Here is a 57,671-nt window from a genome sequence, read left to right on the forward strand (position 1 = left end):
CTGACGAAGAACAGGAGCGAAAAGGACCAAAAAATCGCCCAAAGCACACACGAAAACGGATACATCAAGCCAAGAAAAACTTTTTGGAGAAATTCAAAACAGCTTCTATTTCTTACATGCTTTCCGTCTCATTCACGCCTTTCCCTAGAAGATTATCCGAATAAGCATAAAATACATGTTGTGAAACATAAATAGATCAATAAGGTTTATTTGTAGCATAAAAATACATAAAAAATAGTTAACTGCTAACTCTACATTACAGAAAAAAAGCTATATTTGGAACGCTTTTTGAACAAAAGCAAGCATCCGTATGTTTACACGATGCTCGAATTAGCTGATTAATTAACCATAAATGATATTCTGGCCTTAGTCGGAAAAAGAGAAATCCGGCTGATGAATACAAGCAAAGAAGAAAGGCATATAATGATTTTAAAATGTATTAGAACAGTAGCGGTAGCTGCGTTGGCGCTGGTGAGCGTAAACGTATCGGGGCAGGACTTGCTGGCACGCCAGGCACCTATCGACAGAAAGCTGAAAGCTGTAGACTCGTTGGCGCTGATTCGCCAAATCAAGGCTGAACAAGCCGTTTATCCTGCCTATAATCTGTATCCAAACTGGCAGAACGACCGTGTACATGCTTATGGCAATACGGTACAAGTCCCAGATACATTCCGAATTGATTTAACCGGTTTCTGCATGCCCACTACGCATACGAAGATTACCTCAAAGTGCGGTCCGCGCTGGCGTCGTATGCATAATGGGTTAGATATTAAAGTATATATCGGCGATACCATTCGGGCGGCTTTCGACGGGAAAGTACGTATGGTGAAGTATGAACGTCGCGGTTATGGCAAGTATGTGGTTATTCGTCACGACAACGGGTTGGAGACCATTTACGGTCATCTTTCCAAACAACTGGTGAAAGAAGACGAATACGTAAAGGCTGGCGATGTGATAGGTCTGGGAGGCAATACCGGACGTTCTACTGGTTCGCACCTGCATTTCGAAACCCGTTTCTTGGGCGAGGTGATTAATCCTGAATTTATGTTTGATTTTCCGAAACAGGATATTGTGGCAGACAGTTACCTGTTTATCCGTAACGCAAACCGTTATCCGTACCAGCGTACACGTGCATTGGCAAACTTGAAGAGCGGGAAGAAAATCGAGAACGCGGAATCTTCACCTGCAGAAGGTGGTGCTATCCGTTATCATAAGATACGCAAGGGAGATACCTTGGGACGTATATCCCGGATTTACCACGTATCTATCGACCGTCTGTGTAAGATGAACGGCATTAAGCGTACCACAACCTTGCGCATCGGTCAGGTATTGCGTTGCTCATAAACAATAGCATTTTATCATTTCGGTAAGAAAAAATAACCGGGCAGGAGGAAAACGAAATCGTTTTCTTCCTGCTTTTGTTTTCCTGCCTCATTACACTACTGTACGTGCCGTTCGGCATACCTGTTCCCTGCTTTTTTGAGTGACGAAGTCTGGAAAAAGGAGCATATTCTCTTTTTATTTGACAGGATAATCGTTATCTTTACCGCCAAATTGAACGAAAACAAGGATTATGATTAAACTTTTGTTGGTAGAAGACGATCCCAACCTGTGCTACATCGTACAGAGCGGACTGCAGGAACTGATAGGCGGATACGATGTGTGTACCGCTGCCAATGGAAAAGAGGGACTGGAAGCCTGGGAACAGCACAGACCCGACATCATTATCAGTGATATTGATATGCCTGAAATGGACGGATTCGAAATGGTAAAACGCATCCGGGAGACCGATGGTGATACCCCTATCCTTTTTGCTTCGGCTCTGACTTCTCCTAAAGACGTACGGAGAGGATATGGGTTCGGGGTAAATAATTATGTAAAAAAGCCCTATGTACCCGATGAACTGGACGCCCATATTCATGCCATCCTAAAGATGAAGAGCGGAGAGAAAAGCCGTTCGGAAAACGGTTGCCTCAAAATAGGGCACTATACGCTGGAACCCGCCCATGCCACTTTACGCAATGATACAAACGGAAAGCTTCAAGTGCTGACCCAACGGGAAGCTCAGATATTGCAGCTGCTTGCCGAGAACAAGAACGAAGTGGTGCGCCGCGAAGCTATTCTGAGCCGTTTCTGGAATACGGAAGACGACTTCTTTGCCTCGCGCAGCCTGGATGTGTTTATCAACAAGCTTCGCAAACATTTCGAATCTGATGCAGATATCGAAATAAAAACCGTGCGGGGCATCGGGCTGATGCTGGTAACGGAATAAGAGCTTTTTCACCACAGATTACACAGATTAAGTTACAATTAAGAGCGAATCATAAATAACCCAAAGTTGTGCTTGTCGTTATTAACTATTAATTGTTCACTATTAATTATTTTCAATCCGTATAATCTGTGGTGAACAAACCATCATCGTTCGTAATCGGTAAAGCGGATGCCTTCGGCGGCGTAATCATAGCTGCGGGAGAGTTTCCAGCTTTGGCTTGTTTCGTTCCAACGGTAGATGTCCTTGCTCTGCAGTTCGCCTTTATCCGAGTAAACCATTTCGCTGCGCACCGATTTCACGTACCCCATATCGGTCTTTGCGCATACCTCGCGCACCGTCACACGCTTGCCCGCCAACTCATCGTTGAACAACTTCTCCGGAGTCTGTGCGCTCATCACTGTTGCTACACTTGCCAATACCATTACACTCGCTGCTTTTTTCAAATTCATTGTTTTCATAATACGTTCTATTTTAATGTGATACTTTTGTTTTATTTTGATATGACAAAGGTAAGTGTTCCGTCTTTCCTTTTAGGTTATCGGTATGTTATCTTTAGGTTAACGGGGATTTTTTCGCGGATAATTGTATCTTTGCCACAGAAAACAAGATACATGACACGCTATGGACAAGAAAAAGATAAAAGAGTTTTTCGCCGATAAAAAGAACCGGCGATTCGCAGGCCTAAGCGCATTGACTTTCTTAGGACTTATCGGGGCATTGGCTTTGCAGGCGGTGTGGCTATATAATGTATACACCTTAATTAGAAATGACATCCAAAAAGAATGTACGTCCATTTTAGATACAGCACTATATGAAGAAACAAATATCATATCATCCCATATTCCTGACGGTTACGAAATTCTAGGTGGCCCACAAAATGACTCCATATCCTCAAATACATATTTATATGAAGGAATATACAAATTGGGGCTTCAATATTCAATAACAGAAATAGATTCCATTGCAGGCGTTTATCTACATAAAAAAGATATAAATGCAGACTATGTTATATGCAATGTCAATCCTAAGACAAAAGAGATTTACGATAAAAGTAATACGCATAAACTATTCCAATTAGGACTTATTAAATCCGATATTATCCCAACAAGATTAGATTTCTCTCAAGGAGTACAAATTATATTGGAAAATCCCTTCAAATACATTTTTGAACGCATGGGGCTTCTCATTATCTCCACATTGATTATCTTATCTTTTGTCATCTCCTGCATCATCTACCAAATCCGTATCATCGCGCGTATGAACAAGATTTTCCAGATACGCGAAGACTTTACCTATGCCATGATACACGACATGAAGACTCCACTCAGCTCCATTTTCACCGCACTCTATTTCCTGCATAGCGGAAGGCTGGACAACAAACCCGAGACAAAAGAGAAATATTACACCATAGCCGAAAACGAAGTGGACCACCTGCTGACCCTTACCAACAGGGTGCTCACCCTGTCGAAGCTGGAAAGCCACAAGCTGGAAATGAACCGGGAAGACGTACCTCTGGAACCGATGGTAGAGAACCTGACCGTGAAGTTTACCGCCAAGGCGCAAAAGCCCGTCCGCTTCACCGCCGACCTGAAGACTCCGGCGGTATATGCCGACAAGGAATACTTGGAAGAAATATTGAGTAACCTGATAGACAACGCCATCAAGTATTCGAAACCCGAAGGAGTGGACATCCGCATCCGTTCGGAACTGAACGAGAAATACACCGTCATCAAGGTGCACGATAACGGTCTGGGCATCTCGGAGGCCGACCAGCGCACCATCTTCAACAAATACGAGCGTGCCGCAGCCGGACGGAAGAAGAACAAGAACAGACCTTCCGGCTTCGGCTTAGGGTTGAACTTCGTACAACAAGTGATGCATGCCCACGAAGGAAAGGTATTCGTCACCAGCATCGAAGGAGAGTTCACCGAATTTGCATTATTATTTCCAAGGTAATTATTCAGGTGACCAGGTGACTAGGTACTAGGTGACTAGATATTAAATACATTAGTAAACATCAGCAAGACTATATACTTGATAAAGTATTGTTTTTTAAAACCTAGTCACCTAGTACCTGGTCAACTAGTTAACTAAAATCACATCGGCATCACCACAAATACACGGTAGTTCTGCTGGGCTTCCAGTTCTTTCATGAAGCCGCAGATATCCGCCGCGCCTATCGCTTCAATCACCGCCTTGGTATCGGCAGGCAATTCGGAAGGCAGCAGCTCGTTGCCGGCTATCTCACCACACCAATAACTGTTGGTGCGCTCCATTTCGGCAAAGTGTTTTACCATAAACTCTTTTACCTTGGCAAGCTCGGCTTCATCTACCTGTTGCGCCAGCTTCGTAAATTCGTTGCGGATAATCTCCAGCGCCCGGTCTTTCTTCTCCGGCTTCATCGGGAACACAGTCTGATATACCAAAGGCACATCCGAAGTACGTTCCAGCACACCGCTGGTAGAAATGGAGTAAGTAGCCCCTTCTTTCTCTCTTACCTCGCTGAGCAGGCGTGCAGTCATCAGCTGGGCACACATCGATGCCAATATCTGGTTTTTGAAGCTATAAGGAACAGTTCCGCTTACGAAGATACCGCCATACGCCTGCGGTACTTCCATTTTCAGTTTCACCTCTTCGGTCTTTTCGCCTGCCGTCACTCCAATCCCGCTGATGCGCTTGATTTCTGCTTTCTGTGCCGGGTCGGACGGCAACGAAGCCAGATATTGTTCTGCCAGGCTTTTCAGTTCTGCCTCATCAAAGTTTCCACTGAACACGAAAGTAAACTGGGAAGCATTGGCAAGCTGTTCGCGGATTATCTTCAGGATATGCTCACGGTTCGCCCCGTCGACATCCGCCGCATCCAGCATCTGCATACGCGGCGACTGATACATAAACTGATTCAATTTCTGCTGGAAAATCAGTTGGGGATTGGATTCCTGGTTCTGAAGCACACCTTTCAACAGGTTCTGCAATGCCGTAAACTCATCGGCGGTGACATTCAATTGCGTAAAGTTCAGGTAAATCAATTCCATAAGGGTCTTCAGGTCTTTAGGAGTGGCATTGCCGCTGACATTGCGCACGTAATGGTCCAGTTCGATATTGACAATCGCTTGCTTTCCTGCCATTTGCTTTGCCAAATCAGCAAAGGTGAACTCGCCTAAACCATGCTGGGCAGCCACGACAGGCATGAATAGCAAATCGTTAACCAGTTCGTCGCCATAAACCGACGTACCCCCCTTAGCCGTAGCACGGAATACGATTTCATCGTTCTTGAAATCGGTCTTCTTCACAATCACTTTCACCCCGTTCGACAGCATCCATTCCTTGGCACCAAACTGGGGAAGCGCTTTTTCCGATACTACCTTTCCGGCTGCCGGAAGCTGGCTTATCAGCGGCTCATTCTTTACATTATCCACATACGGGGCAATCTCTTCGGCATCTATCTGTGCCAATGAAGCCTTCAGGGCCGCGGCATCCGGACAAACGACACCTTCTTTTTCGGGAAGCGCAATCAGAACAGCCATGTTCCGTTCGTTGAGCAACCGGGCATACATCTGATTGACCGCCTCTACCGGAATCTGATTGGCGAGCATATTCATCAGCTGATACTCGTTCTCGATACCCGGAATCGGTGTCTTGTCGAGGAAGTTACGGACATAAGATTCAGCCAGCTTCCGGTTCTCCTGATGATTGCGGTTATTGTATGCCTGCTCCAGTTGCGACAGGTATTCAGAACGGCAACGGGCATATTCGGTAGCGGTAAAGCCTCCGCGTTTGGCACGCAACACTTCCCGATAGACCGCATCCATAGCCGGTTCGGTGTCGCTCCCTTTCGGCACGGCAATATATGCCATCGCCTTCTTGGTCTTACACAACTCCATGTCGCCATGCTGTCCCTGCGCCAAAGCATACGGAGCATCCGGCCGGGTGGAGATGTCGTGCAGGCGATACATCATCATCATGTCCGCCATGTCCAGCATGTATTCGGTGGTAAGCGCCAGCATCGTGTTGCGGAGCGAGTCGGGCAATACATCATACTTGAAATAGAACTTCACCAGCGAGTTGCCCTGCTCCTTGTCCTGCCCGATGGCTATCACCGGTTCGGTAAAGTCATCTACCGGATAATAGACACGTTCAGCAGGCTGGGCAGGAAGCTCAATAGGCGCAAACAGTTCCTTGATTTTCGCTTCGATGCGGTCTACATCCACATCGCCTACCACCACGACTCCCTGCAAGTCGGGGCGATACCATTTCTCGTAATAATCGCGCAAAGCCTGATAAGGGAAATGGTCGACAACAGACATCAGTCCGATAGGAGAACGGCTGCCATACCGGCTATCCGGGAAAATAACCGGTGATGTCTTTTCAAAGATACGCTGCATGGGAGGCATCTGGCTGCGCCACTCTTCATGAATCACGGCACGTTCTTCATCAATGGCTTTGTCTTCGAGCAACAGACCGTTTGCCCAGTCGCTCAAAATCAGCAGGCAGGAGTCCTGCACGCCGATGCGTTCCGAAGGCACTCCGCAAATGCGGTACACGGTCTCGTCGACAGCTGTATAGGCATTGAGGTTCATGCCATACTTCACACCAATCGATTCCAGCCAGGATACCAACGTATTGCCGGGGAAGTGCTTGGTGCCGTTGAAACACATGTGCTCTAAGAAGTGAGCCAGTCCGCGCTGGTCTTCTTCTTCCTGAATAGACCCTACCTTTTGGGCAATATAAAAATCCACCTGATTTTCCGGATAGTTATTGTGACGGATGTAGTAAGTCAGTCCGTTGTCCAGTTTTCCGATGCGGACGTTCTTGTCCACTGGTACAGGAGGCATCTGCTGTGCACGTAATCCCAAAGGAAGCATGCAGCATCCCACCAAGGCAAAACAAATAAATTTCGTAAATCTTTTCATAAGTTTTTCTTACTATTTTATTAAACAATCTTTCTTTTAACAGCACAAAGATAAGTATTTGTCTCCATATATTATGTTATCACAATGTTATCTTTAGGTTAACGGGACTTACAGCATAGAGCTACAGACGTGAGCAGCTGGTATCAAACAAAAAACAACCTTCTGTATAATCGGTGGTGAAAAAATGTACCTTTGTCGTACGATAAACCCATAAAACAATTCTGGTATGGAAAAGGAAAAAGTGAAAGGCATCCCTTACGGAGTGGCAAGTTTCGAACAGTTAAGAAGCTGTTTTGAATTTCTCCAAAAAGTTTTTCTTGGCTTGATGTTTCCGTTTTCCCCGATAAATTTATTTGACCGAATATGAACCAATACATGATTGAATGGTTCATAATCTGCTTTAAGCAGTCTTACTTTTACGTTCTCCAATTGAAAACCGTACGGTTTCCATATCGAGAACGTACGGTTTTCAATTGGAGAACGTACGGTTTTGATATGGAAACCATAAAAGGAATGCCGCTTGCATCGATAATATAACCTAAGCGGAAACTGAAATGTAGTGAACGTATTGAGGGATTAATTATGCGAATCAGGAGTTAAACGTAGTTATGTTTCACAGGAGTTATCACTTCGTTCAGGAGTTAAAGGCCAATAGCCTTGCTTCTGAAACCGGCGCCAAAAAGGTATTGGCATCTAACTCCCAGCCCGCACCAGCGGGCGATAACTTCCTATAACTCCCTTTTAACTCCTGATTGTATAAATGTACGCAACGTCCTTCTTTGATTCATTCAAAAACTGTTTCCGTTTTTTTCAATCCGTGTAATCTGTGGTGAAAAACACTCACGCTTCCTCTTCTTCGTGCAGAATAAACCGCTCGATTTCTTCAACAGACCCGCAGGCGAATCTTTTCAGCAGCTTGCCTTCACGCAGGTAATAGATAGTGTCGCACACCTCGTGCAAGGCATCCAGCCGGTGCGAAGATACGATGACGGTTTTCCATTGTGCTTTCAGGTTGCGTATCAGTTGCTTCATCTGGATACATCCTTTCAGGTCAATGCCATTGAACGGTTCATCCAGGATATAAAGGTCGGGGCCTTGCAGACAGACCGCCATAAAGCCTAACTTCTTTTGCATTCCTGTGGAATATTCGGAAGCATAGCGGCCGAGAGGAAGACGGAACATTTTTGTATTCAAGTAATCTATTTGCTTCCGGTTGACCTTCTTCCCGTATGCCCGCAGGCAAAACTCGATGTATTCGTATCCCGTCACCAGCGGATAAAAGAAATTATCGGCTGGCAAATAACCTACCGTCACCCACTCGCCTTTCCGAATCATGCCTTCATACGAAGCCATCCCCGTCAGGCAACGGAACAAAGTTGTCTTTCCTGATCCATTGTCCCCTACCAGTCCATACACTTTTCCCCAGTCGCAAACCAGCGAAACATCATCGAGCACTTTTACGTGCCCGAACGACTTTGACATATTCTCCACACGTATTATTTCCATATAGCTTTCCATTTTATCCATACCGCATACGAAAGTATTCCCACGACCGTCAATTCTGCCAGACAGCCCACCCAGGCGAAACAAGTCCATGCAAACAAAGGAATACATACGACAAGCTGCATCACCGCAATACCGACAGTTACCGGACAAACCCAACGGAACAACGCCATGCTTTGCAGATAGAGAATACCCGATGTCAGGCAGGAAAAGAAAAACAGTACGCCTTCTGCCCGGAACCCTCCGGCAAGGCACATCATCCCGAAAGGCAGGAACAGCACCGATGCATTCCAGCTATTCGCTTTCCATAATTCCCTCTGCAGGATATGATAACTCTTGAACTTCTGCAACAGATGTGCATCGGGTACGTAGCTGTAGGCACCCGACTGTATAATGCCCCAAACCAACATGCCCACCTTTGCCACCCGTACATTGCCGTTCAGACATCCCAATGCCGACATACCTATTACAATAAGGTATAGCCAGCTCATGCGACGGAACATCCGGAGATATTCCATATTGCCGGCATACAGGAATCCGAACCTTATGGGGGTTATCCGGAAACGGACAGGAGGCACGAAAGGCAACAGGCAAATCCCCAACGGCATGCACAAAGCTATCAGCCATTCGCCCCGTATCCCTGCTATTACGGCAAAAGGCAGGCTTAGCAAAAGGTATTCGTAGCAGAAGAAAACCGACACATTATCGGTAAACCTGCGCAAAAATTCCCTGTCCTTCCTTGCCTGGTGATAAGCGCCTATCACCAGCAGGCAGGCAACCGGAAGCATCCAGCCTGTCTTTACCTTACACAATATCGCTACGGCAAGGACGAGCAGCCCAACCAGCAACACGCTCCGCACAATGCCCAATTCCTTCAGCAACCTGCCTCCGCTCTGCAGGCGTAACCTGACATAATATCCAAACATACCTCTGTGCCCGTTCAGCATTTTTCGTAATGATACAACTTACTGATTACTATTGTTTCATAGACTTATCTTCTTTAAAAACAGTTCTTATCTTCTTGCAGAATCCGAAGAGTTTCCCAACACCTGTTTCAACCACGGATATCCCCAAATGATTGCCATATAGACTATACCAATGAATAGAAGTGAACCGAGTGCCGCTCCCAATTCATACCTCCATTCATAAGTGTTCCAAACTACCTGACCATCAACAAGCCATTGTTTCAGGGGACGATAACCACATCTGACAAACAGATATACCCACGCAAAGATGACCAACATCTGCATACGATTCACATGCTTAGCTTTCATATTTCTCATTTAAGTTTTACTGACGCAAAAGTAAGCATCTGTTCTCACACACTATGTTATCGCAATGTTATTTTTAGGTTAACGAGAATTGGCTGGAGGTGCTGGTTGCTGATTTGCATCACTTGCCAAACCTCTCTACATAACAATCTGGAAATTTATGACAAAGAATATACGGATTGCCACAACTTTTTCGTATCTTTCCGTGTTGATAATATATAAACCCTTTAAAAACAAACATCATGAAACATGCAATGCCTCAGCTTCCCTACACGATGGAAGCACTGGCTCCACTGATGAGCCAAGAAACTTTAGAATACCATTATGGCAAGCACCTGCAAACCTACGTGGACAATCTGAACAAACTGATAGCCGGAACGCCCTTCGAGGACATGAGTCTGGAAGACATTATCTGCAAAGCCGACGGAGGCATTTTCAACAATGCCGCACAAGCTTGGAACCATACATTCTTTTTCGAAACACTGACCGCACAACCTCAAGACATACCTGCCTCGGTGGCAGATAAACTGGCAAAGGACTTCGGGTCGGTAGAAGCATTCAGACAAGAGTTTACCCAAAAAGCTACCACTCTCTTCGGTTCGGGATGGGTATGGCTGGCAGAAGATGCCGGCAAGAAACTTTGCATCCTTTCCGAACCGAACGCAGGCAACCCGCTGACCCGAGGCATGAAGCCCATCCTTACCATTGATGTATGGGAACATGCTTACTACATCGACTATCGTAACCGACGGGCTGCATACATCGAAGCATTCTGGAAACTGATAGACTGGACAAAAGTTGCTGCACGCTTCTAAAACAACCTCTAAAATCGAAACACTGATTTACGCCGATTCATGCGGATTGATTCTTTCATGGAAAATCCACACGAACCGGCGTTTTTCCACTATCTTCTGTTTTTCCGCCTCGTTTTTTATTTTTTATTAAAAACACTTGCCTTTATACTCCCTTCTTTGATTTATTTGTTACTTTTGTCGCCGAAATTTCATTAAAAGCAAGAAATATGAGCACTACACTCTTACTCCTGGGCATCGGTATGCAAGAACTGATTGTCATCGTATTGATTCTGTTGCTGTTTTTCGGCGGAAGGAAGATTCCTGAACTGATGAAAGGACTGGGCAAAGGCGTGAAAAGCTTTAAAGACGGTGTAAACGGGCTGGAAGAAGACTTAAAGGCAGACACAAAGAAAGACGAAAACACCCAACCGAATACCGATAAAGACAAATGATGAAAGAGAAAGGGGATAGCACAAAAACGAACGATGCATCGAACATGACTTTTTGGGATCACGTAGATGAATTGCGGAAAGTGCTATTCCGCATCATCATCGTGACGGGAGTGCTCATGCTTGCCGCCTTCTGCTTCAAAGACGAACTGTTCAGCATCATCCTTGCACCCAAAGAGAATGACTTCATTGTCTACCAATGGTTCGACCGTATCGGAAACGCCTTACACATTCCGGGATTATCCGTCCCAGATTTTCATATACAGCTTATCAATACCAAACTTTCGGGGCAATTTCTTACCCACATGAGCGTATCGCTCTATGCAGGCATTGTGCTGGCTTCGCCTTACATACTTTATCAACTGTTCCGTTTTGTCTCGCCTGCCCTTTATGCCAACGAACGACGTTATTCCCTACGCGTAGTAATGTGGGGCTACATACTGTTCCTGCTAGGCGTACTGTTCAGTTATTTTCTGGTATTTCCTTTTACTTTCCGCTTCCTTGCCCTTTATCAGGTCAGTGCGGAAGTAGAAAATGCGATTCTGCTCAGTTCATACATAGACACTCTGACTATGCTGAGCCTGATGCTGGGCATCACGTTCGAAATTCCCATCCTTGCCTGGCTTTTCGCCAAACTGGGATTTCTTACATCTACTTTCATGCGTACTTACCGCAAACATGCCATTATCATTGCACTGGTCATATCTGCCATCATTACGCCTACATCGGATGCCATTACCCTGATATTGGTAGCTGCCCCGATGTCCCTACTCTACGAAGCCAGCATCTTTATCGTGAAGCGGACTAATAAGTGACAGAGACACTCCGGATCAAGTGTGTATTCTGGCTTAAGAAAAGCGGTCCTGAACAGTTTGTTGTACTTGGGAATTATTCCTTGCCAGCTTTTTCCGCTTCTTCCATCTTACGGGTGACAAACTTCAGCTTCAGGTTTGCTTCGTTCTGTTCTTTACGGATTTGTTCCATTGCCGAAAGAATACGCGCCAAGTCACTAACAGCCGCTATAGCCTTCACATCATCGGTACGCATCGTAGTTGTATAATTTCGGTCACCGATAAATTCCAGCCGGAAACGGCGTTTGTCTTGATTGGCAACGATAAAGGCGGCTACCCCCCCGTCATCCTTTCCTACCCGATAGTCGGCTTTCTCGATTGGACGTCCCAAATCGGTCGTCTCATAACTGTCGGGCGAAGGAGCAGTCTGGGCAAACAGGTCACCATCTGTGCTCACTTTTACTGCCGTATGGTGTATGCTTCCACCGGCACAATAAATCGAGGTAAGCAACATCTCGCCCAGCTCGTTCACCTGAGCCCGTAAGAACGAACGCCCGATGTTCTTCTCTACCACTTGTGTAGGATAAAAATAATTGCCGATCTCCTGATAGGCAGTATCCTTCTCAAGCACGAAACGGTCTTTTATCGAATCAAGCGCAGCTTGCTTCACCTGCATCATACTATCCAGGTAAGCCAGCGTCTTGCGCTGTTCGTGCAGGTCGACCTGCTGCATCAGGCGGACACCTGCTTTACGCACATCCACAGCCTTGGGATAAAGCGTGCGGATACTGTCTATCTGCAGTTTGGCAAGGTTGTAGTTTCCGGAGGCAAACGATAACTCAGCCCGCTGAAACAATTCTCCTGCACGTTTCGAATCATTGTTGCACCCCGCAAGGAACATCACCAGGCACACAGCCGCTACCATCATCTTTTTCATACGCATCAGTTTTTAATATCCGAACACAGAGACAGGCAAATGCAAAAACATTGTAAATAAAACGTCCGGCATCGCCTTTTCACTTGAAATACAAAGGAAATTTTCCAGAGAGTCGTATCTCCGTGTTCATTTTTTATCATTATCAATCTCCTTTCATGAAACAAAAATACAATTTAATCGGTTCATATTCGGTAAAGCTCCCCTATTTTTTGTAATTTTGCACGCTATTTACGAGTTTTGAACACAAAAAACGAAACGAAAATCAACTAAGAATGAATCTGAAGGAACATTTTACCAACAAAATATTCAACTTGATTTCCGAAACCGCCGATGAACTGGGATTGGAATGTTACGTAGTAGGAGGCTACGTACGCGACATTTTCCTCAACCGGACTTCGAAAGACATTGACGTAGTAGTAGTAGGAAGCGGCATCGAGGCCGCCGAAGCCTTGGGCAAAAAACTGGGACGCAAGGCACACGTATCGGTATTCCGTAACTTCGGCACCGCACAAGTAAAATACTTCGATACCGAAGTGGAGTTTGTAGGGGCACGGAAAGAATCATACAGTCATGACAGCCGCAAACCCGTAGTAGAAAACGGTACACTGGAAGATGACCAAAACCGCCGTGACTTTACCATCAATGCCATGGCGGTCTGTCTGAACCAGGCGCGATACGGAGAACTGGTAGACCCTTTTGACGGGCTGAAAGACTTGAAAGAACGGATTATCCGCACACCGCTCGACCCGGATATCACGTTCAGCGATGACCCATTGCGTATGATGCGCTGCATCCGGTTTGCTACCCAACTGAATTTTTACATCGATGAAGAAACATTCAATGCCCTGGAACGCAACCGCGAACGCATCAAAATCATTTCGTACGAACGTATCAAAGACGAACTGAACAAAATCTTGCTTTCACCCATACCGTCGAAAGGATTCGTCGACTTGGACCGCTGTGGCCTGCTGGAACTGATATTTCCCGAACTGACAGCTCTACAAGGTGTAGAGGTGCGGAACGGACGTGGACATAAAGATAACTTCTACCACACCCTGGAGGTGGTGGACAATATTTCCAAGGTTTCGGATAATCTTTGGTTGCGTTGGGCAACCCTATTGCATGACATCGGCAAGCCACGCACTAAACGTTGGGACCCACGTCTGGGATGGACGTTCCACAACCATAACTACATAGGAGAAAAGATGGTACCTGAAATCTTCCGTCGCCTGAAACTCCCGATGAACGAAAAGATGAAGTATGTACAGAAGCTGGTAGGACTGCACATGCGTCCCATTGTGATAGCCGATGATGTTGTGACCGACTCTGCCGTGCGCCGCTTACTCTTCGAGGCAGGTAATGATATCGATGACCTGATGGCATTGTGTGAAGCCGACATCACTTCGAAAAATGAAGCCCGTAAACAACGCTTCTTGGACAATTTCAAATTAGTACGTCAAAAATTGAAGGATTTGGAAGAAAAAGACCGTATCCGTAATTTCCAGCCGCCGGTAGACGGAGAGGAAATCATGCAGATATTCGCCCTACATCCTTGCCGTGAAATAGGTGATCTGAAGAGTGCCATCAAAGATGCCATCCTTGACGGCCTCATCCCTAACGAACACGATGCAGCTTTCCGTTTCATGCTGAAGAAAGCTGAGGAAATGGGGCTGAAGCCAGTAAATTTACCTAATAACAACCTCATATAAAATACACATATAATATAGGATTCCCATTCGCCTGCAAATTGAATGGGAATCCTTTTATGAACCTGAGTTATCCAACATATTGTCCCTTTTGTTCTATCCATTGTCCAATATCTTACTTACCTTTGCCCTTATTATACTATATTAATGATAGAAATGAAAGAAGTAAATCCGAAAGAAACGACCCGTGCATACGCATTTGAAATGTGGATAGATGCCCCCATGCCCATGCTCACCTTTTTCAAGACCATAGATGTAACCCGCCTTGCCCGGATAAGCAAACGGACTGGATTAAAGTTCAATATGCTGATGTGCTGGTGCATCGGACGGGCAGCACGCCATATCAAAGAGTTCTATATGCTTCCGGTCGGTAAAAAATTGATAGAATATGACAACCTTGCCGTTTGTGCCGTTGTGGCTAATAGAGAAGGAGAAATAAGCTCCTGCGACATTCCTTTTTCTAATGACCTGAAACAATTCAATGAAGATTACCTGCGGCTGACCAGGCAAGTTGCTGAAAGCTGTCAGAATCATGACTTGACGGACTGCATGGTGATTGGCACATCTGCCCTTGTGCAATATGAAATAGACGGAGCGGTAGGTATGTACAGCGGAGTGTTCAATAATCCGTTTCTGATTTGGGGCAAATACAAACGGCATTTATGGAAACTGAAACTGACTGTTTCTTTCCAGTTTCATCATACACAGATGGATGGGGCACATGCTTCGTGTTTTTTGGAGAATCTGCAAAAAGAAATCAACTGTCTGGTGGTATAATCAAGAACAAATGCTATCTTTGCGGAACTAATGCCAGTCAGGAGTTAAACGTAGTTAAGTTTCACAGGAGTTATCACTTCGTTCGGGAGTTAAAGGCCAATAGCCTTGCTTCTGAAAACGGCGCAAAAGGTATTGGCATCTAACTCCCAGCCCGCACCGACGGGCGATAACTACCTATAACTCCCTTTTAACTCCTGATTCGCATAACTAACAGAAAAATACCAATTGTTCAATCCTATGAAATGGCAAGTGTGCATATAGCTGCGCTTAACGGATAGCATTTCAGTCATAGCTATTCAGCAACGGACAGGCTTATAACAGGTTTGTCCTTTCTTGTTTTGCCATTATTCCAAATTTATAATTATGCGATGTGTCATGCCGCTACGTGCAGCAGGACTTGTCGCATCATATCAAGTTGAACAATGAACTATACATATAAGCATATTTGGCTCATCGCTTTTCCTGTAATGATGAGCATCCTTATCGAGCAACTGATAAACATTACTGATGCCTTATTCTTGGGGCACGTAGGCGACGTAGAACTTGGAGCATCCGCACTTGCCGGAATCTGGTATCTGGCTATCTATATGCTCGGCTTCGGGTTCAGTTTAGGGCTACAGGTAGTAATCGCCCGCCGTAACGGAGAACAACGGTATGAAGAAACAGGAAAAACATTCTTTCAAGGACTGTTTTTCTTGCTGATGCTAGCGGCGTTCCTTTGCCTGTTGTCTCAAATACTTTCTCCAGTTCTGCTGAAACATCTGATAACTTCAGACGATGTCTACAACGCAACTGTATGTTATCTGAATTGGCGTATTTGGGGATTGTTATTCTCTTTCCCACTCCTAGCCTTACGTTCGTTTTTAGTAGGCATTACGCAGACAAAAGCCTTGAACATGGCGGCTTTCACAGCCGTACTGGTGAATATTCCGATGAATTGGCTCCTGATATTCGGATTCGATATGAGCATATCAGGAGCGGCCATAGCTTCTTCGTTTGCCGAAATGTGTTCGCTGGTAGTATTGACAATATATCTGTTCCGGCATATTGATGAAAAAGTATATGGCTTACGCTGGCACATTGAGATAAAGATATTAAAAGAAATATTTTCTATCTCGGTATGGAGCATGCTCCAATTCTTTGTCAGTGTAGCCATTTGGTTTCTGTTCTTCTTGGCTATCGAGCATTTGGGAGAAACAGAATTGGCTGTATCGAATATTGTAAGAAGTGTTTCCGCCCTGTTTTCCGTTATCGTCAATGCGCTGGCTGGTGTTACCAGTTCTTTGGTGAGCAACCTGATTGGAGCAGGTGAAAAGGGAAAAATCTTCCCGCTTTGTCACAAAATTATCCGTTTAGGATATGTGACAGGTATCCCATTGATTGTTCTTGCCTTGGTCTTTCACCAACACATCATCGGGGCTTACACAGAAAATCTGGTTATCGTACAAGTTGCATGGTTGCCGTTTATGGTTATGCTGCTGAATTACTTCTTTGCACTTCCCGGCTATGTTTATCTGAACGCAGCGACAGGAACAGGAGCAACGCGGACTGTATTTGTCTTTCAACTGACAACAACCATTGTTTATCTGTTTTGCTTATGGGGATTAAGCCATCGTAATGTTCCGTTAGCAGCTTATTGGGCAGTGGAATACCTGTTCGTGCTTGGGCTTGGGGTGCAGTCTGTCATTTATCTTAGAGCCTGTCGTTTAAATTTTCCAATAAAGTAATATTCTATCAGGTCCTTTTTCGTTTGTTTCCGGCCTGTTTTCCCGATTTTTTTCCTCAGATAGCCCGCTATCCTCCTCATAAAATCAGAAAAACATCCTCGAAAACAATTCGAAAAATTAACCTGAGCAAAATTTAAACGAACTCTTATTATTCTTTGGTGTCTATATAAATATGTAAAAGTAACACAATGATATATGATGTATATATTTTTAATTAGTTTTTGATAAGTTCTTTATACATAACGAGATAGATATGTAAAAAATGCAGATTTACACACTTTTGCCTCTGTGTAGGCTTATATGAAAATAGATATGATATAAAATAATTTGTTTTTCAATATTATATGCTATCAGATGATTTATATTTGTAATAATTAGGTGTGTTGTTTAGCAGGAATCGATTATTTTAGTGTAAAATGTTTTTAGATTATCTATATTTTACATACATTTGCGAGTGTCAATCTATTTCTTTCGGATAAATTGACGAAAGTTTAAATGCGAAAAGCAATGGAGATATGTGGTCAAATTCATTCGGTTTCGCCTGTCGGAAATGTGACAGACGAAAGCGAAGCATGTCCAAAGCATTGGTTTGTCGCTCTGGTTCAGATGAATTGTGAAAAGACAGCGAATAAAAAACTGCAGTTGTTAAATTTTGAGACTTTTCTTCCCATACAAATAGAAATGCATCAATGGAGTGACCGCAGGAAAAAAGTGGAGCGTGTGGTGATTCCTATGATGATTTTCGTTAAATTGACAACTAAAGAATTGGAGAAAGTTCGTAACTTGTCGTTTATATATCGTTTCTTGACGGCTCCTGGTGAGCATAAACCTGCTATTATACCAGATGAACAGATTGAACAATTCAAGTTTATGTTGGGAAATGCAGATTCTGAAATCACGATGGAGCCTTTGACTATTCGGAAAGGAGATAAAGTTAGGGTGAGACGCGGGTCGTTAAGAGGATTAGTCGGCTATGCATCTGTTGACTCTGATGGAAATTCCAAGATAATGATTGTGATAGATTGTTTGGGATGTGCCAGCGTGTCCATTTCAGCAAAAGATTTAGAGCATGTAAAATGATTTTAAAATTATCTTCATTTTATTTAGCCCCCTTTTCTTGTCATCATGAAACTTTCTAACAATGAAAGAAGAATCAATGTTTTCACTTACGATCAAGCAGACCATGTGAGAAATAAATCCCATCGGAAATATAGAATTGCAACTGGAGTAAAAAAATAGTGATTAATGATTACATTCCTGCAAATGAATATAAGTGAAATGACCATAAAAAGAAATCAATTAAAATTCTATTGCTTCTAAATAAAATAGCTGACTTGGTGTTTGAAGTCGGAGAAAAAAATGGAGAAATAATCTGTAATTTTTTAGAACTTTCATGATAAGTCATGTTTTATTGGGAAGAATAAATCCTGCATTAGGAATTTGGAAATGTAAAAAAATAAGAGTGATATAAAACTGTATATAAATAAATTATGAGCAGCAATAAAACTATTATTCCGGGAATGGAAGATGCATATACGGATTTACCGCAAAATCATCGCCAATCAGAACCTAAGCCACATGACGGCACTTTTGTCCCCAATCCATTTGGGACAGTGCCCAATAATGTTCCTAATCAGAAACCAGTTGTCGGTTTTCTGTATTCTATTTCAAGAACAAGTGCCGGTGAATATTGGCCGCTTCACATAGGTTCAAACAGTATCGGACGTTCTGCAGATTGTGATATTTGCTTGAGTGAAGCAACCGTATCAGATCAACATGCAGTACTAGTTGTAAGGCAAATGAAAAATCCAGAAAAAATCATTGCCTCTATTTGTGATGCCCGCTCAACTTGTGGGACAATGATAAATGGTGAGAGTCTGGGATTTGATCAAAGAGAATGTTTTAATGGTGATATTATTACTATAGGTGAACATTATGATTTGTTTTTTATCTTAATTGATGCCAAACAAATTGGTTTGAACGTTTGTCGTGAGTTTATGTCAACACAGGCCTCCAACAACACTCCCATAAATACCAATCCTTATGCAGCACCGGCCTTTAATCGTTATACTCAAGGATATGATGAGGGAAATGCTGTTTCCCAAGGTGGAACAGTCGGATTGGATGAATCAGGGAATAAGCCTGTCACGAAACCTGGTGGAACTATATTTATGTAGCAATCTCCGATGCAAATCAGAAGATTACAGGGACAAACCGAGAAACAGAAAGGCATATATTACGAATATGATGCCGATTCCCCTCCGCTAGGAGAGGGGGGAATGGGAGTTGTATATCGTGGCTTTTGTGTAGATGAAAAAAGCGGTGTGCGAACAGAAGTCGCGATAAAAGCATTGCATGACAATCTTCCTGAAGAAGTTTATGCCAGGGCTGAGCGTGAAGCTTCCATTCAATTTCGGCATGACAATCTTGTAGAGATGTTAGGGCTAATAAGTGTCTTTGAAAAAAATCGTTGGGGCGAAGTAATCTATCATCATTATGTCATTAGTGAATTCCTGCATGGTATGGAGTTGTCTGATTTATTAGTCGGGCATTTTGACAATGTAACGGATCAGGATAATGATTTCGCTCGTAACCTGTATAGAAACTACGTAAAAGACAAGGAAAATACATCCATATATATCATTAAGAATATTTTGTCAGGAGTGTTGGCATTGCATGATAAGGGGTATATTCATCGTGACATTGATCCAAGCAATATAATGGTGACCAACAATGGCTGCATAAAATTGATAGATTTCGGTATTGCAAAGAATCTGAATGCTTTAGGTTCTAAAGACAAGTTAATGACAGCAGCGGGAAAATTCATAGGGAAAGCAGAATATGCTTCGCCGGAGTTAGTATTGGGTGATGTCAAAAGCCAGAATTATACGACAGATATCTATGCTTTAGGTATTCTTTTTTACAGGCTTTTAGTAGGAGAGTTGCCTTTTACGGGCAGTCAATACGAGGTTTTGCAGGAACAGCTTAAGCGTAAAGTCCCTGTAAAAAATATAGAAAATAAAGCATTGGCGAAAATCATTCGGAAGGCAACAGAAAAAAAACAAACGAATCGGTATCATTCCATTGCTGAGTTCCGAGTTGCAATTGATATGGCAGAAAAATGTCCTTCGAAAAACAATCTTTGGAAATATGCTGTAGCCATAGTATTGGTCGTAGGCGTGGGTTGTGGTACGTGGTTTTACTTTGCACATAATGCCGAAAGCACAAACGCAATTCTTTCAGAACCGACACTATCTGAACGCTATAAAAAAGCTTTGTCATTATTAGATTCTAATATGGAAAATTCTGTTAAATTAGGGTTTAAGCAAATGCAGGAATTGGCTAATGAAAACTATGATAGTGCAAGAGTTGAAGTAGGAATTACTTATTTTTCAGGAACTAAGAGTGATATGCTCCTTCAAAGAAGGAAGCATTTAAATTTGAGCAACGATATTGATAAATTTGAGCTCAATAAAGTTATAGAATACTTGTCTAAAATACAAGACACATCAGTTTTAACTCCTGAAATGTATTATATATTAGGAGCCGCCTATTACACAGTCGATGCAGAGAATAATATATTGAAAGCTTTAAATTCTTTTGAAAGAGCTTTAAGGCTATTGGAACAAAAAGTAAACTCTCGGCACGGATATGATAACGAAGAACTTCAGAAAGTCTTAACGGAGAATATAGAATTGTTAAAATCCATCAAGTATGAATAATAACACTGTTCAGCAAGTATACCAACGTGAAGGGGATCCGCATATTTATCTACAGGTCTCGGGGCAGTGGTATTACTATGATCCGAACTCTACCCCATTAGGCAATGGTGCAATGGGAACAGTTTATTTAGGATTTAGTTGCAACTCCAATCAAAGAGTTGCAATAAAAAGGGTCAAGGATATATATGCCAACAATAAAATGATTAGAGAAAGGGCAAAACAAGAAGCCTCCTTGTCTTTTTCCCATCCGAATCTGGTGCAGATGATAGGTCTATGTGAATATAATCCTGATTATGGACCTATATTTATTTTAAGCGGTTATGTAGCTGGAATAACCTTAGAAACCCATGTCAGGGAACAGTTAAATGCTTTACCCCCGGCAGATAGAATAGAAAAGATTTCTAATGAAATTTGTAATGTGTTGGATGCATTGCAATATCTTCATTCCAGAGGGGTGGTACATCGGGATGTAAAACCGTCTAATGTGATGATAGAAAATGGTTCAACAGTAAAACTTATGGATTTAGGAATAGCCAGGATGAGTGGAGGAAATAAATATTCATCTTTTGGTTTTATCGGAACCCCACAATATGCTGCTCCTGAACAGATTTTGCGAGATTCTGCCGATACGGAAATCAATGCGCAAACAGATATTTATTCTACAGGAATCACGTTCTATGAATTGTTAACAGGACATAATCCTTTTAAGACAAATATAGAGGCCGAGATTTTATCCAGACAAATATCCATGAAGTTGCCGTATGACAAAAAAATCCCGAGAAGATTATATAATGTTATATTAAAAGCAACAGAAAAATCCCCATCAAAACGCTTTAAATCTGCACTTGAGTTCAAATTAGCAATAAAGGAAGCTCTTCAAGGGGAAAGTAATCCGATCAAGGAAATGTTTGAAGAACACAAGAAACTGATAATAAGCGTAGCTGTATTGTTGTTTGTTCTTTTAATTATCTTATTTATAATATAATTATGGTCACACCAATTGAAATAAATGGAGAAATATTAGGTTTTATCGATTCCCGAATAGGAGGAAGAAAAGAAAATCAGGATTCAGCCGGTATAAAAAAAACGACACTCGGATATCTGATAGTAGTATGCGATGGTATGGGGGGTATGCAGGGTGGTAGTGTTGCATCTCAGCTTGCTGTCCAGAAGATTCTTGAGACCATGGCTTCAGCAGATAAACAGGCTAACCCTTCTATGACGTTGATTAAAGCCATCAGAAATGCGAATATGGCCATTATTGAGGAGGGTAAAAACACTCCGGAACTTCAAGGTATGGGGACAACAGTAACAGCACTCCTTCTGACACCCCGTTCTGCTATTGCAGCTTATGTGGGGGACAGCCGGATATATCAATTGAGGAAAGGGAAAAAAATTTTCAGAACGTTTGATCACTCAATGGTATTTGAGATGGTCAAGAAAAAAGTCATATCCGAAGAACAAGCCAGACTGTCTGCACAATCTAATGTTATATTAAAAGCACTCGGAATAGAAACAGATATGGAAGTTGAGACAATTGAACTTCCTTACCGAAAAGGGGATCGGTTCGTTCTTTGTACAGATGGTTTTTGGGGAGCCATGCCGGAAGATGAATTTATTAAACATTTATCCGAAAAGAAATCCATTGACAAAATACTTGATTCCACGGCAAATGTTATAGAAAGCATAGGGAGGAACAGCGGAACTGAATATGACAACTTGACTGCAGCCATATTGGAGATGAATGGCAATTCAACTTTAAAGAAGAAGATGAAAAAGTCTACTAAAATCTTATTGGTTATTTTGTCTTTATTGCTGATAGGAGGGGTTGTGTTCAATATCCTTATGCAACACGGTGACTATTCTTTTTGGGAAAGGATTTGCAACATGATTAACAGATAAAGGAAGAATATCCTTTTATGGGAAATAAGCCAAATAGAAATATAGGAAATGAAAAAGATATATACAATAGGTAGGGATGAAGGATGTGATATTGTAATACCGGACAACACCGACATTATCAGTAGGCTACATGCAACCATTAGGGTTGAGTCGAATGGCAAGATATTCTTGACAGACCAAAGTCGGAACGGTACTTATGTCAACGGAATGAAAATGTCCTCCAATGTAGAGATACCCGTATCGCGTAAGGATGTTGTATCATTTGCGCATATCTATAATTTGGATTGGTCATTGATCCCTTTTCAAAAGAAAAATACACTTCGAACAATGCTAGTAGTAGTTATGTCGTTAGCTGTTTTAACTGGTATTGCTTTAGGAACAAAATATCTCTATGATAATAACCGGCAGGTGGCGCCAGTGGAGCCTCAACCAATAGCAGAACCACCAACAGTCATTCCGGAACCTGAACCTGATACGGTAATTGTCAGAGACACTGTAGTTGTGAAGCCAGAAGCCCCCGTTCCACCTAAGCAGGAAAATAAAGACACGATTAAAGCGAACAAAACAAAAGAAGAAATTTACGATCCTATATACTAAATAAAAACATATATACGCATGAAGCTGATTGTAATAGGAAGTGGGAATAATTCTCATATAAGATTAAATAGCCAATTTGTTAGTGGTTATCATGCCGAATTGCTGTTGCTTGACAATGGAGAAATCCTGTTGACGGATAAAGGAAGCAGGAATGGTACTTATCTTAATGACCATAGGCTGCAACCGGATAAAGAGGTTCCAGTAAAAAGGGGTGATGTTATCCGCTTTGCAGATCAAATATTGGATTGGAATAAAATACCTGCCCTTCCCATGCCAGACATGTCTAAAATTAAAGAGATGAGAGGGATTGGAACGAATTTCAGAAACAAATATCAATTACAAGGGGATAAAGTCAGCCGTTTCCACGCAACACTCAAATTAATGAGCGACAAGAAATGGTATATACAAGACCATAGTAAAAACGGGACAACAGTGAACGGGCGGGCAATCCCTCCCAATCAAGATGTGAAATTAAAAAAAGGGGATAAGATATTATGTGCTGGGGTATCGGTTCCAAATCCATATGGTGAAGGGAAAACTGTCAATTATAAAAAAATCTTTTCCGTTTTGTTCATTGTGCTCCTATTATGTGGCGGCATATATGGAATTTATCGCCTGATTGGCAATAATTGGGATAATAAACCTACAGCATTGTCTTATTCTGGCAAGCACATGTCAGATGAAGAAATTTATACCAAGTATAAAAATTCGACTGTGTTATTATTGGGATTTTATTATTACAAAGTTTCTGCCGGTAATTTGGATTTGGAGAAATTGGGACTGCCTACTGAAGTCGTTTGGGCGAATGGAACAATTCAAAAGGTTGATGGAGGGCGTTCTAAAATGAATAGCTTTACTGGAACAGGATTCTTTGTTTCAGAGGACGGTAAGATTGTAACCAATTTACATATCACTAGACCTTGGTTGTTTGATAAGGAATTGTCTATGATATCAGATAAATACAAAATGCTTATCGCTACTGTCGCATCCGAAAATCCTGCACTTAATGCTTTTACTTCTCAAATTAAGGTAGAAGGAGTGCTTTCTTATATTGGTATGGTACCTAACGGCTCCTATTTTAGCGTGGAAAACTTAAAGCAATGTCGGGAATTGGTCGGGCATGACAATATAGAAAAAGATGTCGCCATACTGCAATTGGAATCCAAAAGGTTACCTGATGAAAACATCTGCATAGTAGACTTGAATCAAGCTGTTATTGATGATTCGGAAATAAGGGTCGGATCACATATATACACGATGGGATTTCCTTTCGGTTTAAGTCTTCAAGACTTGAAGTCATCTAAAGGAGTACAACTCCTTGCAAATGGTGGAAGCATCACACAAGAATGCACCAGATATTCCTTTGGATTTAATGCCCCATCATACGGAGGTGCAAGCGGATCTCCTATATTCAATGACAAAGGCCAATTGGTTGGGGTATTGAACTCTGGAGTGAGCAAAAGTCAAGGTTTCAACTATGCCATAAAAGCAATTCATGCGAAAGAATTATTAACCCAATCAATGGAGGATAATAATTGAAAGCTTTTATTCTATTTGTAATAGTGTTGTTATTCCCTGCTGCCAGTGGTATGGCTCAAAGTATGGAATGGTTGTGTCGTCCTGGAAGTTTTTCCGGAATACAATACATGGGGCATGATTTATTTAAAGTACAATCAGAGGGGAAATGGGGGATAATATCCGCTGTTGACGGGAAAGAAGTGTTGGAAGTCAAATATGATAGTATAACTTCTTACGTTGAAAATAGAGCCTTGGTTTTGGATAAAACGGGACGTAGGATATTGAGTATTATAGACCAAAACGGGGAAATTTTGCGTAGTTTTGCAGATAAACCCATATATGCGACAGCCTATCCTTATTATAAAGAAGGGCTGTTAGGGTATAAAGACGAATCCGGCTTATGTGGTTATCTAAATAATCAAGGTAATATTTCGATTAAAGCCCGCTTCTATTTAGCTGCACCGTTTCAAAACGGCATTGCAACTGTTCAATATGCCGATGGAGATGGATATTATGGCCTTATCAACAAGTCTGGTGGCTCTGCTATTATATCGGATACAAAATACAAGTTCTTAAGTTCTTTGGTTGATGGACGACTATTGGCTGTAACTTCATCTATAAGAGGAGGTGACTTGTTGAGAATCATGAAGCTGGATGGAAACAAGTTAGATGGTGTTAAAAAGCTTGAAAGCAGAATGTTCGTTGACCTGTCTGATGATTTTACATATTTGGCAAGCCAAAACGGGCATCATTACTACATTGACAATCAGTGGCGTATATCAGGGGCAAATTATAATTTTGACCTGCCTTATAAAATAAATGATACGCCATTGTTCATTACCGAAAGTTCTGAGTTGCTCAGCAAGCAAGAGACGCAGGATGGAATTCAAATAACATACTTAGGAAAACCTATATTGGAGCATTCGTTTAATTCTGTAGAAACGTATGAGAAAAAGTATGCAATAGTCGGTGCAAAAAATAAAACAATAGGTATTCTCAAATTGAATCCTTCAGCCGGCATTGAACTGGTTGCTCCTACTCAAGTTATTGTCTTCCATCATAATCCGCTATCAAGCAATTTGACAGGGAATTTGGACGAAATGGAGCCTCAACAATATGTGGAAGTTGAAGTGGACATGAAAGATGTGAATCCTTTACGCTTGAAATGCTATATCAACGAAGACGGCTACTTGCGTTATGCCCCATTAAAACTACACGGAGAAGTTTGGAAATTGCATCTGCCCTATTTTCAGTCCGATACGAAATTTGATAATGTAACAACCCGACAAGTGGATATTGCAGTAACTTATGATGGTTTGGAATGGATGCATCGCTTGATAACCTTGTCTTCAAAACACGAAGAAGGGTATGATGTTAGTGTAACGGGTGGAAATTCAACTGATGAAAAAGGTAATGCTTTGCTTAATATCGTAATAGAATCGAAGGTCGGAAAGTCTAATGTTACTACTCAGGTTAAAGTATCAGGGGGCGAGGAATATAGTTTTGCACCTGGGGAAAAAATGGCAATCTCTATACCCGTTTATATCCCTGAAGGGGAAAGTAGAACGTTTACATATAATATAACTATATCAGAAGAAGGTTGCCCTACGATAAAGAAAGAAATCAGCAAGATGGTTACTCATCCAAAACGGGAAAGGGAAAAGAAAAAAATCACTATTATATAACCATTTAATAATTATTTTATGAGAAAGAAATTGTTCATCTTAGCTGTCAGTGCCTTTCTTGCATTGAGCAATGTCATGGCTCAGGTCAAAATAGACAGGGGGTATGGCAATCCCAAAACTGAAACAGATGGGAGATTGGTAACAAAACGTCATGGCTCTGCTTTGGCTATAAAGTATGGTGTAAAAGCTGGAGTCAATCTTTCGAATATAAGCAATGATATGACGTTTGACCCTGGTTTCTCTATGGGAACAGGATTTCAAATTGGTGCTTTGATGAATTTCCACTGGGGGCAACGGACGGCAAGCAGTCTGCCTGGGACGGGACTGTGGGGACTGCAACCGGAAGTGTTATACTCATATCAGGCGATAAAAAGTGACGGTGGTGATATCAAACTCAATTATATAAAAATCCCAGTAATGCTGAAAGTATATCCGTTGTCTGCACTTAGTATCGAGGTGGGACCGGAGTTCTCTTATCTGTTGTCATCTTCTCCGGAATCTTTAGAGTTGAGTGATGCCAATGTAAAGATAGGAGATTGCAAAGGTTTTAATTTGGGTATAGGAGTAGGTGCTGCATACGAGTTTGATTTCGGCTTTATGGTTGGTGCTAGATACTCAATCGGCCTTACCGATTTAGGGGAGAATTTGAAATGGAAAAACAACAACAACATTCAAGTCACGGTAGGCTGGCTGTTCTAATCCGATTTATTAACGTTATAACATAGGAATATATATGAAAAAGATAATAGCAGGTCTTCTTATAATCGTAGGAGCATTTGTTTCATGTACAGACCAAGAAGAAATTGAGATTAATTATAAATCAGAAATTGGTATAACTGCAGCTCACATATTTGATGACTATGAACAATTTCAGGCTGGGGATTTTGATATGAACAAAGATGGATGGAAACTTAATTTGTTAGCTTTAGTTTATAATGAAAATGGTCAGCTTGTAGATAAAGCAGAGAAGCTGTGTAATAACTTATCTGAATCTTTGAATTATGCACCATATTTGGCACTTGGTAATTATACTGTAGTTTGTATAGCTGATTTTAGAGATGGTCTCGGTGGCACTGGATACAAATTTTGGAATATAGAAAATGAATCTAATATTCAAGATTTATCGATAACAGAAAACAGCAGTTATTTTCCTGTCGTATTTGAAACTCTCGGCATAGATGTACAAAAAATCGAAATAACAAATACATCTAAGGCTATTACTGCTGATATCAAACCTGTAACAAGTTTGGTACATGTTTATATGAGCGACAAAGACTATTCTGGATGGGGTATTGATGGTTATAGTAGATTCTCTGTTTTGACCGACGGCTACTTTATTAAAGCGCTTAAAGCTAAAAATAATGTAAGATTTGAAAATGGGAATTTTTCTTTTAACTATAGTGAACAGTTATCTAATTATAATTTGGCAATATCAGAAGTACTAACGAAATGGACTGATAAAAAAGCTCCAACAAGTTATCTTTATCGTGCATTACTTCCGGAAGAAAGCAAAGGATTCAGTTTCCATATACAAAAAAGAGAATTACCCCCAGAGTATTACGATACATTTATTAAATTTTGTGGTGAGTTTGATACAGAGGGTACAAGTGAAATCTTGCCGGAAATTTCATCAAATAAGCAATATGTAGTTAATATGATTCTTGATGCGATGCAACTTGTTGTAATGGAATATCCCGCCGACTATAATCATGAAAGATACACAGAGCAGTTTGTAGCTGACTACAACAACCAGCTAATGGAGGATATGGTTAATACTAAGTATGAAAATATACTTGGAGAAAATGAAGACTATGCAAACGTGTTCTTAGATATGGAACCATATGATCACAATACATTATCTAATCTATATGTTTCTTACTATCCACGCTCAAAGGCTAATCATTATGAACAATTTGTAACAACAGCATATTTAAATCCGGATTTTAGCAGTTGTTGTCAAATTCAACTACTTCTTCCGACTTTATCAGATGAATCTTTTGATTATCTTAAAGGTCTCCTATCTGAGAAATTCCAAGCTGAAGAAGAAGGCAAATATGGTCCGAACAATTCTACATACATTGAGTTAGGAAAATCTGAAGAGGATTCAAAATTCCGTGTTGCATTAGAAAGGAGATATAATGAAGATGAAGATCAATATACTTATTTCTTGAGTTATAATCTTCGTTCAAAATTTTATCCTCAAGAAGAAAATTTGTGGATAGACTTTACCACTCTGTTTGGCTCTGATAAAAATACGGTAAGATCAGCAATGGAAGATTACGGCTGTAACTATAGATTCTCTGACAATTCTTATTCTGCAAATGGAAGTGATTATTACTACATCGAGAAAAATGATTATGCAGATATTGTAGGATTCGTATTTAATACAGATAACCAAGTCTCTGAATATTGGGTTTACTATAAACCTATTAAAATTAGTGATATCCGTGACTATTTGTCAAGGATATACACTGCGGCAGAAAATGAGAGTAATGAATTTGCGCATGTGTTCTATAATGGCAATAGAGATTTGAAAGTCGTGCTTGACACAATAAATGGTGCTGTTATTTACACTAAGTTGGATATGAAACAGCATGAAACGCCTGTCTAATCCAATCAATAAAGTCAAATGAATATTCGCAAGTTACAGAGACTATTACTACTCAAAACGAAGGTATACTTACTTTGCCCACTTAGTATATTTCCGAATGGAGTTGAAGTTATCTCCGCATGCTATTGAAGTATATATTCATTTTCAGAGGGTATGAACTTGCTTTTACGAGCATTCACATAAAATCATAATGTTGCATATAATAGATTGCTATGAAGCTTAGAAATAAATACTTCTATATGTTAATCATGTTTTATGTTAGTGCAAATGCATTTGCACAAAACATCGAACAGATTTACATGAAGAACGGCTCCATTATAAAGGGATATATTGCTGAACAAATCCCCGGAAAACAGATAACGCTTCAAACTGAAGAAGCTACTATCGTTGTAAATAGTGATTCGCTTCTGAATAGAATAACCGAAAGGATTCCATCAGAATCATTATCTCAAGAATGGAAAGAATGGGCGGAACAAAATGATAAGTACGTAAAAAGCACAAGTGGTAAATCGTTGGAATTAACGACTTTGGAGTTTAAGAATAGTACATTCCACAGGGTTTTTTTATTGGAAAAAGGTTCGTTAATTAAATTTCTAGATCTTGGGCGAAGCCAATATACATTTGCTTGGGGGGATATGTATCGCAGTGTGAAAAACAGACGACCAGAGAATCTCTTTTCAGGTGTCAAAGAAATAGTGGTACTTGATGATGGTACTGAGATTACCGGGCAAATCATAGAACAATTTCCAGGACGAAATTTGAAAATACTGACCGATGATGAAGAGGTATTGTCTTTCAAATTCAGCCAAGTGCAACAAATTCGAACGGAAAAGCTAAGTGATAAGTTGGATTTATGGTCACAAATACAGTTGCTTGACCAAATTCAGGTTAAAGAAGAACATGGTTCTTTAGTGGGTTTTATTTCCTCGAGGACTTCAGGTAAAGAACTTGTTTTCAACTTTGAAGACGGCAGCAAGCGTACGATACCACTTAATAAAATTGTATCGTATGCTAAAATTCCCAACGAGAGCTATGTAGCTGTATATGATAAAATTTTGAAAGAAGGCGAAATCCTTCTCAATGGGAAACCTGCATATTTTGTACAACTTAACCCCGTTGGCTCATATCTTGTGTTAACTTCAGTTGTATCTGCACAAGCAACGGTGGGTGATACCATTTGTGTAGAAGCCAATTTGGGAAATGTAGACAATGTAATAACTTTGGTAAAGGCTCATGTTGAAAATGTAACAGTTCCAAACGGCAAAAAGAAACGGATTGTCTCTCTGCCAGTTATCACTTATCAAGATTTGGTGCAATCACCCATTGGAATTAATCGCGAAGTTACTCCATTAAGCAACATCAAAATTACATTTCCCTTAAACGAAACCGGTGACTATGTATTATATATTCAAGGAAAAGAAGACTATATAGTGATTAATGTCATAAATAAAAACGGCAATAGTAAGAATTAAGCCATTAGGCAATTATTTTGTAGGTAGTTGATGCTTATTTAGCTAAAATTTGAAGACATATTATGGCAATAAGAAAATTGCAAGGACAGAAAGAACGTAACGAAGGTGTTTATTATGAATTCGACACGGATGCTGACATTTTAGGTGAAGGCGGAATGGGGCGTGTCTATCTTGGCAAAAGAATTGACAGCAATGGAGGTGTAACTCCAGTAGCTATCAAAGCGATGTTTGAAGGACTTCCAGATCTTGTGATTGAACGAGCCAGACGGGAAGCTTCCATACAACTGCACAATGAGAGCCTCGTCCTTATGTATGCTTTTATAGAAACCCAGGATAAAGACATGCTTGGTGCTGACGTCACTCATTATCATGTTATCAGTGAATATCTGGATGGCATAAGTTTGGCGAATTTAATTGTTGGTGATTTAGAGGATAGACACGGTGTGGTGCACCCCAGTATAGAAAAACTTTATGAAGAATACATTGATAATCGGGAGCAGAAATCCACAGAGATTATAAAGAAAGTTTTGGCAGGAGTAATGGCTTTGCATGATGTGGGCTACATCCACAGAGATATAGACCCAACGAACATCATGGTAACTACAGACGGGAAAATCAAACTCATCGATTTCGGTGTAGCCAAGCAGTTGGTTCGGCTTAATACGGCAGATAAAGGATTAACTTCTTCCGGACAATTTTTAGGAAAAGCAGGGTATGCAGCCCCCGAATTGATTCTTGGAGATATCCGGCATCAGAATTTTTCTACAGATGTATATGCGATAGGTATTCTATATTTTCAGCTATTAACAGGGCATCTACCTTTTAAAGGCACTTCTTATGATATGATGGAAGCCCAGTTACAGAAAACGATACCATTGAAAGCCATCCAATCTTATCAAATCAGAACTGTCATTAAAAAGGCCACTGCTAAAAAGCAATCGGAACGTTATACGACATCGGCTCAATTTAGAGCTGCAATTGATGCTTTTGTCTTTCCCGAGCCATGGTACAGAAACAAAACGATACTAACAAGTGGTATTGCAGTATTGGCAGCAGCCGTATGTGGGTGTATTGTTTATTGGTCATTAGCCTCTTCTGCCTCTGAACCTACTCCGGAAGAATTATACCAAAGTTATTTAACCGAACTAAACAGTTCGGAGCCAGAAAAGACATCACAAGGCTTTGACGGCATGTTGAATTTAGCGGAAAAGGGTTACATGCCTGCAATGTACCAAGTCGCTTATACGTATGTGTGGGCGCCAAAGGATAGTTTGTCTTTATTGCGCAAAAAGAATTTAGGACTTATTACAGATTCATTGGGACTTCTGATTGAAAATGCAAAGAACGAAGAAGCAATGACTTGGTTGAAAAAGGCTATTCAAGCGTCAGATTCGACCAACTATCAGGCCATGTCTTGGTTAGCGCAATATTATCTGAATGGGATGGTTGTCAATCGTGACATTGAGGTTGCAGTTAAACTGCTAAATAAGAGCAAAAATGAGGCTATAAAGAATCAAGACAAAGAGCATATAGAAAAAATAAATAAAGTCTTATCACGCATTAAAAAAATAAAGCATGAAAATGAATAAGAAAATGTTAGCTTGGGTCATAATGGCATGTTTGAGTTTATCTGTGCAAGCACAAATAGCCAAGTGGTTGGTACGCCCTAATTATGACTTTATAGAAATGATGGATTATGGTTTATTGAAAGTTGCTTCAAATGGTAAAATCGGCTTGTTGAATAAAGAAGGGAAGGAGATTCTTCCATTGGAATTTGACAGCATTACTGCATTTAAAGAAGAAAGGGCTTTGCTTTTCAAGTACGGGAAACTGTATGGTATAACAGATCCTTATGGGCAGATCTTTTCTATAGAAGGAAAAGAATATAAATTACCTGACGGAGTAAACCGTTTTTATTCTGGGTTGTTGTTGGTTAGGCAGAACAATCAATATTTCTATCTCAATACTGAAGGCATACAAGTTTTCGGTCCGTTTGCTGAAGCGTATCCATTTTTTGATGGTCATGCTTTGGTGAAGTCTTACGCAGATTATCCTAAGAATCCGAATGAGACATATTGTGATTTTATCAATACAGAAGGTATTCCTTTTGTATTGCAAGATGAAGATAAAAAAGATATTAGTTTTATGTCTTCATTTCATAATGGAAGGGCAATCATAGCAATTAAAAAGAAATTCTATACCATCGATTCAGAAACCTACGAACTGACTCCTATTTCGATAGATAGCACATTCAACAAAAAATCATTGGTTGTTTCTCCTGCAAAAGAAATTCCAATAATAAAAGGAGACGAGGGTTATTTAGTTGGTGCAAAGAACGGCAAGTTCATTTTTGATCAATTTATGCGATTAAAATATATGGAGCTTTTGGGAAACGAGCCGGTAATCAGTGAATTTCCACTGGAGTCAGAGCGTACTTATACGAGTGTATTTAAAAAGTTATCCAAGGATAACCGTTATGGGCTGGTTTTTAAAGGGAAAGAGCTTCTTCCTCCTCAATTTGACGAGATTCTTCATTTGGAGGATGATTTGGCTATAGTGAAGTCTGACGGCAAATGTGGGGTGATAACCGTAGACTCGGATAACAATTTCTTGTTTAAGTTGAATAACAATGAAAACATTGGTTTTAATCATCAATATTATGATGCTAAGCTGACAACTTTGATGCCTCCTTATATTAAATGCACATCAGCAACAGTGGCAAGCCATTCAGAGGATTGTGAAATACAAATAGAATCCCGTACGGAAAATGAAAATGTCGAAGGGAATACATTGACCTATAATTGTCGTTTATCTATACCCAAAGATTTGACCGATACATTGACTGCACACGATTATTTTTATTCGTTACGTTACGATGGACTACTTTCTGTACCTCATAAAGTCACGATATCTGAGTGGTATGTAAAATACTACGAAGTGAATTTATCCAATACCAATTTCTCTATATCTTCAGCCAATGATACAATTTCAGTTGAATTTGATCTGATAAAAACTGATGTAGCAAGAAATGATGAAAGCAATTATTTCAAGAATGTGGAAGTTGTCGCTTCAAATTTTTCGGAGCAGCCTATCTTGAATAAAATAACAGAAAACCATTATATCTTTCAGTTGTTTGGCATAGACCAAGAACGTATCAATTTCTCTGTTCGGATTACGGAAATTGGTTGTCCAACCATTGAGTATCCATTTGAAATGGTATTTGTTAAGCCAAAGCCACGAGAGAGGAACAAAAAAACAACAGTGACTATCACTCCTATACAAAAGAAAACGACTCCGGTTGCAAAGGAAATTATTTTGCTGGATTAATGAATTAATGAATACAAATATGTTGAATAACTTTAGTGATAGTACCTTAGAAGTCTTCCAAATTGCGGAAGCCTACGCTAAGGAAAACATGAATGCGGCAATAGAACCGGCTCATATCCTGAAGGCATTGCTTCATAAAGATGTGGGGTTAGTCTCATTCATTGAAAAAAGCTTGAATGCGGATTACTACTATATTCTTGATTGGGCAGACATGCGGATTAAGATGTCCAAAAAGAATTATGATTCTTCTCCGCAAAAGGGTCTTTCTCCACTTTCAAAAGCTGTCGTTAATGAGGCTGACAGTGTCCGAGTGGCATTGAAAAAAGAATCTATTGATCCGGTTTCATTACTGATAGCTATTGTAACTCCTGGGGTTGGTTTCACATTTGAACAACTTAAGACACTTCCGCTTCAGAAAGAAGATATTATGGCTGTTTGCGGAAACTTTGGAGAGGGTCAAACAAACGCAGCGAACAATTCTACAACTCGAACTAAAAACAATGGAAATAAGAATGTAGCAACATATTGCATTTGGAAAAACCAAGAACAGATAGAAGGAAAGCTTCCTGAAGCTGTAGGTTTTGAAAAAGAACTGAATGAAATATTCGGCATTCTCGGAAGAAAAACAAAAGCCAATATTCTTATCACAGGAGAATCCGGTGTGGGCAAAACCACCCTAATCCACGCACTTGTACAAGCTATAGTAGCAGGAAGAGTACCTACCTTTCTTCAGAATGCACAAGTTTACGAACTTGATACAATCGCTCTATCTATCGGGGTTTCTTATAAGAGCGAGATTGAAAGCCGAATGAAAAAAATCTTGGATGAATTGTCTGATATGGATAATGCCATCCTAGTCATCGAATCGTTCGACCAATTAATGGACAAGCAAGGAGCGTTGAATGGAACCATAAACTTACTGAAAGCTTCGTTAAATCAAGGATTGCTGTGTGTCTGCACTTCTTCTATCGAGGGATTTACAAAAAATATAGAAACAGATAAAGAGATTACCGGAAAGTTTGAGCGGATTATCCTAGAAGAACCATCTATCGAAAGTACTGAAATCATACTTCAGACTGTAATAAAGTCATTTGAAGAATTCCACAAGTTAAAGGCTTCTGATGATTTATTGATAAATGCCATTCGGCTTGCCAAAAGATACTTCAGCGAGAAACACTTGCCTGAATCGGCAATTGACTTGATCGACCGTACCATGGCTTTATTGAAAATAAAAAATGATTTACATCCCAATGAACGGAAAGAAATCGTAGGTGTAGAACATTTGAAAGAAGTCGTATCTCAGAAAACCGGTATACCCTTAGGCGATGTGCAAGCTGCCGAACGCGAGCGGCTTGTCAATGCTGAGGAAATTTTAAAGAAGCGTGTAGTCGGACAGGATCATGCCATTAAAGCCGTATTGGATTCTATCTATGAATCCCGTTCCGGTTTGAATAAGAAAGGGCAGCCTATTGGTAGTTTCTTTTTCTTAGGACCGACGGGTACAGGGAAGACTGAGTTAGCAAAATCGTTGGCGGAATTTCTCTTTCAAGATGAAACCGCAATTTTGCGTTTCGATATGTCTGAATACAAAGAGGAACATTCAGTAGCGTTACTTTATGGGGCACCTCCGGGTTATGTCGGTTATGAGGAAGGTGGTCTTTTAGTGAATCAAATCCGACAAAAGCCCTATTCGATAGTTTTGTTTGATGAGATAGAAAAGGCACATCGTTCCGTATTTGATTTGTTTTTGCAAATTTTAGATGAGGGGAAATTGCATGACAGATTGGGAAGAGTTGGCGATTTTTCCAATGCTTTGATCATATTTACATCTAATATTGGGAGCCAGTATATTTTTGAACAATTTGAAAAAGGTTTAGTACCGACCCATAATGATATGCTTGAAGTAATGCAGGGATATTTCCGTCCTGAATTTTTAGCTCGTCTAACAGAAATAGTTCCCTTTGCGCCTATCAACGAAAAGATTGTGACTGTGATATTCAACATTCATTTAAAAGGATTATTGAAAACATTAAGTGAGCAGAATATCACTCTTCAGGTAGACGAAAAAGCAATTCATAAGATTGCTATAAATGGATTTAATGCTCAATATGGAGCAAGACCGATTCTAGGCATTCTTCGTAAAGACATCCGTCGTCCCTTGTCGAAAATGATTATTTCCGGCGAACTGCGAGAGGGTGATCATGTTACACTTGCTTTGGACGAAAGGAATGAATTGAAATGGGAAATTATACATCATGAATAATTATTTAAACATGCAATAATATGGCAAAGAAAACCGTAATTTCAAAAGTCCTCGATGCGGAGGCGGTAGATGGGATTATTGAGTTTCCTCAAAACAAGACCCTCTATGTGGATCAGTTTACTGATATGGCACCTGTTAAACCGGGTGATGTGTTCCAGCCGGAAACAATGGAAGATGTGTTTAACCATTACCAACCGGAAAAACGCAATGTGCAAATGTTGGATTTGGAAGGACGTCCGGTTAAAGAAAACTTCAAGTTTAATGCCCTTAAAGATTTTGATGACAAGGAACTTATCAAACAAAGCGCTTATTTAAGTCAGCAAAAAGCGACAATTGATTCTTTTAAAACTATTGAACAACAAATGATTAAAAATAAAGTGCTTAGACGTGCTTTTGAGAACGAGGAGAGCAGAAAGCACCTTATTACTGCTTTGCAGTCTTTGTTGGCTGAACTGGAAAAGAATTAATTATACTATGGCAGTATGGATTTGTGTGTTTTGTCCCAATCCCCCTCAAACGAACATAAGTGATAGACCAGACTTACTTATGTGAAACGTCCGAGTTACTTATGTGAAACACCCAAGTCACTTATGTTCATCAAAATGCATGCTTGAGTCATCACATAGTTTACAATATGCACATTTTAATGCCGCTTAAAATAAAAGTCTAACTCAATAAATTCAAATAATATGCCAGAAGAATTAAAATTACAGCCTCAAGCAGCCAATACCATAACAACAGCAGAAAGTGCTTATTTGGATGAGGTGAAGAAAATTGAAAATCCGGCTGAACGTCTGAAAGAAAGCTTGGAAGGACTGGAAGATTATGGAGATTTCGACCTTTTGGAGACAATGGCTGACGGACTTGAGAATATGAATCCGGAAAGCAGGGCCGCTAAAAAGATATTTTTGCAAGACAGTGAATTCGCAGAGCAACGTAAACGTCTTAAAACAGACTTGCTTATGTGGTTGAGTATCTTGGATAGCGATGCAACCACAGCTTCAGAAGCAGTGGACAAATGTCAGGAGGCTGCCAAAGCCGCAGAGAAGAATCTTCTTCAAAATTTAGGGAGCGTGCATGAGCAGACACGTAAACTGGAGATTGCATACCGTTCGCTTGGAGAGTTTTTTGCTAATTCCGGCCAATCCAAATTGAAATGTTTAAACCTTATCAATGTAGATAAAGAAGATTTAGGAGATCCAGATGGTCGTGTATTTGCAGCTGTCCGCGATGAGCTAAATAGAAGTTTTGACCGGTTATCCCTCAAGGAAAATTATTCCTTGTTAGTCAGTCCCGGTTATCTTGGAAGTAAACAGATTGTAAATATGTGGGGACAAATGGCATACCGCAACAAAGTAATGTTGGTTACAGACTATGCAGATTCTCCTACATTGAAACTGCTTAATAAAGGATTGGACAAAGCGAACTTAAGTGACACCGATGCATACTTGGCCAACGTCATTATGGCTTGTAATTACATCCTTGGACGTAAGAAATCAGATGAGGCAAATGATGAAGAAGAAGATTTGTTCTTGCCGCCTTCTGCAGCAATTGCCGGGCGCATGAGCAATACGGATGAAACCCCTATTTCACAAGGTATCGCCGGGAAAAAGTATGGCACAATAGACATGGCAAAAGGGACACGTCTCGATTTGTTAAAATCTGAATTGACTGCTTTAATAGACAAAGGAGTAGTTCCTATGACGTTTGAAGAGAACCGTGTAATGGCTTTTTCAAACCGTTCTCTTTATAATGGTGCTACTATTGGTTTGCAGGAATATCCGATTGTACGGGTTTTCGATTGGATAGGCAAAGTGTTTTCTAATTTCTTTAATGACGAGGCTTTTAAAAATTGGAACGGTAAATTGGCACAAGAAATCCGTGAGCAGGTTATTGATTTCTTGGAAGATTACAAGGGACCTGGCAAACTTATAGAAGGGTACTCGAATCCCAAAATCGTTCGTAACGAGAAAACAAAAGATATTGAAATTGAGATTGAGTTAAAACCATTCTTTGCAGCTAAGAATTTCTACATTAAGTTGACCGGACATAATGGGGATAATGGCGTAACAGAATGGACAAATGAAATCAAATAATTTATTCACTTAAAAAAATTAAAATCATGGCAGCACCTAGAACAGCGCAGCTAAAGGTTGACGGATGCGAAGATCGCGAAGTCACTTATGTACAGTATCAGTTCAATCAACAGATTGACGTGGAAGGACAACCTACAGGTACAACCCGTGGTGGAGTAATCAACTTGAAGGTTAAATCAACAGATGCCGGTAATACAGACTTATTGGAGTGGACATGTGACTCTTACGGTTCAAAGAATGGCACCATCACATGGCCTAACAAACTTGGCGGTATCATGAAAACTCTTTCTTTCATTGACGCTTATTGCGTAAGTTATGAAGAAGTATATGATGATACCAACACAGATCGCATGTATGAGTCTATTACTATTACTTGCCGTCAGCTCACAGTGACGGGTAAGGGTAGCGTAGAATACGATAATCACTGGGCTCTTTAACTAATTTAAAATTAAAACACGCGACTGCCTGCGTTGCAGGCGGTCGCATTCCTTAACTCAACGAACGCATGGCATTTAAGGCAACTTTGATAATGGACCAGCAAAAAACTTCGGCTGCAGAGGTCGAAGCTTATAATGGGAAAAAATATGAATTGGTAGAATGTGAGTATGAATTTTACCAATCGCTGGACGAAAGCAGCAAACCTGCATCCAGGCCGCAAAGCGGATTGATAAAATTTGTTATGCCCGCCCAAGGGGACGATGATTTGTTTTTTTACAATTGGATGTTCAACCGCGCGGAGACACATGACGGGACGATTGAAATGCTGCTGTCGACTGACGACAATCAAAAAAAATACCTCCACCTCTTTTTTGAAGATGCCTACTTGGTGAACATGTACCAATATTTTAATAACAGCAATAGTCTGTTGGTGCGGACAAAAATCACACTTAGCGCAAGGAAATTCACCTTCGGCGGTTCGGCCAACTTTGAAAATGATTGGATAACCCGATAACAATTGTTCCTTATGAATAACCCCTACCCCATTTATCCTCAGGCCATAGGGCGGTTTAAGTCAAAGTATGAGGCACTTCATGAGATAAATGAAGTGCAGAGGGCTAACTACAAATCGCTGGAAGAGCTGGAAAATGCCAGTAAAAAACTGGAGGAGTTGGATGCCCGATTAGCCGCTGCCGAAGCGGAAATCGATGATAAGCTTATCAAGACTTCCGATGATTTGATGAAGTTGGATGACATAAGCAAAATCGACAAGGAACTTGATGAGGCCAAGAAAGACATTCAAGACAGGATAGCGGATAAAAAGGCTGAGCCAGTGGATCCTGAACGTGAGAAAAGGCGACAAGAACTGGAAGAAGAGCTGAGGCAGCTTAACGAACAGAAAAAGCAACTGGACAATGTAAATAAAGAAAAACAGCAGCTTGACGCTTCTGTAGCCCAAGGAGTGGGAAATTTCGATAACTTGTCCGATACCCTTTCTGGAAAGGTATCGCCCCAAGATATGGCCAATGCTGCCGCACAAATGGACAAAGGCTATGATGAGGCTATAAGCGATTTATCCTCAATTGTTACAGGTGACAGTTCTACGGAATATATTGAGGCTTGGGCTCGATATCAATTTGGAGACCAACTTTATGACGCAGCGTCTGCTATCAAGAATGGAGCCTCGGACGCAATAAGCGGCGTGAATGAGTTCATGCAATTGGGAGATGTCTTCGGTGGAAGTTGGCGCGACCCTTCGACCGCTGCCAAGAAGATAGAAACAGGACTGAAGAACATAAACAATGCCGTTAACAAGGTCAATGCTATCACCAATAATCTATTTTCGGCCGTAACAGGCAGAGACAGCGTAATTCTTGGAAAGTTAGACAACCTGAACAACATGGGCGTTAACTCGTTAGGCTCGTTGGCGGGTGCGGCATCGATAGGCATAGGCAGCTTTAATGCATTTAAAGAGGGAAATATATCGGCGGGAATCAGTGGGGTAAAAGACACTATTAATTCCATCCGCGGAACATACTTGGACTTTAGAAGCAAAGACATAAAAAACAAGATAGAGGAGAACGAGTTAGGAGGATATGAACCCAATCCTGACCCAACTGAAAATACCGATGGCAACGGCAGCCAAGCTAAAAACACGGGAAAGGAAGAGGGTAAGGACGAAAAAACTCAGACGGGACAATCTGATCCAAACGAGCAAAAGAATAGCTCGGAAAAGAAATCTGGTACCCAAACACAGACACAGGGTGGAAACTACAGCGCAGACATGATTCACGAAATCGAGGTGGTTTTAGAAGGCTGTCCATCTTCACAAAATTCGTGTTGCGTCATTAATGGTGAAAATTATGTGTTGAGCGGTTATTCCCTTTCTCAAGAATTACTGCGACCGATGTTGTTAAGCTTTTCTTTGGAAAAAGAAGACAAAACAGAAACACAACAGGATGTGGTGTTTGCTAATATCACGCAGTTGATTGGGAAATCATTGGAAATAAATGTTTCAACGATAAAGGCCAGCCAGGACGATGAAGAAGCCAATCCTCAAGTAGCTTTCGTATTTAAAGGAATGATTATAGATGTGTCTGCTTCAAGAGCGACAGCAAGTGCCCAATCAGCAAGTATCACTGTAGCCACATGGGATGCCTTGCTCCAAAATGTCCCACATTGTCGTTCTTTTGAAAATATGACATTGAAAGAAATAATAGATACTGTCCTTGAACCATACCGCGACATAAAATCAATTGTGTCACCAAGGTTTAAGGATAAGATACCCTATATTGTACAATACGACCAAAGTGACTATGCTTTTATTAGCATGTTAGCAATGCGTTTCGGAGAATGGATGTATAATACAGGAGATACATTTGTTTTTGGTGAATTGGATATAGAAGATTCATCGGCTGCAAATTTGGAATATCCGGGAGGAAGCTTGATGTCATACAGCCTGCATCAAAATGTGACTTCATTTTCATTCAGTCATTTACTTCCGGATTATTATCAGTATGGAAAGGGTAAGGACATTCTAAAAACGTCAGCACAAGGTATGGCCGATGGAACAGTGAATGATTGGACTGACAAAGCATACAATGCTTCAATACAAAGATTTCAAGACGAACAAACCGTGGCATTGAAAGCTGGCGGATTTGACAGTGGAAAGGAAGACGAAGGAGCCGATGCTATATTAGATTATTCCCTGAAAGTAGAAGCAGAAGGGAAGAAAACGGGTATTATGACCGTTCAAGGATTTTCTAAACTGGCTATGCTAAAAATCGGACAGACATTTCTAATTCGTGACAATGTCCAAAATAAATCTGGAGAAAGCAAAGATGTGGAACAGAAATCATTAAAGGTCATAGGCATTAACCACTCGTTTGATTATAGGCAGGAATATTCCAATAGTTTTATGGCCATACCTGTGGCATGTGACTACCCTTCCTATTCTGATGCTGATGTGTTTGCGTCGGCTCCCCAGCAAAGAGCAAAAGTTGTCGAGAATAAAGATGAACAGATGTTAGGCCGTGTGCGGGTACAGTTCCCATGGCAGGAAATACAAGACAAGGACATGAAAACACCTTGGTTGCGTATAGCCGTTCCTTATGCTGGTCAGAGCAAAGGACAACAATTCGTGCCAGAGATAGGTGAAGAGGTTATGGTCGGGTTCGAAATGAACAATGCTGAACGCCCATATATCATCGGTTCATTTTATAACGGTGGGACAGGAAAGCCTGATGAGGCATGGGCTGTGTCGCAAGAAAAAGATGGAACAAGTAATAATGTAAAGGCTATCAGGACTCGTAATGGACATACGATTCTGTTTAACGATAAAGGTGAAGCAGGTTTAATTGAAATCTATGACAATAAAAACAATACTTATCACATAACACTGTCTGCCGATGACAAGAAAATAACCATCTATTCTGCTGGAGAGGTAGAAGTAGTTGCGGATACAGATGTAAACATCAATGCCAAAGGGAATATAGGTATTAATGCAGACGGGAATATCGGGATAAAATCTAAAGGGAATATTTCAATGGAAGCGGAAAGAGAAGTGTCTATACAAGCTTCGAAAGTCAAAGTACGCTAACATCCAACAGATCTGATTATGAAATATGTTTGTACAGGGGCAACGCTGAGATGCACGATGGGAACATCGTGTCCCAAATTGAAAGCAACGCCTAAAAATGTTTCTTTGACTGGAAAAGATCAAGCCAATATAGCGGATTATGTATCCATAAAAAATATCCCAAGTTTTGGTAGATGCCGTTCATTGGGTTATCCTCCAACTGCAGCTGCAACAGCAGCAAATTATGGTAAGCTTACTCCTATGCCTTGTGTACCGGGGACATGCCCTAAATGGCAGGCTATAGATAAAGACAGCTTGATATGTGGAGAACCGGCTTTATTGGAACCTGCGACTTTAAGGTGCATGTATGGGGGAACAATTTCGATTGTAAATCCGGGGCAAAGTTTAGAAATAAAGGTACGTGGTGTATCTTTCTCACAAAGGAGTGAAACACAGCAGGAAAAAGCGATGCAAGAAATTCCGGAAGAACTTCTTCAAGAGTTTAATGCGCTTGATAGAGAAAGATTATCGCAACAGTCAGTTCTAGATGGTGTACAGATGGCATTGGATGTTGCCGGGATGGCACCGGGCGTTGGAGCTATCCCGGATTTGATGAATGCTGCTATTTCGGTATTGAGAGGTGATTGGGTTGGTGCAGGATTATCTATTGTGGCGGCCGTACCTTTAGTTGGTGATGTGGCAGGTGGTGCCAAGCTTGCATATAAAGGTATCGTTAACGCTAATCGTGCAAAAAAAATTAAGTCATTCAAGGATGCGATCTCAAATAGTGATTACAGTTTCTTTATTGACAAGAATATCTCCAGTCGTCAGCTTATAAAAAACGGAATGTCGATTGAAAAGGCAGATGCCTTTCTTAAGACAGTGAAAACATTAAGGAAAAAGGTCGCAAGAGATTTTATAAAAAAGCAAAATCCTGATATGAATATGAAAGACGTATATAGTCATGTAAACTGCATCGAAACTGCAAATCCTGTTATAATAAAGAATATTCCGCCACCAAGTACATATATACGCTATGAATGTCCAGACGGAAAATTCGGTGAATATATCACATATCCAACCAATCCTCCACCTCATGCAGAATCTTTAGGAATGCTATCATACCAGACTAATGATGGAGTGACAAAACAGAAAGTTTTGAGAATATATATTGTAAGCGGTACAGAGCAGTTTGAGGTTATGCAGTCAACAGCAAGAAGAACAAAAGCCCCTATAGATGGGAACTGGAAAAATCGGAATGAAGATAACTTAGTAGATGTTGCTGGTGGCGCAACTCAAATTTATTCACCAATTAACAATGCGAACCGTTTTTTATTAATGCAATGATCAAAACAAAATGACTGATAAATATTTAAATGAGTTTTCCAATAGGGAAAGCAAAAGAAATTACCGCTTCTTTTTAGATGAGACAATAAACATTGTTGATGGTGTTGTAAAGCGGTCCGATAGTCAGCTGTTTAAGATTATTCTAAGCCAGTTATATGACATAAAAGAGAATGTAGTTAAAACAGGAAGATTGACTGATTGGACTGACATAGATGATAGATACACGATTGGTAGTCTAGCTATAAAGAGCTTTGACGACAACGACCCAATGAAAGATAGAATCCAGACGATTTTCTACGGTGCAATTGAATATGTAAATTTGCCAGAATTATAGTTTTACATGAAAAAGTGGTTAATATGCACCGTCTCCGGCCTTATTGTGATTCTTTACAGTATGGATAGCTATGCTCAGAATAACAATAATTTCAGGAAACTTCAAGAAATATCGTTCGACCAGATATACCAAGAGAAGCAAAAGTCCAAATCAAACTCAAAGCCTCAACAGCAGGAAGAACAAATTGAATTAAGTATAAATGATTCCATTTTCAAACTTTTTGATGTGGACATTGATTTGACTTTAGGCGAGATTTCTTTTGATACTTCATGGGGAGACCCTGTCGCCAATCCCCAAATAAGAGCCAACAGGGCAAGCAATCTATTTGGTCCGGTAAGACATAATGCAGATGGCAGTGTGCGTTGGCATCGAGGATTTGATTATTATGCACCTCAAGGGACACCTGTTTATGCAGTGGGAGATGGCGTTGTATCATTGATTCAGAATCATCCTGATTATGGACATTGTGTTTTGATTACCCACAAAAGGCCTAAACGAATTTACTATTCTTTTTATGCCCACTTGAGTACAGTATCTGTAAAATATGGCGAGAAAGTACGAAAAGGCACTGTATTGGGTAAAAGCGGTATTACAGGGAATGCTTATAATCTGTCAGGTGAGGATGAGCACCTGCATTTTGAGTACCGTACAAGTCCTAAGCATGGCGATAGAAAACAAGAGAATCCCAATGCAATTGTCAAAACCAAGTTCTATAGCGCAGATCCGAAGAACAAATGGCAGGCAAACGTAAAAGTTAAGAAGAAAGAAAGTTTTAGTTTGTTTTGAGATGATGAAATTATCAAAACCAAATATTCCGAAAGAACTGGATGCCGATGTAGCCATGGCCGTTGTAATAGAACACATGGATTCATTGGTTGATAAAAAGCCTTTCTACACTTATGAATTTAAGGGTGTTTCAGAGCGGACTGCCTTAGGAGATGAGCTTAATTTAATTATAAGGAATAAACAGAGTGCGCCTCCTGTTGTAAAGTTTTCGTTAAAACGCGACAGCCTGTATCATATATTGCCTGAATATTTGTTCCATCCATTAGACCACTACTTAGGAACAGATGGCGACACGGAAGAATTTGAAAAACGTTATAAGGAGCAAGAAGAACAGAAAGAGAAAGCCCTGACCTATTTCAAGCCTTTTGATCAATACTACCAAAATCTGAGGATTAAATACCAACACTGGCTTAACGAACATATATTCTCTGGAAACCAGTTCCTTTCAGATTTTATTACGGCAGGCCAAAGGGTTGACATCGCTAATTCATATATCAAGGCTGTTTATCAGTGCATTCCTTGGCTTAGGAATTTTAGAGGTAATGATGACATGGTCAAGGCAGCCTTGGGATACGCTTTTGAAGGACATGCTGAAATTCAAAAAACAAAAGTTGAAGTGACGGAAGCCTTATCCGAGAATATTCATTCGAATTTGAATGGGACATTGGATGATTTATATTGTGGTTCCACATTTATAACAAGGGTATATGTATGGAAAGTTTTCTATCAAGTAAAGATAAAAACGGGTAAGCATTTGAGTGAGTTAAAACAACAAATCGAAGAATTTTCTACGTTCTTTTCCCAATGGTTTTTATCGGTGGAAGACAAACTTGAAATAACTTTTGGCGACAGATGTGCTTTCCCGGAACTGTCTGATGCCAGAATTGAAGAAGGAGTTTTCTTAAATTATAGTACACAATTGATATAACTTTATCTATGGTGAATAAATATCGAGTAGATTGGCAAGCAGGGATGCGGCTGACCGATGAAACGTTTCGTATGTCGGACGAATATTACTTGTCTTGCCTGCAACCATTATACGCCGCATTGGTTAACGGAGACTATGGATTTCTTGAACTGCCGATTTTCCGGTATGAACAGACGGAAACAAGTTTGTCGGTAACAGAACTGCAAGCGAATGCCATCAGTCGGTCTGGAAAGCTGATCCAGTTATCTTTTTCACGGGAAGAGAGGAGTTTGTTTCAAAACATTCGTCTACCCGAAACAACAGAACCGTTAATCTTATTTTTGGATAAGACTTCAGATAAAACAATCAAGGTATCCTGCAATGACACTTCTGTACCCCTTTGCGATGCTGATTATCAGTTACTGGTAAAGCTTGAGAGCGAGCATTATAATAATCCGGATGCCGTTCCGTTTGCCCGCTTTGTCTATAGACACGGATGGAGCATGGATGAAGCTTTCGTTGCTCCATGCATTTCATTGCGTTCCAATGGGGCACTTTTGCGTGCTGCCGCAAACTATGCAGTGGAGATAGAAGCTCTTGTCAATGCATTGAAAGATGCCGTCAACACAGAACAATATATGTTGGTAATGGCTGCTATTCCTGCATTGTGCCGCATCGCTATTGAAGTAGAGAAGGAAGCCGACTGTATGACACCTCGACATTTGATAACTCTTATGCAGGAAGGCATACAGGTATTGCTGACATTGGCAAATATGGAAAAGGATATCACAGTTCCTGAAACAGAGAAATGCATGGCTTTTGTTGAGTCTCATTATACTCCTTATGTAATTTCAGAGATGGTACATGAAGGTATCCGGTTGACGCACCTGCTGATAAGTTTGCCGCAACTTTTCAGGCAGAAAACGGCAGTTGTGGCGGAGGCAAGACTGGAGTCGGAAGTGGTAAGGCCACCACGCAGGATAGTAGGCAGCACTGATAGCATCCGTAAAAAGCACCATTAATCTTATAATCATAGGCATGCATTATAGTGATTCTCCCATACGTTTCGTAAACGACGAGCAGTTGAACCTTCAGATTGACCGACCATTGTCTAACGTGGTTTCTGTCATCAACAACTGGGTAGATACCGTAGTGTTTACCAGCATACGGCGCTTTAAGGCTGATGAAGAATTTGGGTTCAGTTTTTGGGATAATGAATTTATTGCCATGAATTTGGTAGATTTCAACCATGGCGCTGATTTTAAGATTGTGAAGCGTAAAAACAACCGGGAAGAAAAGGTGCAGATGTCGAGAGCCGGCATCAGACAATGTGAGAGAAGTGTGCGCGACAGCATTTTGTATTACATCCCATACCTGAAGAATTTGGAAGTGGAAGTACAACTTAGCATGGAGAAGAATAAGTTTTCCCGTCGGGGTGAAAATAGCAAATATGTGGTCAGGGTTTTGGTTAAGGGACGATTGACTTACAATGAATTTGTCGGTACACGCGAAGGTGAGTATCAGCGTGAAGTGGAATTTTTTATGGATCCGTTTTTAAATAACAAATAATGGATGTAAAGGTAAGAAACAAGGTTGCTGAGATACAGCAGGCGTTGGAACAGGATGAGCAGCGCATATCGCTATCCGATCCTGTGGCAAAGATGATGCTTGTCGCTTTGGCTCACCAGTCTTGTGAGATAGAACGAAAGATGGATCAGACGGTAGAAAGACTGTCTGAACGTTTCTGTGACCAGGTGTTATTACAGAGCAACCTCAAGGCACAACCTGCAGTTACAGTGCTTAGTATCGGCAACGGGCGCGAATGTACACCTTATTTTATTGACGAAAATGATGCGTTTACCTACAAACCCACCAAGTGTAATTATCGTCCGATATTCAAGACGCGCATCGTGCCCGGCAGGCTGATGGCTTGCTTCATGAACAATACTCTGCTGCAACCTGATAAGCAGCCCGTTCAAGCGACATGGCCGGACAACCGGTATAATAAAGAGTTGTGGTTGGCATTTGATGCGGCAGGGGAAGTTAATACGCTGGAGGATGTCATGATTGCTTTGTCACATCCATTGCCAGACGATAGTTTGACGGCTGAAGTGGGAGATGTGCAGATCCCCTTGTCTTTGGTTATGGAAGATATGCCTCGTACGCTAAATTCAAACTTCATGCTGGCTGAATTCTGGAAAAAAAGTTTGGTATACTATGGTCTGTGGTTGTACCGCTTTGGGAAATGTTCCAATAAGCGTACGCTGCATCGCGGAGAAATCCCGGCTTGGATTATGGATTCGTATGCACAGGAAATCTTGGAGCCTTTTATAGGCAATCGTTTTTTGTGGATACGAATCAAAACAGACCGGGGGATTTCATTGCCACTTGACACGGCCATTTTATTGAATTGCATTCCAGCTGTAAATTATGACATCCAAGATGTGAAACTGAATTATAGCGAGCCTATTCAGCGTTTAGAAAATGATAAAACGGGCACTTATTTTTTAGATGTGGTACAAAATCAAGAACAGGCGCAAGATTTCTTTATACGTGATTTCGATGTCAACCAATATGATAATGAACGGATTCGTGAAGATGTAACCAATCTTTATCGTCATTACGTAAACGATTATTTTGCCTTTGTAGACAGCAATTCATTGCACGACGGAGCTACACTTCGTTCCTTGCGTCAGTCAATGATGCAAGTTTACGATTCATTGGATGAATTCCGTTCGGGGAATGTCCGCCCATACGGAGGAACATACGCTATACGTAATCCTCGGAATAACCAGCAACCCATGGTGCTGACCTATTTCACGACCAATGGCGAACGGGGAAATCTTCTGAGACGTGGTGGAAGATTAACATCAACAAATGCCGCTGTAGGAGATGTTGAAGCGTTGATTGACGCAACAGGAGGACGTAATAAGGTTAGAGATATAAAGACACGCAAAGAATTGGCAAGACATATTGTGAACAGCAATGACCGCTTATTCACCAAAATGGATTTGCTGCAATATTGCAAAATGGAGTTCATGCGTGCTTTCGGCGAAGAAGCCATTAGCTACTGCCAAATATCATTATCGGATAGTAATATACCTGTTGATGGTCGAATAGAAAAGTGCATTGTCGTACACTTTAATGTTATATCAGAGTCATTGAAAGAAGAAGTGAACAAGTCTGATTTCTTTGATTACTTGAAAATAAATATTGAGTTAAGAAAGAGTTTTAGCTGTAATGTGGCACTTTTAAAATCCTCATTATGTATTTAGATTCCAATACCCATCCTGCATATAGTGAAGAAGTGCTTTCGATTCAACAATCTTTGAATCGAGCTCGCGCAACTTTGTCCGAAGATGTTGTACGAAAATATGGATGGCCACGTATAGCAGAAGATGGCTTTTACTGGGAAGAGTCGGCAAAGGCTGTTACAGCATTTCAACAATTTATGAAACTAAGTCCCCCCTCATATGGAATACTTGGAAAAACAACTATAAATGCATTAAATGAGTATATTGAATCGAAGTCTACAAAAAATCTTTTAGGTGGCAATTGTGTATTGAAATCTTCTGGCCCAATTTTAAGAAACAATGGAGCGATTATAACTAATGGCCATCCTAAAACTGAAATTGATGTTATCAATAAATCTTCATCTTTTGATAATACTCAAAAACTGTTTTTGTCGGCAGATTTCAAAATTTGGAAAGATTCTACTGGATTGGTTGGTAGCATCATAACTCTAATGAATAATGGAATGATTGCTGCCAGCATGATACTATCTTCTTTGGATACAATACACTTTAATTGGACTAAATTCTGGACGGACTTTATCTGTGATTCTGTAGGGATTACCTCTCCAACTAGAAAAGAGACCCTTGTATGGCGAAACAAAGGGAATACACCTGTAAGAAGTAGAGGGACTTTTACCGCATATAGATTTAGCAAACTCAATAAATATGCTCCATTAATTGACAAAATTCGCTCTAATGTAAATTTATCCCCTATAGCTAGCAAATTAGGCTACATATCTCTTGGGTTCGAATATCTGAACTCAGCACAAGCAGTAGTTAAAACATTTAAAGGGGAAATGAAAATAATAGATTTAGCAGGAAGCATAGGCAATACGGCAAAGGACACGATTCTTACGATAGCGGAACCCCTGCATGATACTTTGATAGGCACTTCAAGCGTAGAACAAAAATTACCCGTCAAAAAAGTGACTCAGAATTTAGGTAAAACAATCGCAAAAACAAAATTTGCCACTAAAATAGCCAGTTATGGTGCAAAAGCAGGTGCTACTGCAACTGGAGTAGGGACGACTTCCGCTTTTGCTATAGTTGGTATTCAATGTGTCGGTGCATTTCTTATGGGATGGGAAATAGGAAAGTGGATTGAGGCCAAAACGCATTGGGGAGAAAAATCAATTGATTGGTTATGGGGACAATTTTTAGGAGACTGGGTAACACAATTTTATGAATGGAAAATAAATAGAGTAATTGTAATTCAATATCCACCAAATTGGACAGAACAACAAATTCAAGAATTTAAAGCAAGTATAGAACATAAATAATCGGATTATGAAAGGACATATTTTCTACACAGACGCTGTGACCCAAAGTGAAGCATATAAATTTGCAATGGAAAACAATATGCAAACCATTGACATGACAGAGCTGGGCAGTGCAACAGCTTTGTGGTGTGAACGAATAAAGAAATACAAAATTGAAAAAGAGGGATGGACAGACAATGAGTTTTGACAACGAACTAGGAAGACCTGTTTGGGAAAATATGTCTCGTTTCTTCGCTTTTTTCTATACCAACATCACAGTCTGATGTGTATGTATTTATAGAAAGAGACTATTACAAGTCTAAAAGGATCAACAACAGGTATGTTACATGCCATAGAACACCCTGTATTGAAATACTTAGAAAAAAATATTCATGTAAAATTAGTTTGAAAAGACTTATAAAATATGATACAATGTAATAATTGTGGCTATCCCGTAATAAACGGTATGCACATATGTCCAAATTGTTTGGCCGAAATGCCAGACAAAATATTAGCACCTCTTTCTATTGAAGAGGATGCATACGAGTATAATGAAGATGAAATACCTATATGTTCATTGCGACCGATTTCATTACTCAACGAAAGAGAAATGCCAGAGGAGGTGTATGAAGATGGTGCTGAAGTCTATCTTTCTCGTCAAAATACCGTTCCGCACGATAAATCGATTGATGATGAAGAGCAGGCTTGCCTATTCTTCTCGGATGGTCATTGGTTCATAGAAGACCGTTCCCGTGATAATTCAACATACGTTCATGCTGGAGCTGGTATAAAACTTGAACCTGGCGATATAATAAGAATGGGAGATAGATTATTTGAGTTTAATATAAAATCAAGAAAGCAATAATACTATGGCTAATGATAAAATTCATGTCTTTTGGTCTGGTAATGGCGCAAAAGAAGAAGCGCAAAAATTTGCTTCTGAAAATGGATACTTAGTGCTTGAAAGTACCCATATAGCAGAGTATAAAGAAAAGACGCTTAAAAAGCAAAGGCGCAATCTTGAAAAGTTGGGAAAATCATCTCGTGAAATATGGTATCAAAATGAATTGCCAGAATGGGAAAAGTTGTCGCGTTCTTATGCGGAATCTTCGCCATATAAAACGGTTCATGTTTTTATTGATGTTGCATACATAGAGCCTGAAGATATGAGGTTTACGAATCATTCAGATAGCAATGAAAAATCAGTTTCCAAAGAATACAGAGAAAAACCTTGGTTGAATGATTTCTACTACGGATGGACAGAAGAAGACTTTATAAAGTTTCGTTCATGTTTCCCTAATGGTCAAATCCCTAAATCAATGAAAGAGTGTTCCTATGATAGAAAAAGAAGTATTCTTCATCGTGTTGAGCATCCTATATTGAAAGAACAAGGGAAAAACTTGATTATACATTATGTAAATAAGAATGCAAGATGACGATAAAAAATTCAGTTCAACGCTGCGATTTTCGCATGCACGATATGATAGATGGAAAGTTCCGGGTAGAAAGGGTACTTAATTCCACGCGGACTGACCAAAAATTTAAGGTGAATGATACATCCGGTAATGAGTACATCCTGAAGTTGCTAAAGCTTTGGGAAGTGGAGCCCAGTCTTCGCCAAAAGATGTTGCTCTCGGCGGATAATGAAATAAAGAGTTGTCAGATAAAGAGCAATTACCTTACCAATATTGTACACACAGGTATGGTAAATGGCAATCCTTATCTGCTTTTGGAATATTGCAAGTCCTTGGATTTATCTCATCTTATCAGGAACCAAAGGCTGGATATCGTAAAGACTGCCAAAGAAATACTATATGGATTGCAAGACCTGCACAAATCGGGGAAGGTACACTGCCAGCTAACTCCGGAAAACATCCTTATAGCTGATGGCAATCGTGTCAAGTTAACCAATTATGTAATACTTGGCGGCAGAGCCAATTTATTGGCGAGCAAGAATAAGACACTGCATTCGCACTTCATTGATAAGGCATTGGCTTATCAGGCTCCAGAACTTTACCGATTAGAACGATATGCTACTATACTTCCATCGGTTGACATATTTTCTTTCGGCGTGATATTGTTCTTTATGCTGACCGGTGAATTGCCTTATGGGAAGTTGGTTACAGAATCAGATTGGATACATTATCAGACTCGTGTACAAAGCGATGACTGGAATAGAAATATCTTATTCCGAAACGAACAGCGGGAGATGTGGATGAACATATTGGAAGCATGCTTGTCTGCCGACCCTCACAGCCGTGCAGGAAGTGTTGATGAATTGTTGGAGAAACTTCCAGGGAATGAATATCCATATATTGCCGTACAAGGTAGCCAAGTAGAAGCTCCAAATGCAATATTAAATGGTATCATGCTTCATGTGATGCAAGGAAATGACTGGGGAAAATGTTATCGTCTGCCGGAAATCATGCCGTCACCCAAAAGAATTATAACCTTGGGGAGAAAAGATGACTCCATATTCAACCAGATTCAATTATCCGAACCTGTTTCTTCGTATATATCCCGTCGTCATTGCACGCTTGAATGGGATGATGAAACTGAAACGTGGTATCTTCGCGATGGGCAGTGGGATAAAGAGGTACAAGGAAATTGGGCTCGTTCTTTGAATGGCACGTACATTAATTCAAAGGAAGTCACAGAAGAGGGAAGTAAAATAATTCCCGGGGATATTATATCTATAGGTAATGTAAAACTGAGAGTAGAAGCATATTAAAATTAAATGAATGTCCACAATTTGCCAATTTGGCCACGTTGAAAATGAAGATATACTTCGTTGGCCGATGAATTATATCTTCGTAGGCAGTTGCAGTATATATTAAACTGCTGATGAAGTATATCTTCGTTCTCAGAGGGCATATATTGGCCGAATGCGGACATTCATATAAAATTACATTTCAAATGAATATCATAAGACTACAAGGCGAAATAGAAAAGCGGAATGGTATATATTATGAATATGATACAGATGCTATTCCTTTAGGAGAGGGAGGCATGGGGCGTGTATTCAAAGGATTCCGTGTAATAGAAAGAACAGGAGAAAAGATGCCTGTCGCGATTAAGGCTATCTATGAGAATATACCTGAACATGTTGTCGAACGTGCCAGAAGGGAAGCCAATATCCAATTGGAGAATGACAATCTGATACGGATGTACGGTTTTGTTGAAACAACGTTCCAGACAGAAAGCGGGGGTAAAGTTAAGGTACATTACCACGTCATTATGGAATTGTTGGTAGGAGTAACCCTTGAAAACGTAATGAATGGAATTACTTGTGACCAAAATGGCATGCAGATTCCATTTGCTGCAGAAATTTACAGTCAGTATTTACAGAATCGTGATGCAGCGGTTGTTAGAATTATGAAGCCCATTTTATCCGGTTTAATGGCGTTGCATGATAAAGGGTATATCCATAGGGATATTGACCCTTCGAATATAATGATTACCATAGATGGAAAGATTAAACTTATTGATTTTGGGATTTGTAAGCAGATTGTTTCTCTCGGCAGTGTGGATAAGGCTTTGACCGCAACCGGTGTGTTTATGGGAAAAGTGAATTATGCCGCTCCAGAGTTGGTGCTTGGAGATGTGAAAAACCAAAGTTATACTACTGATATCTATGCATTAGGCGTTTTGCTTTATCAATTATGTACCGGTCATTTACCTTTTACAGGCACAGATCAAGATGTTTTATCAGCCAATTTGCGTGACCCATTGCCGATGAAAGATGTTCGCAATGTTGCTTTGAAAAGAATTATCCGCAAAGCTACAGACAAAATACAGTCTAAGCGGTATGCTTCTGTAGCGGAATTTAGGGTCGATTTGGAACATGTGCTAACGAATGGCAATAAAAAAAACAGAAAATTGGTTCCGCTTATGATCGGATTTGCATGTGTTGTGGTAGCATTAATTGGCGTAGCCTGTTTTCTCTTTTATAATGAGTCTGAAAAAGAAGTGGCAAAACCTGCACTTAGGCAACCAACCTGCGTGGAAATGTACAATCAAGCTTTATCCTTTTTGAATCAGAAAGATAGCATTGAACTTCAAACAAAAGGAAAAGAATTACTAAGGATACTTGTTGAAGATAGCTTATTTGCGCCAGCAAAAGTAGATTATTATGTCAATCTGCTTAATTCAAACAATTCATCAGAAGTAAATTCCGGGTTTGCCGGACTATGTCAGATAATCCAAGAAGATACACTGAATAGTATAGCATTGTTTGAATGTGGACTTACATTGTCGAAAGGAAATCGCTTCTTTAATGTGCCAACCGTGCGTCAATCTTTCTTAAATATAGAAGCCGATTTGGATAAGGCCAATGATTGGTTGTCCAAAGCTATGGAAATTGATACAGCAGACTATAAGTCTGTGTATTGGGCATTTAATAATCTGATGGAAAAAAAGATTGCAGGGGATTTGCCGGCAAGTGGGGATAAATTAATTACAAAGTTATACGAAATGTTTATCAAAAGGGCTAAGGAGTCCAATGATGTGGCAACCGATATATATATAAATGCTATAAAAAGCGATACGGAAACCTTAAAAGCTTGGGGATTACTAAAATAGATTTGAATTATGAGAAAGATTTTTTTGTCATTATTATTAATCGGTTATTTCTCTGCTGTTTATGCTCAAGGATTTGCTTATGATGATAAAACCGATGTAGGAAATGGACTTTATAAAATTAAAAGTGGTGATTATTATGGGATTATAGATAAAAATGACAATGTCATAGTCTCGATAGAATATCAGGATATATTGTTCCATGAAGGAAAAGCTTTGCTCACTAAAGATGGTTTTATCCATGGTATTGTTGATTCCTTAGGTGCTACTAAAATGTTTGATGCAGAATACAAGGTTCATCCTAAATATCGTTATATTTATGATGGATATATTATTGTTGGCGAAGATAAATGGGGATATATAGACGAAAATGGAAATCCTTTACGTATCAAGGCAAAGGGCTTTTTTTCATTAGGGAAGAAATCTCCTACTCAATTTGATAATGTGGCTCCTTTTGTAGAGAACTTTGCTGCAGTTTATACGCATAAAGATGGCTGGAGGCATATTGATAAAGAAGGAACAGAACATTACAAATTGAGGGATAAAAAAGTTAAAGTTTTTTTTCGGTCTTCTGTTTATAAGGGTGAATGTATTATTGTTACCAATGACGGCATCAAACAATATCAAGAGTCAGATGACGGAACATTTGCTGTAGTAAAAAGAATATTATCTCCTTCATCCTCATTTATAGAAAAGAACCAGGATGGAAGTTTTACCAAATTGATTTTCAAAGAAGGTATTTTAACATTAGACTCTCTTATGCGTGTTACAAAATACGAGAATGGGACTGATTCTATTATTTTTATACAACAGCCTAAAAAACACATAGTAAAAAAAGTTATAGCCCCAATTGATACAATATCGCTTGAAAATGATTTGCAGGTTGGGATTGTATCTCAAAATTTGCAAGCAAATTCGAAAGGACAGGCTCATGCTGAGATAAAAGTGAAAAATATTGGAAATGTTAAGTATGAGAATGTTCATATTTTTATAGAGTGTTCGAATGCTTCTAGAGAATGGCAAGGAAATATTGAGGCAAATTCTGAATTAAGCTTGTCTTTCACTATGCCAGCCCGCTTTTCTACTGCTGTTGTTAGGCGTAATATTGTTGTTCGTACCGTATATAATAAAGAGCAAATTGAGAAAAATTTTACAGTGGCTATAAAGCGCTATACTCCGGTACGTTCAAGGTAATAATGCCCTTATAAGCATTCTATTTTCGTAAGCACTCAAAGGGGGATGCCCTAAATTGAGTGCTTATCTATTGAGTACTAACTTTCAGGAACTTACCGTTGCTCCATGTATACACAATGGGAGCATTTATCAAATAAGATTTCAGCTTGTCTGCCGTAGTTTTATCCATATATTGAGGGGTGGTGTAACTTACTGAAAGCGACAGGTCTTTGTCGGACAAGCGTACTTCCTTCAGATACATGTCTGCATTCAGGCGTAAGTTACGCAAAGAGTCGGAAGCTGTTTCAGAAAGTACAGACTTATAAAATTCATTCTCTTCAGGCAAAGTTACAAAATCTGCTGCCGGTAATTCATTCCAAGCCGTATCATAAAACTTGACCTCACTGTCGGGTACAGGACCACAATAAGTACGGACCACACACACCACTTTCACCGAATCGTTCAGCGGCAACAGTTTCATTTCTTCCCTACTTGACTTGCTGACGTGCACCAACAGGTAATCGTCTGTCAACTTCAGCATTTCCGAGGTCTGTCCGAAACGGTTTTTCACCTCCGCTTTCATGTTGCTGGCCAGAAAATCACCGAAATCTTCCCGGTTCACTTTAGTCAACAAAGGAGAAAGCGAATCGGGTAAAGCAATGTATAATGATTTTAAATCTTGTGCCTGCAAACTCATGCTGCAAAGCATACACACAAGTCCTATAATCCATTTCATCTTAACTATCGTTTTTTATTTCCCGCCAAAGATAGGGATTTCTTTCGAGCAGACAAAACTATTTAAATGAAGAATGAAGAACGCAGAATGAAGAATTCCATGCGGATGAAAATTCTTCATTCTGCGCAAAGCGCGATTTTTCATTCCTCATTCTTCATTCGCTTCAAGAAGTCGGTAGGGCTTTCGCCGAAGTAGTCTTTATAGCACTTGGTGAAATACGAAGGCGCACTGAAACCTACTTCATACGTTATTTCGGCGATGGTCTTGTCGGTAGAGGCCAGCAGCGATGCGGCACGTTTCAACCGCGCGATGCGGAGCAGTTCGTTGGGCGAGTAACCGGTCAACGCTTTAGACTTCCGGTAAAGCTGGACACGGCTCAGTCCTAATTCTCCGCCCAAGTCTTCCACACTCAAACCCGCATCGCCCAAACGGGCTTCAATCAACTCGCGCAGTTTCTCCACAAAGCCCTTGTCCACCTCGCTGATTGACTCCTGTTTCAGAGCCGAACGGTCGGCAAAGAAGCTTTGCAGACGGCGGCGGTTATCTATCAGGTTCCGCAAGCGCACCTGCAGCAGCTTGGCACTGAAAGGTTTCAGGATGTACGAATCCGCCCCACACTCGTAGCCCTGCACCTTCTGCTCGTCCATCGTATAGGCGGTGAGCATCATCACCGGGATGTGCGAGGTCTGCACTTCCGACTTCAGCCTCCGGCAACACTCCATGCCGTCCATCACCGGCATCATCACGTCGCAGATAATGGCATCGGGCACGTATTTCATCGCCTGCTGAAGCCCTTCCTGCCCGTTGGAGGCCTCCAGCACCCGGTATTCCCTCTCCAGCAGCAACCTGACATAGTCGCGCACATCCTGATTGTCGTCGATGACCAATACCGTTTCATGCCGGTCGTCTTCGC

General features: G+C 40.5%; 51 protein-coding genes (1 of these 51 running past the window's edge). 43 read left to right on the forward strand and 8 right to left on the reverse strand.

Annotated features, from left to right (window positions below):
- The first annotated feature begins 423 nt into the window (after positions 1–423).
- Positions 424–1,344: a peptidoglycan DD-metalloendopeptidase family protein gene (locus B5F78_RS00960; RefSeq protein ID WP_087213194.1), complete on the forward strand. Its 921-nt coding sequence runs from the start codon at positions 424–426 to the stop codon at positions 1,342–1,344.
- Between the two features lie 229 nt (positions 1,345–1,573).
- Entirely contained in the window at positions 1,574–2,272 is a 699-nt protein-coding gene (locus tag B5F78_RS00965; protein WP_087213181.1) for a response regulator transcription factor, read from the forward strand.
- Positions 2,273–2,415: 143 nt separating this feature from the next.
- Here the strand turns inward: B5F78_RS00965 and B5F78_RS00970 are convergent, their stop codons facing one another.
- Positions 2,416–2,730, reverse strand: coding sequence for a DUF3836 domain-containing protein (locus B5F78_RS00970; protein WP_087405720.1), 315 nt, complete (start codon positions 2,728–2,730; stop codon positions 2,416–2,418).
- Between the two features lie 715 nt (positions 2,731–3,445).
- Between B5F78_RS00970 and B5F78_RS17720 the strand changes: the two genes are divergently transcribed.
- On the forward strand, positions 3,446–4,228 hold the full coding sequence (locus tag B5F78_RS17720; protein ID WP_241148248.1) for a sensor histidine kinase: 783 nt from the start codon (positions 3,446–3,448) through the stop codon (positions 4,226–4,228).
- Between the two features lie 140 nt (positions 4,229–4,368).
- Here B5F78_RS17720 and B5F78_RS00980 read toward each other — a convergent pair whose 3' ends face one another.
- Entirely contained in the window at positions 4,369–7,182 is a 2,814-nt protein-coding gene (locus tag B5F78_RS00980; RefSeq protein ID WP_087405722.1) for a M16 family metallopeptidase, read from the reverse strand.
- 226 nt (positions 7,183–7,408) lie between these two features.
- Here B5F78_RS00980 and B5F78_RS17020 point away from each other — a divergent pair, with 226 nt between their 5' ends.
- Positions 7,409–7,549, forward strand: a complete 141-nt coding sequence (locus tag B5F78_RS17020; RefSeq protein ID WP_162608462.1) for a hypothetical protein — start codon at positions 7,409–7,411, stop codon at positions 7,547–7,549.
- 473 nt (positions 7,550–8,022) lie between these two features.
- Here the strand turns inward: B5F78_RS17020 and B5F78_RS00985 are convergent, their stop codons facing one another.
- From B5F78_RS00985 to B5F78_RS00995, 3 genes are all read right to left on the reverse strand, one after another.
- Positions 8,023–8,688 carry an ABC transporter ATP-binding protein gene (locus tag B5F78_RS00985; RefSeq protein WP_239473369.1) on the reverse strand — a complete coding sequence of 222 codons (666 nt, stop codon included), beginning with the start codon at positions 8,686–8,688 and terminating at the stop codon, positions 8,023–8,025.
- Positions 8,679–9,611: a hypothetical protein gene (locus tag B5F78_RS00990; RefSeq protein ID WP_087405723.1), complete on the reverse strand. Its 933-nt coding sequence runs from the start codon at positions 9,609–9,611 to the stop codon at positions 8,679–8,681. Before B5F78_RS00990 ends, B5F78_RS00985 begins: the two co-directional genes overlap by 10 nt.
- An 87-nt stretch (positions 9,612–9,698) precedes the next feature.
- Positions 9,699–9,959, reverse strand: coding sequence for a hypothetical protein (locus B5F78_RS00995; protein ID WP_022041147.1), 261 nt, complete (start codon positions 9,957–9,959; stop codon positions 9,699–9,701).
- A gap of 239 nt (positions 9,960–10,198) precedes the next feature.
- Here B5F78_RS00995 and B5F78_RS01000 point away from each other — a divergent pair, with 239 nt between their 5' ends.
- The 3 genes from B5F78_RS01000 to tatC all read left to right on the forward strand — a co-directional run bounded on the left by B5F78_RS01000 (position 10,199) and on the right by tatC (position 12,014).
- Entirely contained in the window at positions 10,199–10,771 is a 573-nt protein-coding gene (locus B5F78_RS01000) for a superoxide dismutase (protein WP_087248462.1), read from the forward strand.
- A 206-nt stretch (positions 10,772–10,977) separates the two neighbouring features.
- The gene (locus B5F78_RS01005; protein ID WP_087405724.1) at positions 10,978–11,202 is read left to right on the forward strand and encodes a Sec-independent protein translocase subunit TatA/TatB; all 225 of its coding nucleotides are present in this window, start codon (positions 10,978–10,980) and stop codon (positions 11,200–11,202) included.
- A complete protein-coding gene (tatC, locus tag B5F78_RS01010) occupies positions 11,199–12,014 on the forward strand; it encodes a twin-arginine translocase subunit TatC (RefSeq protein ID WP_225226292.1) in 816 nt (271 codons plus the stop codon). Before B5F78_RS01005 ends, tatC begins: the two co-directional genes overlap by 4 nt.
- 73 nt (positions 12,015–12,087) lie before the next feature.
- Here the strand turns inward: tatC and B5F78_RS01015 are convergent, their stop codons facing one another.
- On the reverse strand, positions 12,088–12,927 hold the full coding sequence (locus tag B5F78_RS01015; RefSeq protein ID WP_087405756.1) for a hypothetical protein: 840 nt from the start codon (positions 12,925–12,927) through the stop codon (positions 12,088–12,090).
- Positions 12,928–13,199: 272 nt separating this feature from the next.
- Here B5F78_RS01015 and B5F78_RS01020 point away from each other — a divergent pair, with 272 nt between their 5' ends.
- The 36 genes from B5F78_RS01020 to B5F78_RS01195 all read left to right on the forward strand — a co-directional run bounded on the left by B5F78_RS01020 (position 13,200) and on the right by B5F78_RS01195 (position 56,043).
- On the forward strand, positions 13,200–14,636 hold the full coding sequence (locus B5F78_RS01020; protein ID WP_022041142.1) for a CCA tRNA nucleotidyltransferase: 1,437 nt from the start codon (positions 13,200–13,202) through the stop codon (positions 14,634–14,636).
- 153 nt (positions 14,637–14,789) lie between these two features.
- Positions 14,790–15,410: a CatA-like O-acetyltransferase, family 2 gene (locus B5F78_RS01025; protein WP_022041141.1), complete on the forward strand. Its 621-nt coding sequence runs from the start codon at positions 14,790–14,792 to the stop codon at positions 15,408–15,410.
- Positions 15,411–15,832: 422 nt separating this feature from the next.
- The gene (locus B5F78_RS01030; RefSeq protein ID WP_087405725.1) at positions 15,833–17,137 is read left to right on the forward strand and encodes an MATE family efflux transporter; all 1,305 of its coding nucleotides are present in this window, start codon (positions 15,833–15,835) and stop codon (positions 17,135–17,137) included.
- Between the two features lie 495 nt (positions 17,138–17,632).
- Positions 17,633–18,217, forward strand: a complete 585-nt coding sequence (locus tag B5F78_RS01035) for a UpxY family transcription antiterminator (protein WP_087248468.1) — start codon at positions 17,633–17,635, stop codon at positions 18,215–18,217.
- Between the two features lie 410 nt (positions 18,218–18,627).
- On the forward strand, positions 18,628–19,314 hold the full coding sequence (locus B5F78_RS01040; RefSeq protein ID WP_087248470.1) for an FHA domain-containing protein: 687 nt from the start codon (positions 18,628–18,630) through the stop codon (positions 19,312–19,314).
- Positions 19,315–19,323: 9 nt separating this feature from the next.
- Positions 19,324–20,859 (forward strand): serine/threonine protein kinase, encoded by a 1,536-nt coding sequence (locus B5F78_RS01045; RefSeq protein ID WP_087248472.1) that lies wholly within the window; start codon positions 19,324–19,326, stop codon positions 20,857–20,859.
- The gene (locus B5F78_RS01050; protein WP_087405726.1) at positions 20,852–21,844 is read left to right on the forward strand and encodes a serine/threonine-protein kinase; all 993 of its coding nucleotides are present in this window, start codon (positions 20,852–20,854) and stop codon (positions 21,842–21,844) included. Before B5F78_RS01045 ends, B5F78_RS01050 begins: the two co-directional genes overlap by 8 nt.
- Before the next feature lie 2 nt (positions 21,845–21,846).
- Positions 21,847–22,761 (forward strand): PP2C family protein-serine/threonine phosphatase, encoded by a 915-nt coding sequence (locus B5F78_RS01055; RefSeq protein WP_087248476.1) that lies wholly within the window; start codon positions 21,847–21,849, stop codon positions 22,759–22,761.
- Positions 22,762–22,809: 48 nt separating this feature from the next.
- Positions 22,810–23,358 (forward strand): FHA domain-containing protein, encoded by a 549-nt coding sequence (locus B5F78_RS01060; RefSeq protein ID WP_087248478.1) that lies wholly within the window; start codon positions 22,810–22,812, stop codon positions 23,356–23,358.
- Between the two features lie 18 nt (positions 23,359–23,376).
- Positions 23,377–24,897, forward strand: a complete 1,521-nt coding sequence (locus B5F78_RS01065) for an FHA domain-containing protein (protein WP_087248480.1) — start codon at positions 23,377–23,379, stop codon at positions 24,895–24,897.
- Positions 24,894–26,561 (forward strand): WG repeat-containing protein, encoded by a 1,668-nt coding sequence (locus B5F78_RS01070; RefSeq protein ID WP_087405727.1) that lies wholly within the window; start codon positions 24,894–24,896, stop codon positions 26,559–26,561. Before B5F78_RS01065 ends, B5F78_RS01070 begins: the two co-directional genes overlap by 4 nt.
- 18 nt (positions 26,562–26,579) lie before the next feature.
- Positions 26,580–27,260 (forward strand): porin family protein, encoded by a 681-nt coding sequence (locus B5F78_RS01075; protein WP_087405728.1) that lies wholly within the window; start codon positions 26,580–26,582, stop codon positions 27,258–27,260.
- Positions 27,261–27,294: 34 nt separating this feature from the next.
- Positions 27,295–29,172 carry a hypothetical protein gene (locus B5F78_RS01080; RefSeq protein WP_087405729.1) on the forward strand — a complete coding sequence of 626 codons (1,878 nt, stop codon included), beginning with the start codon at positions 27,295–27,297 and terminating at the stop codon, positions 29,170–29,172.
- 239 nt (positions 29,173–29,411) lie between these two features.
- Entirely contained in the window at positions 29,412–30,644 is a 1,233-nt protein-coding gene (locus B5F78_RS01085) for a hypothetical protein (RefSeq protein WP_140399973.1), read from the forward strand.
- 62 nt (positions 30,645–30,706) lie between these two features.
- Entirely contained in the window at positions 30,707–32,233 is a 1,527-nt protein-coding gene (locus tag B5F78_RS01090; protein ID WP_087405731.1) for a serine/threonine-protein kinase, read from the forward strand.
- Positions 32,220–33,971 (forward strand): WG repeat-containing protein, encoded by a 1,752-nt coding sequence (locus B5F78_RS01095; RefSeq protein WP_087248491.1) that lies wholly within the window; start codon positions 32,220–32,222, stop codon positions 33,969–33,971. The genes B5F78_RS01090 and B5F78_RS01095 overlap by 14 nt, the downstream gene beginning before the upstream one ends.
- Positions 33,972–33,990: 19 nt before the next feature.
- Positions 33,991–36,234, forward strand: a complete 2,244-nt coding sequence (locus B5F78_RS01100) for an AAA family ATPase (protein WP_087248557.1) — start codon at positions 33,991–33,993, stop codon at positions 36,232–36,234.
- A gap of 20 nt (positions 36,235–36,254) precedes the next feature.
- The gene (locus B5F78_RS01105; protein ID WP_087248493.1) at positions 36,255–36,701 is read left to right on the forward strand and encodes a hypothetical protein; all 447 of its coding nucleotides are present in this window, start codon (positions 36,255–36,257) and stop codon (positions 36,699–36,701) included.
- Positions 36,702–36,923: 222 nt separating this feature from the next.
- Positions 36,924–38,330, forward strand: coding sequence for a hypothetical protein (locus B5F78_RS01110; protein WP_087248495.1), 1,407 nt, complete (start codon positions 36,924–36,926; stop codon positions 38,328–38,330).
- 26 nt (positions 38,331–38,356) lie between these two features.
- Positions 38,357–38,767 (forward strand): type VI secretion system tube protein TssD, encoded by a 411-nt coding sequence (tssD, locus tag B5F78_RS01115; RefSeq protein WP_087248497.1) that lies wholly within the window; start codon positions 38,357–38,359, stop codon positions 38,765–38,767.
- A gap of 68 nt (positions 38,768–38,835) precedes the next feature.
- Positions 38,836–39,282 (forward strand): type VI secretion system tube protein TssD, encoded by a 447-nt coding sequence (gene tssD / locus B5F78_RS01120; RefSeq protein ID WP_087248499.1) that lies wholly within the window; start codon positions 38,836–38,838, stop codon positions 39,280–39,282.
- A 12-nt stretch (positions 39,283–39,294) separates the two neighbouring features.
- Complete coding sequence (locus B5F78_RS01125; RefSeq protein WP_087405732.1) at positions 39,295–42,366, forward strand: type VI secretion system Vgr family protein; 3,072 nt, start codon at positions 39,295–39,297, stop codon at positions 42,364–42,366.
- Positions 42,367–42,384: 18 nt separating this feature from the next.
- Entirely contained in the window at positions 42,385–43,692 is a 1,308-nt protein-coding gene (locus B5F78_RS01130; RefSeq protein WP_087405733.1) for a PAAR-like protein, read from the forward strand.
- Positions 43,693–43,702: 10 nt separating this feature from the next.
- On the forward strand, positions 43,703–44,026 hold the full coding sequence (locus tag B5F78_RS01135; protein ID WP_087405734.1) for a hypothetical protein: 324 nt from the start codon (positions 43,703–43,705) through the stop codon (positions 44,024–44,026).
- Between the two features lie 6 nt (positions 44,027–44,032).
- Entirely contained in the window at positions 44,033–44,812 is a 780-nt protein-coding gene (locus B5F78_RS01140) for a M23 family metallopeptidase (protein ID WP_087405735.1), read from the forward strand.
- 1 nt (position 44,813) lies between these two features.
- Positions 44,814–45,740, forward strand: coding sequence for a hypothetical protein (locus tag B5F78_RS01145; RefSeq protein WP_087405736.1), 927 nt, complete (start codon positions 44,814–44,816; stop codon positions 45,738–45,740).
- Positions 45,741–45,748: 8 nt separating this feature from the next.
- Positions 45,749–46,741, forward strand: coding sequence for a hypothetical protein (locus B5F78_RS01150; RefSeq protein WP_140399977.1), 993 nt, complete (start codon positions 45,749–45,751; stop codon positions 46,739–46,741).
- Positions 46,742–46,757: 16 nt separating this feature from the next.
- Complete coding sequence (locus B5F78_RS01155; protein ID WP_087405738.1) at positions 46,758–47,288, forward strand: hypothetical protein; 531 nt, start codon at positions 46,758–46,760, stop codon at positions 47,286–47,288.
- Positions 47,288–48,994 (forward strand): hypothetical protein, encoded by a 1,707-nt coding sequence (locus tag B5F78_RS01160; protein ID WP_087405739.1) that lies wholly within the window; start codon positions 47,288–47,290, stop codon positions 48,992–48,994. The genes B5F78_RS01155 and B5F78_RS01160 overlap by 1 nt, the downstream gene beginning before the upstream one ends.
- Entirely contained in the window at positions 48,985–50,292 is a 1,308-nt protein-coding gene (locus B5F78_RS01165) for a peptidoglycan-binding domain-containing protein (RefSeq protein ID WP_087405740.1), read from the forward strand. Before B5F78_RS01160 ends, B5F78_RS01165 begins: the two co-directional genes overlap by 10 nt.
- A 7-nt stretch (positions 50,293–50,299) precedes the next feature.
- Entirely contained in the window at positions 50,300–50,479 is a 180-nt protein-coding gene (locus B5F78_RS01170; protein WP_087405741.1) for a hypothetical protein, read from the forward strand.
- Between the two features lie 288 nt (positions 50,480–50,767).
- Entirely contained in the window at positions 50,768–51,136 is a 369-nt protein-coding gene (locus B5F78_RS01175) for an FHA domain-containing protein (protein WP_140399979.1), read from the forward strand.
- A 4-nt stretch (positions 51,137–51,140) separates the two neighbouring features.
- The gene (locus B5F78_RS01180) at positions 51,141–51,707 is read left to right on the forward strand and encodes a hypothetical protein (protein WP_087396288.1); all 567 of its coding nucleotides are present in this window, start codon (positions 51,141–51,143) and stop codon (positions 51,705–51,707) included.
- Positions 51,704–53,002 (forward strand): protein kinase domain-containing protein, encoded by a 1,299-nt coding sequence (locus B5F78_RS01185; RefSeq protein ID WP_087405743.1) that lies wholly within the window; start codon positions 51,704–51,706, stop codon positions 53,000–53,002. The genes B5F78_RS01180 and B5F78_RS01185 overlap by 4 nt, the downstream gene beginning before the upstream one ends.
- A gap of 185 nt (positions 53,003–53,187) precedes the next feature.
- Positions 53,188–54,852 (forward strand): serine/threonine protein kinase, encoded by a 1,665-nt coding sequence (locus B5F78_RS01190; RefSeq protein WP_162608463.1) that lies wholly within the window; start codon positions 53,188–53,190, stop codon positions 54,850–54,852.
- Positions 54,853–54,861: 9 nt separating this feature from the next.
- The gene (locus B5F78_RS01195) at positions 54,862–56,043 is read left to right on the forward strand and encodes a WG repeat-containing protein (protein WP_087405745.1); all 1,182 of its coding nucleotides are present in this window, start codon (positions 54,862–54,864) and stop codon (positions 56,041–56,043) included.
- Between the two features lie 67 nt (positions 56,044–56,110).
- On the opposite strand, the gene B5F78_RS01200 is transcribed toward B5F78_RS01195, so the two are convergent.
- Both B5F78_RS01200 and B5F78_RS01205 read right to left on the reverse strand, forming a co-directional pair.
- A complete protein-coding gene (locus B5F78_RS01200; protein WP_022041139.1) occupies positions 56,111–56,758 on the reverse strand; it encodes a DUF3256 family protein in 648 nt (215 codons plus the stop codon).
- A 140-nt stretch (positions 56,759–56,898) separates the two neighbouring features.
- A protein-coding gene (locus B5F78_RS01205) for a hybrid sensor histidine kinase/response regulator transcription factor (protein WP_087405746.1) crosses the window boundary here: on the reverse strand, positions 56,899–57,671 show its final stretch. 1,981 nt of this gene lie beyond the right edge of the window; the window shows 773 of its 2,754 coding nt (coding positions 1,982–2,754); the start codon falls outside the window, past its right edge; its stop codon occupies positions 56,899–56,901.

The organism is Bacteroides sp. An279 (assembly GCF_002159615.1).
In the GTDB taxonomy this organism is placed as follows: domain Bacteria; phylum Bacteroidota; class Bacteroidia; order Bacteroidales; family Bacteroidaceae; genus Phocaeicola; species Phocaeicola intestinalis.

Coding starts and splice junctions, on each gene's coding strand:
- B5F78_RS01065 (WP_087248480.1), top strand. CDS start 23,377: ATGAAGCTGATTGTAATAGGAAGTGGGAATAATTCTCATATAAGATTA.
- B5F78_RS01005 (WP_087405724.1), top strand. CDS start 10,978: ATGAGCACTACACTCTTACTCCTGGGCATCGGTATGCAAGAACTGATT.
- B5F78_RS01185 (WP_087405743.1), top strand. CDS start 51,704: ATGACGATAAAAAATTCAGTTCAACGCTGCGATTTTCGCATGCACGAT.
- B5F78_RS01025 (WP_022041141.1), top strand. CDS start 14,790: ATGAAAGAAGTAAATCCGAAAGAAACGACCCGTGCATACGCATTTGAA.
- tssD (WP_087248499.1), top strand. CDS start 38,836: ATGGCATTTAAGGCAACTTTGATAATGGACCAGCAAAAAACTTCGGCT.
- B5F78_RS00995 (WP_022041147.1), bottom strand. CDS start 9,959: ATGAAAGCTAAGCATGTGAATCGTATGCAGATGTTGGTCATCTTTGCG.
- tatC (WP_225226292.1), top strand. CDS start 11,199: ATGATGAAAGAGAAAGGGGATAGCACAAAAACGAACGATGCATCGAAC.
- B5F78_RS01100 (WP_087248557.1), top strand. CDS start 33,991: ATGTTGAATAACTTTAGTGATAGTACCTTAGAAGTCTTCCAAATTGCG.
- B5F78_RS01085 (WP_140399973.1), top strand. CDS start 29,412: ATGTTAATCATGTTTTATGTTAGTGCAAATGCATTTGCACAAAACATC.
- B5F78_RS01165 (WP_087405740.1), top strand. CDS start 48,985: ATGTATTTAGATTCCAATACCCATCCTGCATATAGTGAAGAAGTGCTT.
- B5F78_RS00980 (WP_087405722.1), bottom strand. CDS start 7,182: ATGAAAAGATTTACGAAATTTATTTGTTTTGCCTTGGTGGGATGCTGC.
- B5F78_RS01140 (WP_087405735.1), top strand. CDS start 44,033: ATGAAAAAGTGGTTAATATGCACCGTCTCCGGCCTTATTGTGATTCTT.
- B5F78_RS01155 (WP_087405738.1), top strand. CDS start 46,758: ATGCATTATAGTGATTCTCCCATACGTTTCGTAAACGACGAGCAGTTG.
- B5F78_RS01200 (WP_022041139.1), bottom strand. CDS start 56,758: ATGAAATGGATTATAGGACTTGTGTGTATGCTTTGCAGCATGAGTTTG.
- B5F78_RS00960 (WP_087213194.1), top strand. CDS start 424: ATGATTTTAAAATGTATTAGAACAGTAGCGGTAGCTGCGTTGGCGCTG.
- B5F78_RS00990 (WP_087405723.1), bottom strand. CDS start 9,611: ATGTTTGGATATTATGTCAGGTTACGCCTGCAGAGCGGAGGCAGGTTG.
- B5F78_RS00965 (WP_087213181.1), top strand. CDS start 1,574: ATGATTAAACTTTTGTTGGTAGAAGACGATCCCAACCTGTGCTACATC.
- B5F78_RS01195 (WP_087405745.1), top strand. CDS start 54,862: ATGAGAAAGATTTTTTTGTCATTATTATTAATCGGTTATTTCTCTGCT.
- B5F78_RS01125 (WP_087405732.1), top strand. CDS start 39,295: ATGAATAACCCCTACCCCATTTATCCTCAGGCCATAGGGCGGTTTAAG.
- B5F78_RS01075 (WP_087405728.1), top strand. CDS start 26,580: ATGAGAAAGAAATTGTTCATCTTAGCTGTCAGTGCCTTTCTTGCATTG.
- B5F78_RS00970 (WP_087405720.1), bottom strand. CDS start 2,730: ATGAAAACAATGAATTTGAAAAAAGCAGCGAGTGTAATGGTATTGGCA.
- B5F78_RS01110 (WP_087248495.1), top strand. CDS start 36,924: ATGCCAGAAGAATTAAAATTACAGCCTCAAGCAGCCAATACCATAACA.
- B5F78_RS01045 (WP_087248472.1), top strand. CDS start 19,324: ATGCAAATCAGAAGATTACAGGGACAAACCGAGAAACAGAAAGGCATA.
- tssD (WP_087248497.1), top strand. CDS start 38,357: ATGGCAGCACCTAGAACAGCGCAGCTAAAGGTTGACGGATGCGAAGAT.
- B5F78_RS01170 (WP_087405741.1), top strand. CDS start 50,300: ATGAAAGGACATATTTTCTACACAGACGCTGTGACCCAAAGTGAAGCA.
- B5F78_RS01190 (WP_162608463.1), top strand. CDS start 53,188: ATGAATATCATAAGACTACAAGGCGAAATAGAAAAGCGGAATGGTATA.
- B5F78_RS01020 (WP_022041142.1), top strand. CDS start 13,200: ATGAATCTGAAGGAACATTTTACCAACAAAATATTCAACTTGATTTCC.
- B5F78_RS17020 (WP_162608462.1), top strand. CDS start 7,409: ATGGAAAAGGAAAAAGTGAAAGGCATCCCTTACGGAGTGGCAAGTTTC.
- B5F78_RS01090 (WP_087405731.1), top strand. CDS start 30,707: ATGGCAATAAGAAAATTGCAAGGACAGAAAGAACGTAACGAAGGTGTT.
- B5F78_RS01150 (WP_140399977.1), top strand. CDS start 45,749: ATGGTGAATAAATATCGAGTAGATTGGCAAGCAGGGATGCGGCTGACC.
- B5F78_RS01050 (WP_087405726.1), top strand. CDS start 20,852: ATGAATAATAACACTGTTCAGCAAGTATACCAACGTGAAGGGGATCCG.
- B5F78_RS01105 (WP_087248493.1), top strand. CDS start 36,255: ATGGCAAAGAAAACCGTAATTTCAAAAGTCCTCGATGCGGAGGCGGTA.
- B5F78_RS01060 (WP_087248478.1), top strand. CDS start 22,810: ATGAAAAAGATATATACAATAGGTAGGGATGAAGGATGTGATATTGTA.
- B5F78_RS01015 (WP_087405756.1), bottom strand. CDS start 12,927: ATGAAAAAGATGATGGTAGCGGCTGTGTGCCTGGTGATGTTCCTTGCG.
- B5F78_RS01035 (WP_087248468.1), top strand. CDS start 17,633: ATGCGAAAAGCAATGGAGATATGTGGTCAAATTCATTCGGTTTCGCCT.
- B5F78_RS17720 (WP_241148248.1), top strand. CDS start 3,446: ATGGGGCTTCTCATTATCTCCACATTGATTATCTTATCTTTTGTCATC.
- B5F78_RS01095 (WP_087248491.1), top strand. CDS start 32,220: ATGAAAATGAATAAGAAAATGTTAGCTTGGGTCATAATGGCATGTTTG.
- B5F78_RS01175 (WP_140399979.1), top strand. CDS start 50,768: ATGCCAGACAAAATATTAGCACCTCTTTCTATTGAAGAGGATGCATAC.
- B5F78_RS01130 (WP_087405733.1), top strand. CDS start 42,385: ATGAAATATGTTTGTACAGGGGCAACGCTGAGATGCACGATGGGAACA.
- B5F78_RS01030 (WP_087405725.1), top strand. CDS start 15,833: ATGAACTATACATATAAGCATATTTGGCTCATCGCTTTTCCTGTAATG.
- B5F78_RS01135 (WP_087405734.1), top strand. CDS start 43,703: ATGACTGATAAATATTTAAATGAGTTTTCCAATAGGGAAAGCAAAAGA.
- B5F78_RS01180 (WP_087396288.1), top strand. CDS start 51,141: ATGGCTAATGATAAAATTCATGTCTTTTGGTCTGGTAATGGCGCAAAA.
- B5F78_RS00985 (WP_239473369.1), bottom strand. CDS start 8,688: ATGGAAATAATACGTGTGGAGAATATGTCAAAGTCGTTCGGGCACGTA.
- B5F78_RS01160 (WP_087405739.1), top strand. CDS start 47,288: ATGGATGTAAAGGTAAGAAACAAGGTTGCTGAGATACAGCAGGCGTTG.
- B5F78_RS01080 (WP_087405729.1), top strand. CDS start 27,295: ATGAAAAAGATAATAGCAGGTCTTCTTATAATCGTAGGAGCATTTGTT.
- B5F78_RS01055 (WP_087248476.1), top strand. CDS start 21,847: ATGGTCACACCAATTGAAATAAATGGAGAAATATTAGGTTTTATCGAT.
- B5F78_RS01000 (WP_087248462.1), top strand. CDS start 10,199: ATGAAACATGCAATGCCTCAGCTTCCCTACACGATGGAAGCACTGGCT.
- B5F78_RS01040 (WP_087248470.1), top strand. CDS start 18,628: ATGAGCAGCAATAAAACTATTATTCCGGGAATGGAAGATGCATATACG.
- B5F78_RS01145 (WP_087405736.1), top strand. CDS start 44,814: ATGATGAAATTATCAAAACCAAATATTCCGAAAGAACTGGATGCCGAT.